This is a genomic window from Klebsiella quasivariicola, assembly GCF_002269255.1.
GTDB classification, from domain to species: Bacteria; Pseudomonadota; Gammaproteobacteria; order Enterobacterales; family Enterobacteriaceae; genus Klebsiella; species Klebsiella quasivariicola.
On sequence record NZ_CP022823.1, the window covers coordinates 4727611 to 4783656 of the forward strand.

56 protein-coding genes, 3 tRNA genes and 2 pseudogenes (2 of these 61 cut by a window edge) are annotated in these 56046 nt (G+C 56.3%); 24 read left to right on the forward strand and 37 right to left on the reverse strand.

Annotated elements, in window-relative coordinates; all coding sequences use genetic code 11:
* Together B8P98_RS23815 and yjjY are read right to left on the reverse strand one after the other, a co-directional pair.
* Nucleotides 1-304: the 5' end (the start) of a tRNA/rRNA methyltransferase gene (locus B8P98_RS23815; RefSeq protein ID WP_025711732.1), read on the reverse strand. Its footprint begins 383 nt before the window's first position; the window shows 304 of its 687 coding nt (coding positions 1-304); it begins with the start codon at nucleotides 302-304; its stop codon lies off the left edge, out of view.
* Between the two features lie 396 nt (nucleotides 305-700).
* Complete coding sequence (gene yjjY, locus B8P98_RS23825) at nucleotides 701-841, reverse strand: YjjY family protein (protein ID WP_004146984.1); 141 nt, start codon at nucleotides 839-841, stop codon at nucleotides 701-703.
* Nucleotides 842-936: 95 nt separating this feature from the next.
* Between yjjY and arcA the strand changes: the two genes are divergently transcribed.
* Nucleotides 937-1653: a two-component system response regulator ArcA gene (arcA, locus tag B8P98_RS23830; protein ID WP_002887843.1), complete on the forward strand. Its 717-nt coding sequence runs from the start codon at nucleotides 937-939 to the stop codon at nucleotides 1651-1653.
* 63 nt (nucleotides 1654-1716) lie between these two features.
* Here the strand turns inward: arcA and creD are convergent, their stop codons facing one another.
* The 4 genes from creD to creA are packed head-to-tail and all read right to left on the reverse strand — an operon-like array spanning nucleotide 1717 to nucleotide 5735.
* Nucleotides 1717-3075: a cell envelope integrity protein CreD gene (gene creD / locus B8P98_RS23835; protein WP_025711733.1), complete on the reverse strand. Its 1359-nt coding sequence runs from the start codon at nucleotides 3073-3075 to the stop codon at nucleotides 1717-1719.
* A 60-nt stretch (nucleotides 3076-3135) separates the two neighbouring features.
* Nucleotides 3136-4560: a two-component system sensor histidine kinase CreC gene (gene creC, locus B8P98_RS23840; RefSeq protein ID WP_025711734.1), complete on the reverse strand. Its 1425-nt coding sequence runs from the start codon at nucleotides 4558-4560 to the stop codon at nucleotides 3136-3138.
* Entirely contained in the window at nucleotides 4560-5249 is a 690-nt protein-coding gene (gene creB / locus B8P98_RS23845; protein ID WP_080924927.1) for a two-component system response regulator CreB, read from the reverse strand. Before creB ends, creC begins: the two co-directional genes overlap by 1 nt.
* A 12-nt stretch (nucleotides 5250-5261) precedes the next feature.
* On the reverse strand, nucleotides 5262-5735 hold the full coding sequence (gene creA, locus B8P98_RS23850; RefSeq protein WP_002887814.1) for a protein CreA: 474 nt from the start codon (nucleotides 5733-5735) through the stop codon (nucleotides 5262-5264).
* Nucleotides 5736-5944: 209 nt separating this feature from the next.
* Here creA and robA point away from each other — a divergent pair, with 209 nt between their 5' ends.
* A complete protein-coding gene (gene robA, locus B8P98_RS23855) occupies nucleotides 5945-6814 on the forward strand; it encodes an MDR efflux pump AcrAB transcriptional activator RobA (RefSeq protein WP_095033473.1) in 870 nt (289 codons plus the stop codon).
* On the opposite strand, the gene gpmB is transcribed toward robA, so the two are convergent.
* Nucleotides 6811-7458: a 2,3-diphosphoglycerate-dependent phosphoglycerate mutase GpmB gene (gene gpmB / locus B8P98_RS23860; protein WP_025711738.1), complete on the reverse strand. Its 648-nt coding sequence runs from the start codon at nucleotides 7456-7458 to the stop codon at nucleotides 6811-6813. The genes robA and gpmB overlap by 4 nt on opposite strands.
* Nucleotides 7459-7571: 113 nt before the next feature.
* Between gpmB and yjjX the strand changes: the two genes are divergently transcribed.
* Entirely contained in the window at nucleotides 7572-8087 is a 516-nt protein-coding gene (gene yjjX, locus B8P98_RS23865) for an inosine/xanthosine triphosphatase (RefSeq protein WP_025711739.1), read from the forward strand.
* On the opposite strand, the gene trpR is transcribed toward yjjX, so the two are convergent.
* Nucleotides 8074-8403: a trp operon repressor gene (gene trpR / locus B8P98_RS23870; protein ID WP_025711740.1), complete on the reverse strand. Its 330-nt coding sequence runs from the start codon at nucleotides 8401-8403 to the stop codon at nucleotides 8074-8076. The genes yjjX and trpR overlap by 14 nt on opposite strands.
* Before the next feature lie 88 nt (nucleotides 8404-8491).
* Entirely contained in the window at nucleotides 8492-10429 is a 1938-nt protein-coding gene (gene sltY, locus B8P98_RS23875; RefSeq protein ID WP_095033474.1) for a murein transglycosylase, read from the reverse strand.
* A gap of 228 nt (nucleotides 10430-10657) precedes the next feature.
* On the opposite strand from sltY, the gene ettA reads away from it, so the two are divergent.
* The gene (gene ettA / locus B8P98_RS23885; protein WP_025711742.1) at nucleotides 10658-12325 is read left to right on the forward strand and encodes an energy-dependent translational throttle protein EttA; all 1668 of its coding nucleotides are present in this window, start codon (nucleotides 10658-10660) and stop codon (nucleotides 12323-12325) included.
* Between the two features lie 93 nt (nucleotides 12326-12418).
* On the opposite strand, the gene nadR is transcribed toward ettA, so the two are convergent.
* From nadR to serB, 3 genes are read right to left on the reverse strand one after another with little or no spacing between them, the layout of a single operon-like run.
* The gene (nadR, locus tag B8P98_RS23890; protein WP_095033475.1) at nucleotides 12419-13651 is read right to left on the reverse strand and encodes a multifunctional transcriptional regulator/nicotinamide-nucleotide adenylyltransferase/ribosylnicotinamide kinase NadR; all 1233 of its coding nucleotides are present in this window, start codon (nucleotides 13649-13651) and stop codon (nucleotides 12419-12421) included.
* 21 nt (nucleotides 13652-13672) lie between these two features.
* Nucleotides 13673-15055 (reverse strand): DNA repair protein RadA, encoded by a 1383-nt coding sequence (gene radA, locus B8P98_RS23895; RefSeq protein ID WP_002887800.1) that lies wholly within the window; start codon nucleotides 15053-15055, stop codon nucleotides 13673-13675.
* 9 nt (nucleotides 15056-15064) lie between these two features.
* Nucleotides 15065-16036, reverse strand: coding sequence for a phosphoserine phosphatase (gene serB, locus B8P98_RS23900; protein ID WP_095033476.1), 972 nt, complete (start codon nucleotides 16034-16036; stop codon nucleotides 15065-15067).
* A 104-nt stretch (nucleotides 16037-16140) separates the two neighbouring features.
* Between serB and B8P98_RS23910 the strand changes: the two genes are divergently transcribed.
* A complete protein-coding gene (locus tag B8P98_RS23910; RefSeq protein ID WP_080897756.1) occupies nucleotides 16141-16788 on the forward strand; it encodes a YtjB family periplasmic protein in 648 nt (215 codons plus the stop codon).
* Nucleotides 16788-17804: a lipoate--protein ligase LplA gene (gene lplA, locus B8P98_RS23915; protein WP_025711745.1), complete on the forward strand. Its 1017-nt coding sequence runs from the start codon at nucleotides 16788-16790 to the stop codon at nucleotides 17802-17804. The genes B8P98_RS23910 and lplA overlap by 1 nt, the downstream gene beginning before the upstream one ends.
* Nucleotides 17805-17882: 78 nt before the next feature.
* On the opposite strand, the gene deoD is transcribed toward lplA, so the two are convergent.
* From deoD to B8P98_RS23980, 13 genes are all read right to left on the reverse strand, one after another.
* Nucleotides 17883-18602, reverse strand: a complete 720-nt coding sequence (gene deoD / locus B8P98_RS23920) for a purine-nucleoside phosphorylase (RefSeq protein ID WP_002887789.1) — start codon at nucleotides 18600-18602, stop codon at nucleotides 17883-17885.
* A 102-nt stretch (nucleotides 18603-18704) separates the two neighbouring features.
* Nucleotides 18705-19928 (reverse strand): phosphopentomutase, encoded by a 1224-nt coding sequence (gene deoB / locus B8P98_RS23925; protein WP_025711747.1) that lies wholly within the window; start codon nucleotides 19926-19928, stop codon nucleotides 18705-18707.
* A gap of 52 nt (nucleotides 19929-19980) precedes the next feature.
* On the reverse strand, nucleotides 19981-21303 hold the full coding sequence (gene deoA, locus B8P98_RS23930) for a thymidine phosphorylase (RefSeq protein WP_087805286.1): 1323 nt from the start codon (nucleotides 21301-21303) through the stop codon (nucleotides 19981-19983).
* 113 nt (nucleotides 21304-21416) lie between these two features.
* Complete coding sequence (gene deoC, locus B8P98_RS23935; RefSeq protein ID WP_004886530.1) at nucleotides 21417-22196, reverse strand: deoxyribose-phosphate aldolase; 780 nt, start codon at nucleotides 22194-22196, stop codon at nucleotides 21417-21419.
* 413 nt (nucleotides 22197-22609) lie between these two features.
* Nucleotides 22610-23887 carry a NupC/NupG family nucleoside CNT transporter gene (locus tag B8P98_RS23940; protein WP_025711749.1) on the reverse strand — a complete coding sequence of 426 codons (1278 nt, stop codon included), beginning with the start codon at nucleotides 23885-23887 and terminating at the stop codon, nucleotides 22610-22612.
* Between the two features lie 129 nt (nucleotides 23888-24016).
* On the reverse strand, nucleotides 24017-24811 hold the full coding sequence (locus B8P98_RS23945) for a TatD family hydrolase (RefSeq protein WP_095033477.1): 795 nt from the start codon (nucleotides 24809-24811) through the stop codon (nucleotides 24017-24019).
* Entirely contained in the window at nucleotides 24808-25881 is a 1074-nt protein-coding gene (locus B8P98_RS23950; protein WP_025711751.1) for a patatin-like phospholipase family protein, read from the reverse strand. The genes B8P98_RS23945 and B8P98_RS23950 overlap by 4 nt, the downstream gene beginning before the upstream one ends.
* Nucleotides 25882-26034: 153 nt before the next feature.
* A complete protein-coding gene (locus B8P98_RS23955; protein WP_002887716.1) occupies nucleotides 26035-26196 on the reverse strand; it encodes a DUF1328 domain-containing protein in 162 nt (53 codons plus the stop codon).
* Nucleotides 26197-26325: 129 nt separating this feature from the next.
* Nucleotides 26326-26946 (reverse strand): molecular chaperone OsmY, encoded by a 621-nt coding sequence (gene osmY / locus B8P98_RS23960; protein ID WP_080924923.1) that lies wholly within the window; start codon nucleotides 26944-26946, stop codon nucleotides 26326-26328.
* Nucleotides 26947-27165: 219 nt separating this feature from the next.
* A complete protein-coding gene (gene prfC / locus B8P98_RS23965; RefSeq protein ID WP_025711754.1) occupies nucleotides 27166-28755 on the reverse strand; it encodes a peptide chain release factor 3 in 1590 nt (529 codons plus the stop codon).
* Between the two features lie 90 nt (nucleotides 28756-28845).
* Nucleotides 28846-29523 carry a pyrimidine 5'-nucleotidase gene (gene yjjG / locus B8P98_RS23970; RefSeq protein WP_025711755.1) on the reverse strand — a complete coding sequence of 226 codons (678 nt, stop codon included), beginning with the start codon at nucleotides 29521-29523 and terminating at the stop codon, nucleotides 28846-28848.
* A gap of 14 nt (nucleotides 29524-29537) precedes the next feature.
* Nucleotides 29538-29984, reverse strand: coding sequence for a ribosomal protein S18-alanine N-acetyltransferase (gene rimI / locus B8P98_RS23975; RefSeq protein ID WP_025711756.1), 447 nt, complete (start codon nucleotides 29982-29984; stop codon nucleotides 29538-29540).
* A complete protein-coding gene (locus B8P98_RS23980; protein ID WP_025711758.1) occupies nucleotides 29953-30366 on the reverse strand; it encodes a DNA polymerase III subunit psi in 414 nt (137 codons plus the stop codon). Before B8P98_RS23980 ends, rimI begins: the two co-directional genes overlap by 32 nt.
* 102 nt (nucleotides 30367-30468) lie before the next feature.
* Here B8P98_RS23980 and rsmC point away from each other — a divergent pair, with 102 nt between their 5' ends.
* The 4 genes from rsmC (at nucleotide 30469) to B8P98_RS24000 (ending at nucleotide 31988) form a co-directional block, all read left to right on the forward strand.
* On the forward strand, nucleotides 30469-31497 hold the full coding sequence (rsmC, locus tag B8P98_RS23985) for a 16S rRNA (guanine(1207)-N(2))-methyltransferase RsmC (protein ID WP_080924922.1): 1029 nt from the start codon (nucleotides 30469-30471) through the stop codon (nucleotides 31495-31497).
* Nucleotides 31498-31667: 170 nt separating this feature from the next.
* Nucleotides 31668-31754, forward strand: a tRNA-Leu gene (locus B8P98_RS23990).
* Nucleotides 31755-31784: 30 nt separating this feature from the next.
* Nucleotides 31785-31871: transfer RNA gene (locus tag B8P98_RS23995), tRNA-Leu, on the forward strand.
* A gap of 30 nt (nucleotides 31872-31901) precedes the next feature.
* Nucleotides 31902-31988, forward strand: a tRNA-Leu gene (locus tag B8P98_RS24000).
* Between the two features lie 20 nt (nucleotides 31989-32008).
* On the opposite strand, the gene B8P98_RS24005 is transcribed toward B8P98_RS24000, so the two are convergent.
* Nucleotides 32009-32248, reverse strand: coding sequence for a DUF1435 domain-containing protein (locus B8P98_RS24005; protein ID WP_025711760.1), 240 nt, complete (start codon nucleotides 32246-32248; stop codon nucleotides 32009-32011).
* Nucleotides 32249-32318: 70 nt separating this feature from the next.
* On the opposite strand from B8P98_RS24005, the pseudogene B8P98_RS31240 reads away from it, so the two are divergent.
* The 3 genes and pseudogenes from B8P98_RS31240 (at nucleotide 32319) to fhuF (ending at nucleotide 34447) form a co-directional block, all read left to right on the forward strand.
* Nucleotides 32319-32490: pseudogene (locus tag B8P98_RS31240) on the forward strand (hypothetical protein).
* A gap of 23 nt (nucleotides 32491-32513) precedes the next feature.
* Complete coding sequence (locus tag B8P98_RS24010; protein WP_025714037.1) at nucleotides 32514-33560, forward strand: GGDEF domain-containing protein; 1047 nt, start codon at nucleotides 32514-32516, stop codon at nucleotides 33558-33560.
* Nucleotides 33561-33658: 98 nt separating this feature from the next.
* The gene (fhuF, locus tag B8P98_RS24015) at nucleotides 33659-34447 is read left to right on the forward strand and encodes a siderophore-iron reductase FhuF (protein ID WP_095033478.1); all 789 of its coding nucleotides are present in this window, start codon (nucleotides 33659-33661) and stop codon (nucleotides 34445-34447) included.
* 47 nt (nucleotides 34448-34494) lie between these two features.
* On the opposite strand, the gene B8P98_RS24020 is transcribed toward fhuF, so the two are convergent.
* Complete coding sequence (locus tag B8P98_RS24020; protein WP_025714035.1) at nucleotides 34495-35838, reverse strand: PTS sugar transporter subunit IIC; 1344 nt, start codon at nucleotides 35836-35838, stop codon at nucleotides 34495-34497.
* Nucleotides 35839-36176: 338 nt separating this feature from the next.
* Here B8P98_RS24020 and B8P98_RS24025 point away from each other — a divergent pair, with 338 nt between their 5' ends.
* Nucleotides 36177-36635, forward strand: a complete 459-nt coding sequence (locus B8P98_RS24025) for a YbaK/EbsC family protein (protein ID WP_025714034.1) — start codon at nucleotides 36177-36179, stop codon at nucleotides 36633-36635.
* 5 nt (nucleotides 36636-36640) lie between these two features.
* Here the strand turns inward: B8P98_RS24025 and bglJ are convergent, their stop codons facing one another.
* The 4 genes from bglJ to pobA all read right to left on the reverse strand — a co-directional run bounded on the left by bglJ (nucleotide 36641) and on the right by pobA (nucleotide 40345).
* Complete coding sequence (gene bglJ / locus B8P98_RS24030) at nucleotides 36641-37315, reverse strand: DNA-binding transcriptional activator BglJ (RefSeq protein WP_025714033.1); 675 nt, start codon at nucleotides 37313-37315, stop codon at nucleotides 36641-36643.
* Entirely contained in the window at nucleotides 37279-37998 is a 720-nt protein-coding gene (locus tag B8P98_RS24035) for a helix-turn-helix transcriptional regulator (RefSeq protein ID WP_025714032.1), read from the reverse strand. Before B8P98_RS24035 ends, bglJ begins: the two co-directional genes overlap by 37 nt.
* A 267-nt stretch (nucleotides 37999-38265) precedes the next feature.
* On the reverse strand, nucleotides 38266-39144 hold the full coding sequence (locus B8P98_RS24040; protein WP_095033479.1) for a helix-turn-helix domain-containing protein: 879 nt from the start codon (nucleotides 39142-39144) through the stop codon (nucleotides 38266-38268).
* 16 nt (nucleotides 39145-39160) lie between these two features.
* Complete coding sequence (pobA, locus tag B8P98_RS24045) at nucleotides 39161-40345, reverse strand: 4-hydroxybenzoate 3-monooxygenase (RefSeq protein WP_095033480.1); 1185 nt, start codon at nucleotides 40343-40345, stop codon at nucleotides 39161-39163.
* A 280-nt stretch (nucleotides 40346-40625) separates the two neighbouring features.
* Here pobA and B8P98_RS24050 point away from each other — a divergent pair, with 280 nt between their 5' ends.
* The 6 genes from B8P98_RS24050 (at nucleotide 40626) to opgB (ending at nucleotide 46357) form a co-directional block, all read left to right on the forward strand.
* A complete protein-coding gene (locus B8P98_RS24050) occupies nucleotides 40626-41402 on the forward strand; it encodes a threonine/serine exporter family protein (protein WP_025714029.1) in 777 nt (258 codons plus the stop codon).
* Complete coding sequence (locus tag B8P98_RS24055) at nucleotides 41393-41866, forward strand: threonine/serine exporter (RefSeq protein WP_025714028.1); 474 nt, start codon at nucleotides 41393-41395, stop codon at nucleotides 41864-41866. Before B8P98_RS24050 ends, B8P98_RS24055 begins: the two co-directional genes overlap by 10 nt.
* A gap of 102 nt (nucleotides 41867-41968) precedes the next feature.
* Entirely contained in the window at nucleotides 41969-42508 is a 540-nt protein-coding gene (gene dnaT / locus B8P98_RS24060) for a primosomal protein DnaT (protein WP_025714027.1), read from the forward strand.
* A gap of 2 nt (nucleotides 42509-42510) precedes the next feature.
* Nucleotides 42511-43248 (forward strand): DNA replication protein DnaC, encoded by a 738-nt coding sequence (gene dnaC, locus B8P98_RS24065; RefSeq protein WP_095033481.1) that lies wholly within the window; start codon nucleotides 42511-42513, stop codon nucleotides 43246-43248.
* Nucleotides 43249-43316: 68 nt separating this feature from the next.
* Nucleotides 43317-43808 carry a DUF2501 domain-containing protein gene (locus B8P98_RS24070; protein WP_025714026.1) on the forward strand — a complete coding sequence of 164 codons (492 nt, stop codon included), beginning with the start codon at nucleotides 43317-43319 and terminating at the stop codon, nucleotides 43806-43808.
* Between the two features lie 257 nt (nucleotides 43809-44065).
* Nucleotides 44066-46357 (forward strand): phosphatidylglycerol--membrane-oligosaccharide glycerophosphotransferase, encoded by a 2292-nt coding sequence (opgB, locus tag B8P98_RS24075; RefSeq protein WP_095033482.1) that lies wholly within the window; start codon nucleotides 44066-44068, stop codon nucleotides 46355-46357.
* Nucleotides 46358-46411: 54 nt separating this feature from the next.
* Here the strand turns inward: opgB and B8P98_RS24080 are convergent.
* The 3 genes and pseudogenes from B8P98_RS24080 to B8P98_RS24090 form a co-directional block, all read right to left on the reverse strand.
* Nucleotides 46412-47113, reverse strand: a pseudogene (locus B8P98_RS24080) (Rpn family recombination-promoting nuclease/putative transposase); the annotation flags it as partial.
* Between the two features lie 96 nt (nucleotides 47114-47209).
* Nucleotides 47210-48655 carry a tagaturonate reductase gene (locus B8P98_RS24085; RefSeq protein WP_095033483.1) on the reverse strand — a complete coding sequence of 482 codons (1446 nt, stop codon included), beginning with the start codon at nucleotides 48653-48655 and terminating at the stop codon, nucleotides 47210-47212.
* Between the two features lie 11 nt (nucleotides 48656-48666).
* The gene (locus tag B8P98_RS24090; RefSeq protein WP_095033664.1) at nucleotides 48667-49689 is read right to left on the reverse strand and encodes a zinc-binding alcohol dehydrogenase family protein; all 1023 of its coding nucleotides are present in this window, start codon (nucleotides 49687-49689) and stop codon (nucleotides 48667-48669) included.
* A 136-nt stretch (nucleotides 49690-49825) separates the two neighbouring features.
* Here B8P98_RS24090 and B8P98_RS24095 point away from each other — a divergent pair, with 136 nt between their 5' ends.
* Nucleotides 49826-50740 (forward strand): GntR family transcriptional regulator, encoded by a 915-nt coding sequence (locus B8P98_RS24095; protein ID WP_080897764.1) that lies wholly within the window; start codon nucleotides 49826-49828, stop codon nucleotides 50738-50740.
* A gap of 179 nt (nucleotides 50741-50919) precedes the next feature.
* A complete protein-coding gene (locus B8P98_RS24100) occupies nucleotides 50920-52281 on the forward strand; it encodes an MFS transporter (protein ID WP_095033484.1) in 1362 nt (453 codons plus the stop codon).
* A gap of 3 nt (nucleotides 52282-52284) precedes the next feature.
* Here the strand turns inward: B8P98_RS24100 and B8P98_RS24105 are convergent, their stop codons facing one another.
* Complete coding sequence (locus tag B8P98_RS24105) at nucleotides 52285-53121, reverse strand: GNAT family N-acetyltransferase (RefSeq protein ID WP_095033485.1); 837 nt, start codon at nucleotides 53119-53121, stop codon at nucleotides 52285-52287.
* Nucleotides 53122-53154: 33 nt separating this feature from the next.
* Here B8P98_RS24105 and B8P98_RS24110 point away from each other — a divergent pair, with 33 nt between their 5' ends.
* Nucleotides 53155-53688 (forward strand): GNAT family N-acetyltransferase, encoded by a 534-nt coding sequence (locus B8P98_RS24110; protein ID WP_095033486.1) that lies wholly within the window; start codon nucleotides 53155-53157, stop codon nucleotides 53686-53688.
* Between the two features lie 70 nt (nucleotides 53689-53758).
* Nucleotides 53759-54622, forward strand: a complete 864-nt coding sequence (locus tag B8P98_RS24115) for a MurR/RpiR family transcriptional regulator (RefSeq protein ID WP_095033665.1) — start codon at nucleotides 53759-53761, stop codon at nucleotides 54620-54622.
* On the opposite strand, the gene B8P98_RS24120 is transcribed toward B8P98_RS24115, so the two are convergent.
* Together B8P98_RS24120 and B8P98_RS24125 are read right to left on the reverse strand one after the other, a co-directional pair.
* Nucleotides 54619-55218, reverse strand: a complete 600-nt coding sequence (locus tag B8P98_RS24120; RefSeq protein ID WP_025714506.1) for a 2-dehydro-3-deoxy-6-phosphogalactonate aldolase — start codon at nucleotides 55216-55218, stop codon at nucleotides 54619-54621. The genes B8P98_RS24115 and B8P98_RS24120 overlap by 4 nt on opposite strands.
* Nucleotides 55205-56046, reverse strand: the 3' portion of a protein-coding gene (locus tag B8P98_RS24125; protein ID WP_095033487.1) for a 2-dehydro-3-deoxygalactonokinase. Its footprint extends 31 nt past the window's final position; the window shows 842 of its 873 coding nt (coding positions 32-873); the start codon falls outside the window, past its right edge; it ends in the stop codon at nucleotides 55205-55207. The genes B8P98_RS24120 and B8P98_RS24125 overlap by 14 nt, the downstream gene beginning before the upstream one ends.

Here is a 56046-nt window from a genome sequence, read left to right on the forward strand (position 1 = left end):
CCTTCTCTTGCAGCAGCGGCAACAGCTGCTGCGGCGTGGCGTAATAGTGAAAACGTGCGCGGCTGCGGGCGGTAGTGGCGACGGTAAAATCGACGTCGTGCAGCGCCTCGGCAAGGGTAGGGTACGTGGTGATGCCATCGAGGATGTCGCCTGAGCCGTGCGCCACCCAGCGTGCCGCCGGCGCCAGATGGGCCTCACTGTCCACAATCCTTAGATCGCGAAATCCCATGGTTTTCATTGCCCTGGCAGCGGCGCCGACGTTCTCGGCCCGCGCGGGACCGACTAAAATGATCGTTAAACGCATTGCGGTTTCTTTCTCTCTCTCAGGCGTTATTGAGGCACTATGCTCCCCATTTTACGCGGTGAAAATTTACAAATTTGCAACAAAAATCACTAAAATTGCGTTTTCTTATCCATAAAAAAATCTAAACTGTTCTCAAGAGGCCAGCACAAGGAGTATGTTAACAGAACCCATTTATCCATATGATGGGCAATGAAATTTCATCTTATGCATCGTTTCTCACGTTGGATTCAGTGTATTTATTAATTTATCCACGCAACTAGTTGAGCTGGGTAAGGATTGTGACTATAAAGAGCATGACGATGCAATGATTTCACAAGACTGTTAACGTGCTACAATTGAACTTGATATATGTCAACGAAGCGTAGTTTTATTGGGTGTTCGGCCTCTCTTAGCCTGTTATGTTGCTGTTAAAATGGTTAGGATGTCAGCCGTTTTTGACACCGTCGGGTCCAGAGGGAAAGTACCCACGACCAAGCTAATGATGTTGTTGACGTTGATGGAAAGTGCATCAAGAACGCAATTACGTACTTTAGTCATGTTACGCCGCGCATGTTAATTTGCGACATGCAGCAGGCAGGTCAGGGACTTTGGTACTTCCTGTTTCGATTTAGTTGGCAATTTAGGTAGCAAACATGCAGACCCCGCACATTCTTATCGTTGAAGACGAGTTGGTAACACGCAACACGTTAAAAAGTATTTTCGAAGCAGAAGGTTACGATGTATTCGAAGCGACCGATGGCGCGGAAATGCATCAGATCCTCTCTGAAAATGATATCAACCTGGTGATCATGGATATCAACCTGCCGGGTAAAAATGGTCTTCTGCTGGCTCGCGAACTGCGCGAGCAGGCTGACGTCGCGCTGATGTTCTTAACTGGCCGCGACAACGAAGTGGATAAGATCCTTGGCCTCGAAATCGGCGCTGACGACTATATCACTAAACCGTTTAACCCGCGTGAACTGACTATCCGCGCACGTAACCTGCTCTCCCGTACCATGAACCTCGGTACCGTGAGCGAAGAGCGCCGTAGCGTGGAAAGCTACAAGTTCAATGGCTGGGAACTCGATATCAACAGCCGTTCCCTGGTGAGCCCGAACGGCGAGCAGTACAAGCTGCCGCGCAGTGAGTTCCGCGCAATGCTGCACTTCTGCGAAAATCCGGGCAAAATTCAGTCTCGTGCCGAGCTGCTGAAGAAAATGACCGGTCGCGAGCTGAAGCCGCATGACCGTACCGTTGACGTGACCATTCGTCGGATTCGTAAACACTTCGAATCCACTCCGGATACTCCGGAAATCATCGCCACCATCCACGGTGAAGGCTACCGTTTCTGTGGCGACCTGCAGGAATAATACGTTTTATTTCGCAGCCATGATGTAAAAACGGCGCCCTCAGGGCGCCGTTTTTTTATACCGTCACTCTTTCCAGAGACGCAGCTTGTCGTCATCGGTAGCGGGCGGCGGAGGCGTAGTGCCTTTCGGCAACGATAGTGCATACCAGTCCACGCGGCGGGTCAAAAACATCAGGGCGCTCAGCGCCAGCGCCAGCACGCCAGTGCCCAGCAGCAGCGCGCTGTCCTCAGAATGCAGCAAAAACCACATGACCCCATCCAGCAACAGTAACGCGGCGACAAACAGCAAACTATTGCGCCATCCTCTGAGCACCGCCTGTAAGTAGACCCCGTTCATCACTGCGCCGGACAAGCTGGCCGCCAGCCAGGCAGCGGTAAACCCCACGTGCTCTGAGAGCGCCAGCAGCACCAGGTAAAACAGTACCAACGATAATCCTACCAGCAAATATTGCATCGGATGCAGGGGGCGACGGGTCAGGCTCTCGAACACGAAAAAAGCCATAAATGTCAGTCCGATCAACAGAATGGCATATTTTGTCGCCCGATCGGTTAGCTGATACTGGTCGGCAAGCGACATTACATCAGCACTGAACGCCGGAAGCCGCAACCACGGGATCTCCATATCATCCTTGAAATAGCTGCCCATGTCGTTGGCAAACCAGCTGCTTTGCCAGTGGGCGCGATAGCCGGCAGCATTCACTTCCCGTTTCGTTGGCAGGAAGCTGCCGAGAAAGCCGGGATGCGGCCAGTTACTGCTCAGTTGCAGCTCGCTGTTGCGCCCGAGTGGCACCAGCGAAAATTCTCCCGTCCCGTTCAAATCGAGGGAGAAAGCGATCTCAAGCGGCTTGTTGTCCTCCGCCAGCGCGGGCATCGGCATATGGATCCCCGCACCATCGCCGCTTATCCCCAACCCTGGCTCCACGCTTAATACGGTGCCGTTGACTTCCGGGGCATGAATAGCGCCTATCCCACGAGCATCACCGACGCTCACCACCAGCCGCGGCTCGCCTAAGACGATATTCTTTTTTCTCAGCGTCGCCAGACGCAGCGGATCGAACGTAGCCTTAATCTGCAGGGTGTTATGCCAGACCTGACCGCTGTAGATCCCTACCCGTCTCGACTCCACGGTCTGTTCGCCGTTAACCGCCAGCGACTCCGGCAGCCAGTAGTACACCCAGCTCCGCTGATAGTCGACCTCTTTTTGGTTCTCCATGCGGGACAGCGTCTCGGTCACCGGAATGGCGATCAGCGGCCCGGCAAGTTTTTGCGAGCCGCTGGTACTCTGCTCGATGGCCTCCACCACTTCGCTGCGATAATCCGCCCGCTCATTTATAAGCTCCCTGACCATCATTAACGGCAAGGACAACAACAGCACGCAACCTAATAAGGTACTGATTTTCCAAAATAACGGTGATTTCAACATAGCCTTTCTCCCTATCATGATGGACTTACGATAGGGCGGCTATATGGGGAGAATTTGAAGTTATGTGAAGGGACGGTGAAGTCGTAGCGTGGCGACCACGCCGCCTTCAGGGCGATTATGCAAACGGATATCGCCCTGATGCAGACGCGCCACTTCACGAACAAATGCCAGCCCAAAGCCGCTGCTCTTGTGGCCATCTTCACGCGGCAACGAATAGAAGCGATCAAAGATCCGCGCCAGGGCATAGTCCGGAATACCGCATCCATTATCCGTGACGCTCAGTTGCACTTCTTCATTTCGCTTCTCCGCCGTCAGAGCGATCTCGCCGCCGTGCGGGGTAAAATCAATCGCGTTATCGAGCAGATTGCCCAGCGCCTGGGCCAGCAGATCATCATCGCCATTCACCGTTATTCCGCTTCTCTGCCAGCGTAGCGTGATAGCTTTTGTCGTCAGGGGGACGTCGCGCTCTTCCGCCAGGCGTTGGTATAGCGCATCTATCGACACCGGCTGCTGCTTTATCTCCAGTCGGTTTTCCAGCCGCGCCTGCTGGAGTAACTGCTCCACCAACAGTTGCATTCGGGTGTTCTGCGCGAGGATAGTGGCGGTAAACCGCGCCGCCACCTCAGGCGGCGGCCCTTCGCGCAGGATCTCCGCCGCGCCGCGGATGGCCGCCAGCGGGCTCTTCAGCTCGTGAGTCAGGTCATAGACATAGTTTTCGATGGCATTTTTGCCCTCAAGCTTCACCCGCATGCTCTCCAGGGCCTGCGCCAGCTTGCGCAGTTCGCTGCTGCCCACCTCCGGCAGCGGCAGCGGGCGCTCAGCGGTCACCGAGTCCGCATAGCGCACCAGCTTGCCAATAGAAAAATTAATCCACCAGACAACGCCGCAGCCGATCAGCAGCGCAATGCCCAGCAGTGCGCCACCCGCCCAGAGGATACGCCGCTCGCTGCGCTTAATGACCGGCGTCATCGCCAGGTTGGGTTTACCAACGCTCAGCACGCCGATAATTCGCCCCTGATCCATCACCGGCGCGGCGATATACATCACCGAGCTGGTTTCGTCATGCGGATCGCTGCGCGTACTGCGTGCGCCGTACTGGCCGCGCAGGGTGAGCCAGACGTCGTTCCAGCGCGAATAGTCCTGGCCTGTTGCCTGTCCGCTGGAGTCAAACACCACTTTGCCCTGAGCATCGGTCAGATAGACACGGTACTCATTACGCACCTTTTTAATCCCGCCGATATTGGCGTTGAGCGGCTGCTGGTTAAGCTGGTGAAAGGCCTCAGCCAGCCGGCCCTGCTGCGGGTTTGCCGCCAGCAGATCGTCACGCGCCAGCGCTGCCAGCAAGGTGGCGGTATCGTTGAGGGTTCCCTCTGTCGCCCGGCGCACGCCCGGTTTCACTTCCTGAACAAAGATCGACAGCACAAACCACGCGGCGATCGCGACAATAAGAAAATAGCCCAGCAGCAGGCGCATACCGATGCGCATCAGCCACGCCCCAGACTGTAGCCCATGCCGCGATGGGTATTGATTGGCGCGATCTCAGGGTTCACGGCCCGCAGCTTGGCGCGCAGGGTTTTGATATGGGTATCGACGGTGCGGTCAAGGCTTTCCCAGGCATCGCTCCACACCAGCTCCATTAGCTGCTGACGGGAGAAGACGCGACCGGGCGCCTGCAACAGGGTTTTCAACAGCAGAAATTCGTAGCGCGTCAGGTTCAGCGGCTGGCCAAACCAGCTTATCGTCGCCGCCTGCTCATCGAGTACAAACTCGCCAACGCGTACCACCAGCGATGGCGCAGCAAACTTCTGCAACCGCCGCAGCACGCTTCGCACCCGCGCGCAGACTTCGCGCGGTGAAAACGGCTTGGCGATGTAATCGTCAGCGCCGATTTCCAGTCCCAGCAGCTTATCGACCTCGTCGCTACGCGCCGTCAAAAACAGCACCGGCAGCGCCGGATAACGCGTCAGCAGGCGCCGACAGAGCTCAAAGCCGCTGATATCCGGCAAGCCGACGTCGAGGATGGCGACATCGGGCGCCTGATGCACCGCCGCCTCCAGCGCGGGCAATCCGCGGCCAAAAACGGTAACCTCAAAGCCCTCCTGCTGCAGCATATAAACCAGGGTATCCGCGATACTCTGTTCATCCTCAACTAACCAAATCCGTGGCTGCTGCATGCGCGCTCCCGTTTATTTATTCCATGGCATGATCGGCACGGCGCTGATGGCATTCTTCGGCGAACCATCAACCACTTTATCTGAATAGGTCAGGTAGACCAGCGCATTGCGCTTCGCATCATAGAAACGCACGACCTGCAGTTTTTTAAACACCAGCGAGGTGCGCTTCTGGAAAACGACGTCGCCCTGACTTTTGCCGTTTTTGATTTTGTCCGTCAGCTCAATCGGCCCAACCTGCTGGCAGGAAATCGCCGCGTCGGAGGTATCTTCCGCCAGACCCAGCCCGCCTTTGATGCCACCGGTTTTCGCCCGGCTGATATAGCAGGTCACGTTCTGCACATCCGGGTCGTCAAAGGCTTCGACGACAATTTTGTGATCCGGCCCTAACCATTTGAACACCGTATCCACAGAACCAATCTGCTCTGCCTGAGCCAGCTGGCTGCCGGCCAGCAGCAGCAGCCCCATCGCAAACTTCTTGTATTTCATATTGTTACCATTATTAAAAAATATAGCTGAGTGATTATCACGCACTTAGCGGAAAAGGTTTATAGATCACAGCTTTACAAAATTATCGTTCAGTTCCACTGACCTACCGCATTTAAAAGCAAAAAAAACACTGAATGCTAAAACATCAAAAAATGCTATTATCCGCTACTTTAATATCAGGCACCTGTGTTTAAGGATGGGGACATTTTATGGATCAAGCAGGGATTATTCGCGATCTCCTGAGCTGGCTGGAAGGTCACCTGGATCAGCCGCTTTCACTGGACAATGTGGCGGCGAAGGCGGGTTATTCCAAGTGGCACTTACAGCGAATGTTTAAGGATGTCACTGGCCACGCCATCGGTGCCTATATTCGCGCGCGCCGGTTATCAAAATCTGCTGTCGCATTACGTCTTACTGCCCGTCCAATCCTCGATATCGCGCTTCAGTACCGGTTCGACTCACAGCAGACCTTCACCCGGGCGTTTAAAAAACAGTTTTCGCTAACGCCGGCGCTTTACCGCCGCTCGCCGGACTGGAGCTCATTCGGTATGCGTCCACCGCTGCGTCTTGGCGAGTTCACGCTACCGAAACATGAATTTGTCACGCTGTCTGCCACGCATTTGCTTGGTGTCACCCAGAGTTATACCTGTAAGCTCGAAGAGATCTCGGATTTCCGTAATCAGATGCGGGTCCAGTTCTGGCGTGACTTCCTCGGCAACTCGCCGTCGATCCCCCCGGTGCTCTACGGGCTACATGAACCGCGTCCGAGCCTGGAGAAAGACGACGAACAGGAAGTATTTTATACCACCGCGCTGACGCCGGAGATGGCTAACGGCCATTTGCAGAACGCCCACCCGGTCACCCTGGAGGGTGGCGAGTACGTCATGTTTACGTATGAAGGACTGGGCACCGGCCTGCAGGAGTTCATCCTGACGGTCTACGGCACCTGCATGCCGATGCTGAACCTGACGCGTCGCAAAGGGCTGGATATTGAACGCTTCTACCCCGAAGATGACAGCCGGGATCAGGCAACGCCGATTCAGTTGCGCTGCGAGTATCTGATCCCGATCCGTCGTTAACGCTGCAGCTCGTCCATCGCGGGGGCGTCCAGATGCGAGACGTCGCCCGCCGTTTCCACCACCCAACCGGAAGCCAGCCACGGGCTTTGCTGATAGTCGACACGCGAGATTGAGCAGTTGCGCAAACGCAGACGACGCTCGGCGTATGCCGGCAGTCCTAAAATCGTGCTCACCAGGCAGCCCAGCGCGATACCATGACTCACCAGTAACGGTCGGCTACCGGCCGGTAAATCCAGACAGGATGCCAGCGCCGCATGCATACGTTCGCTAAGCTCCTGCATCGATTCACCCTGCGGAATACGACCATCCGGCGTACCATTGACCAGCTGGCGGCGCCAGCCTTCTTCTTCTTCGCTGAGCGAGTCGATATGGCGCTTCTCCAGCACTCCCATATCCAGCTCGCGCAGACGCGCATCGGCGATCACGCTGCAGCCGCAGGCTTCGGCGATAATCTCTGCGGTACGACGGGTTCGTCCCAGATCGCTGGTAATGATATGGGTGATCCCCAGCGTTCTGGCGCGCTCGCCAACCTGCCAGGCCTGGCGCTCACCATGTGCGGTCAGCGGGCTGTCGGACTGACCCTGAATACGTCGCTCGGCGTTCCACTGCGTTTCACCGTGGCGAACAAGGTATACCTGTAACATGCTTTTTTTCCGTTCTGGACTCGCTATCAACCGCGATTGGGCATTACCGCCTGACCTGAGGGTGATTTAGAGTATACTGCGATGACGTTAGTTTATTCTGAGTTGTTTTGATTATGCACCATGTTGTCTCAGCGACCACTAATCCCGCCAAAATTCAGGCAATTCTGCAGGCTTTTGACGAGATTTTCGGCGAAGGATCCTGCCACATTGAGTCCGTCTCCGTCGAGAGCGGCGTGCCGGAACAGCCCTTTGGCAGCGAGGAAACGCGCGCTGGCGCACGAAATCGCGTCGCCAATGCGCGTATCGCTCAGCCCCATGCCGATTTCTGGGTGGCCATCGAAGCCGGCATCGACGATGGCAGCACCTTTAGCTGGGTGGTCATCGAAAGCGCAGATCGGCGCGGAGAAGCGCGCTCAGCCACCCTGCCTTTGCCTGAGGTCATTCTTAAGCAGGTTAGCGCTGGCGAAGCCCTCGGGCCGGTCATGTCGCAGTATACCGGCATCGATCAGATTGGTCGTAAAGAGGGAGCGATTGGGGTTTTCACCGCCGGCAAATTGACCCGCAGCAGCGTGTATCATCAGGCGGTTGTACTGGCGTTAAGTCCGTTCCACAACGCTATTTATCGCTAGTCAGCAGCGTCTGCTCCAGCCACTGGCGCAGTTCAACCGGCGCCGATTTCAGGCTGTTCGACCCGCGGGTAATGGTCGCAATTCCGGCGCCGAGCTCATTTTTCAGCTCGCGCTGGCTCATCTCGCCACGCAGCAGCTCTTCGATAATCCGCACCCGGGTGCCCAGCGCTTCGCGCTCGTCGGGGGTCAGCATCAGCTGCAGCAACGGCAAATGCAGATCCTCGGCGTAGGCCTGCTGCAACAGCGCCACAAAACGCAGCCACTCCTGATGACGTTGTTCGGCAACGGCCGCGGAATAGGGAGATTGTTGGGTCATATCGCGCCACCATATTGAGACGGGCAGCTTACGCTGCCCGTCGAATGTACTCTTCAACGAGTACAAAGCATAACATACTTCCCGGCGATCAGTAACGCTGGCGCCACTCCGCATCGCTGAACAGCTTATCCTGCTGCCCCATAAAGTAGCGATAGTAGGCGTCATAGGAGAGGACATTCTTCACGTAGCCGCGGGTTTCCGAGAACGGAATACTCTCGACAAACGCCACCGCATCAATCCGACCAGCGCTGTTCCCCTGCCAGGTCCTTACCCTGCCCGGCCCGGCGTTATAGGCCGCCGACGCATAGATACGGTTATTGCCGAACTGCTGATAGACGTACTGCAGATAGCTGGTGCCGATGTTGATGTTGGTTTCCGGATCCAATAGCTGCGACGGGCCGCTGTAGCCGGGAATGCTGAACATGCTGACGGTATGCGTCGCGGTGCCCGGCATAATCTGCATCAACCCGCTGGCGCCGACCGGTGAGCGGACTTTCGGGTTCCAGGCGCTCTCCTGACGCGCAATCGCCATCGCATAGCTCTGCGGAATATCTTTGCCGCTAACGTAGCGGGCAAACAGATCGTTATAGGCCAGAGGGAAACGCTCTTCCAGCTGATCCCACAGCTTACCGGCGATCGTCGCCTGCACGCTCAGATCCCACCAGTGCTGATCAAAGGCATAGCGCGCCAGCTGCGCCTGCTGGGATTTGGTGCGACTGGTGACCAGGTTCGCCCATTCGGTGCGCGCGGTGTTATCCATATTCCAGTACATCAGCTCACGCACTCGCGCCATCTCCGGCCCGGAAGCCAGCGCCGGGTCGATCGTGCCTGAGGCTTTGTCGATGCGGAAGGTATACTCCTCGCCAAGACGCTGCGCGGCGACCATCGGGTAGAACCCCCGCTGCTGCATCAACGACCGGAGGATCGCCTGTGCTTCCTCATCCCTGCCGCGCTCAAGCAGCAGATCCGCCTGCCAGTAACGCCATTCGTCTTTCTCTTTCGCCTCCATCGGCAGGCGCGCCAGCCAGGTGTTGAGGCCATGGCGATCGCCTGTCCCCAGCGCCATCCGCACGCGCCGCTCCACCAGCGGCGTGGACTGCGAACGCATGATCGCATCGTCGCGCCAGATGGCCTGCTCTTCGGTCACATCGGTACCCATCAGGCGCCAGGCGACAATATCACGTAGCTCCTGAGTTTGATCCTCGTTGAGCTGCTGAGCCTGCACCAACGAAGGGATCATCAGGCGAGCATTTTCCACATCCTGACGGGCGACGCTGGCGAAGGCGACGGCGGCCATCTGGCGGGTAAAGTCCGTCGCCCCGGTGGTGCGGGCGAAAGTCAGAACGCTGTTCGGATCGTTAGCCAGGGCGACGACGGCGGAAGCGATGCTCTGATAGTTGCCGGGCATTTGCTGAGCCAGCGATTTGACCAGCCCGATATTGCCGGCCTTCATCGCCAGGCGGATCCGTTCGAGATAGGCCAGCGGATCCTGCTGTCCGGAGTCGCGCCAGGCGTTGAACAGCGGCTCACAGGCGCCAGGCTGGTTCTTGCCCGTCAGCCACAGGTCTTTCGCCCCGCTCCAGGCTTCCTGCGACTGCCCCACGCTCAGCTTGGCGTAGTAATAGTTGCACTGTGCCTCGGTGCTGGTCGGCTTATCGGGACTAAACGCCAGTAGGCCACGCCAGTCGCTGCGCCGGGCCAGCTCATTCACGAAGCGCGAACGTAAGGAACGCGCCGGGGGCAGCGTCGGATTGGCGTCAATAAAGTTTTTCACCACCAGCGCCGGCTGGTTCATCAGATCGTCGGTGATCTGCCGGTACTGCAAATAGGGGTACAGGGGATAGGTGCTTAACGTGGGCATCAGCTGGTCGACTACATCCATCTGCCGGTTATCCCACGCCTGCTTAATTTGTGCGTAGCGGTTGCGCTGTTCATCCAGTGAATCCGCATGCGCCAGCTGACTCAACGTCAACAGACCAACGCTGGCAGCCAAAAGACGCCACGCCATTTTTTTGGCTTTTTCCACAAGCTCTTCCTCTTTCCGGTGCATTTTCGCAGCATCGTGCCGCTTAAAAGCCCCCGCCGGTTCGGCAGGCAGCTTTACTTATGCTAATCAGACAACGCTAAACGCGCCATGTCCTGGACATTTTTTTACGCTTCTGTGAATCCTGTCGCCTCGCTGGGATTAGCGCGCGAAAAAGGCTACACTTCGGCTTTGAACTATCTATCAAAATAGAAAGAGGCGAAGTCCAACGTGGCTCAATTCGTTTATACCATGCATCGTGTCGGCAAAGTGGTTCCGCCGAAACGTCATATTTTGAAAAATATCTCCCTCAGCTTCTTCCCTGGCGCGAAAATCGGTGTGCTCGGTCTGAACGGCGCCGGTAAGTCTACCCTGCTGCGCATCATGGCCGGTATCGACACCGAGATCGAAGGTGAAGCGCGTCCGCAGCCTGGCATCAAAATCGGCTACCTGCCGCAGGAGCCGCAGCTCAACCCGGAGCACACCGTGCGCGAGTCCGTTGAAGAAGCGGTCGCCGAAGTGGTTAACGCGCTGAAGGGTCTGGACGAAGTGTATGCCAAATACGCCGAGCCGGATGCGGACTTCGATAAGCTTGCCGCCCAGCAAGGCAAGTTCGAAGAGATTATCCAGGCGCACGACGGCCACAACCTGAACGTCCAGCTGGAGCGCGCGGCCGATGCCCTGCGCCTGCCGGACTGGGATGCGAAAATCGCGAATCTTTCCGGTGGTGAACGCCGCCGCGTCGCGCTGTGCCGCCTGCTGCTGGAAAAACCAGATATGCTGCTGCTCGATGAACCGACTAACCACCTGGACGCCGAGTCCGTCGCCTGGCTGGAACGCTTCCTGCACGATTTCGAAGGCACCGTGGTGGCGATTACCCACGACCGTTACTTCCTCGATAACGTCGCCGGCTGGATCCTCGAACTTGACCGCGGCGAAGGTATTCCGTGGGAAGGCAACTACTCCTCCTGGCTGGAGCAGAAAGATCAGCGTCTGGCGCAGGAAGCTTCTCAGGAAGCCGCACGCCGCAAATCAATCGAGAAAGAGCTCGAGTGGGTTCGCCAGGGCGCAAAAGGCCGTCAGTCCAAGGGCAAAGCCCGTCTGGCGCGCTTTGAAGAGCTTAACAACGTCGAATACCAGAAACGTAACGAGACCAACGAACTGTTCATTCCGCCAGGCCCACGTCTGGGCGATAAGGTTCTGGAAGTCAGCCACCTGCGCAAATCCTACGGCGACCGCGTGCTGATCGACGATCTGAGCTTCTCGGTACCGAAAGGCGCTATCGTCGGCATCATCGGTCCGAACGGCGCGGGTAAATCCACCCTGTTCCGCATGATGTCTGGCCAGGAACAGCCTGATTCCGGCACCATCACCCTGGGTGATACCGTTAAGCTGGCCTCCGTCGATCAGTTCCGCGACGCGATGGACAACAGCAAGACCGTGTGGGAAGAGGTCTCCGGCGGCCTGGATATCATGAAGATCGGCAACACCGAGATGCCGAGCCGCGCCTACGTGGGCCGCTTTAACTTTAAAGGCGTCGACCAGGGTAAACGCGTTGGCGAGCTGTCCGGCGGTGAACGCGGTCGTCTGCACCTGGCGAAACTGCTGCAGGTCGGCGGTAACGTCCTGCTGCTCGATGAACCAACCAACGACCTGGATATCGAAACCCTGCGCGCGCTGGAAAACGCCCTGCTGGAGTTCCCGGGCTGCGCGATGGTTATCTCGCACGACCGCTGGTTCCTTGACCGTATCGCCACCCACATTCTGGATTACCAGGATGAAGGTAAAGTTGAGTTCTTCGAAGGTAACTTTACCGAGTACGAAGAGTACAAGAAACGCACCCTCGGCGCCGACGCGCTGGAGCCGAAGCGAATCAAGTACAAACGTATCTCAAAATAAAATGCAAAAAGGCAACACAAGTTGCCTTTTTTAATGTTTGCTCCCTCTCCCATTGGGAGAGGGTCGGGGTGAGGGCTACAGGCCGCAGAGGACCTACCCCTGCTCGCCCATCAGCTGCTTCACCAGCTCAACGCAGCGCAGGAAGCGCGAATCGTAGTCTGACTCTTTAACATGGACAAATTCGATCTCGTTCTCTTTCAGCAGCGACACCAGCAGCGACTGAAACTCTTTACGATCCACCGAACTTCCAAGACTGCGCAGTCCATCGGCCACCCACGGGGTATTGTTCTCCAGCAGGATCACCAGGTCGAAACGGTATTCATCAATCAGCGCCTGCACGAACGGGTGCTCACGCCCCTCGTACTTCAGGCAGAAGGCCTGAGTGCTGACGAAGTCGGTATCGATAAACGCCACCTTGTTGGCGTATTTCACTGCAAAATCAATATACTGCGCATGCCCGAGGGCAATTTTATCGTAATCCGAATACTGGAGCGCCATCTCATCACCGCCGAGATGCGAAAAGACATAATCGCGGCCATACTCCCAGGCGCTGGTGGTGTTGAAGATATTGGCGAGCTTATTGACCAGCGTCGATTTACCGCTCGACTCGCCGCCGAGGATCGCCACCGTCCGCACAAAGAACGGTTTCACTTCCGTCGGAATATATTCCCAGTAGCGGAATGGGTTCTCGCGGATCTGCCCGCCGCTAATATTCATAAAGGACCGCTTAGGATCGATAAGCACCGTCTCGATCCCCAGATGCTCAAGGTATTGCGGCGCATCGGCCTCTTCCGAGGTATAGATCCGGTTCGGCTCGATCCCTTTTTCACTCATGAACGCGCGGATCCCATGGCTCCAGACGTCCCAGCCGTGCGGATAGGGCTCCATCCCCTCTTCATTGAAGGCGTGGATGCGAATATTCTTCTGATATTTAAAGGTCTGCAGCAGCCAGCGCAGGCGGTCAGGCACCGTCGGCTGCTGCGACATGGCGCTCTCTTCGAACAGCTCGCGGTCGCGGGTATCGTCATAGCCCATAATGATATGCAGCTCGTCGACCTGGCTACAGGCGCGCTGTATCAGATAGATATGCCCGGTATGCAGCGGGTAAAACTTACCAAACACCACCCCGACGCTTTTCTGCCGACGGGGAAACTCCAGCCCGAGAAAACGATGCAGCGCTTCAAGCTTCTGCGCGCTCGGGCTTTTGATTTTGGCATTCAGCAGCTGGCTGAGATACCCCTTGGTCATTCCGCTGGCTTCCGCCACCTGCTGCAGGGTACAGCCTTTCTGCTTAATGGCGCTTTTTAAATAGTCAAATGACGACATCGCTAATCTCCTTTTAACTTATTATAAGTCGTCAAAAACGCTTAGCGCGTCTGAAAGCTTTTTCACACCAAAGATTTGCATGCCTTCCGGTACTTTTTTCGGCACATTGGCCGCCGGGACGATGGCGCGGCGGAAACCGTGCTTCGCCGCTTCCGAGATACGTTCCTGGCCGCTCGGCACCGGACGAATTTCGCCCGCCAGCCCCACTTCGCCAAAGACCACCAGATCCTGCGGCAGCGGACGGTCGCGCAGGCTGGAAACCATCGCCAGCAGCAACGCCAGATCGGCGCTGGTTTCCGTGACCTTCACCCCGCCGACCACGTTGACGAAGACGTCCTGATCGGCCATCTGCAGGCCGCCGTGACGATGCAGCACCGCCAGCAGGATCGCCAGACGGTTCTGTTCCAGCCCCACCGCCACGCGGCGCGGATTGGACATCATCGAGTGATCCACCAGCGCCTGGATCTCCACCAGCAGCGGACGAGTCCCTTCCCAGACCACCATCACCGAACTGCCGGAGGTGATTTCATCTCCCCGGCTGAGGAAGATAGCGGAGGGGTTGCTGACTTCGCGCAGGCCCTGCTCGGTCATGGCAAAAACGCCGAGTTCATTGACCGCGCCAAAGCGGTTTTTATGGCTGCGCAACGTGCGGAAACGGGAATCGGCATCGCCGTCCAGCAGCACCGAGCAGTCGATACAGTGCTCCAGCACCTTCGGACCGGCCAGCGAACCGTCTTTGGTGACGTGGCCGACCATCACAATCGCCACGCCGCGAGTTTTGGCAAAGCGCGTCAGATAGGCCGCAGTTTCACGTACCTGGGCGACGCTGCCCGGCGACGACTGCACGTCGGCCATATGCATCACCTGAATGGAGTCGATGACCATCAGCTGCGGCTTTTCTTCATCGGCGATCTGGCAGATCTGCTCAATGCTGGTTTCTGAGAGCATATTCAGGTTGGCCGTCGGCAACCCGAGACGATGGGCGCGCATCGCCACCTGCTGCAGGGACTCCTCCCCGGTGACGTACAGCGTTTTCATCCCCTCCGCCAGTTTGCAGAGGGTTTGCAGCAACAGCGTCGATTTCCCGGCGCCGGGGTTGCCGCCAATCAGGATCGCGCTGCCCGGCACTACGCCGCCGCCCAGCACGCGGTCAAACTCTTTAAAGCCGGTGGAAAAGCGCGGCAGCGCCTCCAGGCTGATATCTGACAGCTTCTGCACCTTCGACACGCCGGCGTTACCGGCATAGCCTGAAAGACGCTCGTTTCTCGCCACCTGCGGCGACGCGGCGATGCGCATCTCGGTGATGGTGTTCCAGGCATGGCAGGCGCTGCACTGCCCCTGCCAGCGCGGATAATCCGCACCACATTCATTACAGACAAATGCGCGTTTTGGAGCTTTCGCCACGTTTACCTCTTACTTTTGGTTCATGCTGCCCGAGAGAATACAGAATACCCCCATCAGGTCAGCGTGGCGGATAGTCACTTCCGCCTGTTCATTCACTTTGGGCTTCGCGTGATAGGCAATGCCGAGGCCTGCCGCCTTAATCATCGGCAGGTCGTTGGCGCCATCACCGATAGCCACGGTTTGCGCCGTTGGGATCTCATACTTTTCCGCCAGCTTGCGCAACGTATTGGCTTTATATTTCGCATCGACGATATCGCCGAGTACGTTGCCGGTAAGTTTACCGTCGCGGATCTCCAGCTCATTGGCGAACACCGCGTCAAGATGCAGCTTGTCGCGCAGGTACTCTGCAAAGAAGGTGAAGCCGCCGGAGGCGATGGCCACTTTCCAGCCCTGCGTTTCCAGCTTGAGCACCAGCTGTGCCAGGCCCGGCATCAGCGGCAGCGCGTCGCGCACCTGCAGCAAAATACTGGCATCGGCGTCTTTCAGCGTCGCCACGCGCTGGCGCAGGCTGGCGGTGAAGTCCAGCTCCCCGCGCATCGCCCGCTCGGTCACTTCCGAGACCAGCTCGCCGGTGCCGGCCAGTTTCGCAATCTCATCAATGCATTCGATCTGGATCGCCGTGGAGTCCATGTCCATCACCAGCAGGCCCGGCGTGCGCAGATGGGGGATTTTACCCAATGGCGCGACGTCCAGCCCCGCCTCATGCGCCAGTCGCGTCGCACGCGGGGTAAGCGACCCCGCCAGGCGGATCACCTGGTAATCCTCGACTACCCAGGAGGCGACGATCACTAACGCGGCGCCCAGCTCACGCTGCCACGCCGTCAGCCGACGTTTATCCAGCCCACGACCATACAGCAGCCAGCCGCTGCGCCCGGCGTGATAATCCAGCGGCATGACCTCATCGCCGCTCAGGGAAAGCGGCAACCCAGGCCACAGGGAAACGTCTTCGGGCAGGTCGCACCAGGTCAAACTGTTAGGCATTACGGCTCCACATCTCTTCATTCAGGCGAGGAAAATAACGCATGAGGCTACCTTGTAACCAGCGCTTCTGGCAACATTAAGCTGCAAATTTTCAAAGGTGGAATATGGTTCGCGCAAAACTGAAATTCCGGCTGCATCGTGCGGTCATTGTTCTTATCTGTCTGGCCCTGCTCGTCGCACTGATGCAGGGCGCCTCGTGGTTCAGCCAGAACAGTCAGAAACAACGCAATCCGCAGCTGGAAGAGCTGGCCCGCACGCTGGCGCAGCAGGTGGTGCTGAATCTCGTGCCGCTGATGCGCAGCGAAACACCGGACGAGAAGCGCATTAATCAACTGTTGACGCAGCTGACCCACAACAGCCGCGTTCTCGACGCCGGCGTTTATGATGAACAGGGCGACCTGGTGGCTCGTTCTGGCGAAAGCGTCGAGGTTCGTGACCGGCTGGCGCTGGATGGCAAAAAAGCCGGCGGCTACTTCAACCAGCAAATTGTCGAACCGGTGCCGGGGAAAAATGGCCCGCTGGGCTATCTGCGTCTGACCCTCGATACCCATACCCTGGCGACCGAGGCGCAGCAGGTGGATAATACCACCAATATCTTACGCCTGATGCTGTTACTGTCCCTGGCGATCGGCGTGGTGCTGACCCGCACGCTGCTGCAGGGCAAACGCACCCGCTGGCAGCAATCGCCCTTCCTGCTCACCGCCAACAAGCCGGTTGAGGATGAAGACGATGAAAAGAAAGGAAATCTATAATGTCCACATTGCGCCTCCTGCTCTCTGACTCTTACGACCCATGGTTCAACCTGGCGGTCGAGGAGTGTATTTTCCGCCAGATGCCCGCCACCCAGCGGGTGCTGTTCCTCTGGCGTAACGCCGATACCGTGGTCATCGGCCGCGCACAGAACCCGTGGAAGGAGTGTAATACCCGACGCATGGAAGAGGACCACGTGCGGCTGGCCCGTCGCAGCAGCGGCGGCGGCGCGGTATTTCACGACCTCGGCAATACCTGCTTTACTTTTATGGCGGGCAAACCGGAGTACGATAAAACCGTCTCCACCGCTATCGTGCTGGCGGCGCTCAATTCACTCGGCGTAACCGCTGAAGCCTCCGGGCGCAACGATCTGGTGGTCAAAACTGATAACGGCGATCGCAAGGTGTCTGGTTCCGCCTATCGTGAGACCATGGACCGTGGTTTTCATCACGGTACCCTGCTGCTGAATGCTGATTTAAGCCGCCTCGCTAACTACCTTAACCCGGACCAGAAAAAGCTACAGGCCAAAGGCATCACCTCGGTGCGCGGGCGTGTAGCGAACCTGGTTGAGCTGCTGCCGGGCATAACTCATCAGCAGATTTGCGAGGCCATTCAGGAAGCGTTCTTCAGCCATTACGGCGAACGGGTGGACGCCGAGGTGATCTCCCCGGACAACACGCCGGATCTGCCGAATTTTGCTGAGACCTTTGCCCGTCAGAGTAGTTGGGAGTGGAACTTCGGCCAGGCGCCGGCCTTCTCTCATCTGCTGGACGAGCGCTTCCCCTGGGGCGGCGTTGAGCTGCATTTTGACGTCGAAAAAGGCCACATCACCCGCGCTAAGGCCTTTACCGATAGCCTGAACCCGGCGCCGCTGGAGGCCCTGGCGGCTCGTTTAGTTGGCTGTCAGTATCGGGCAGAAGTCTTGCAGCAGCAGTGTGAAGCGCTGATTGGGGATTTCCCGGAGCAGGAAGCGGAACTGAAACAACTGTCGGCGTGGGTGGCCGGCGCGGTGCGCTGATAAAAAGCCCGCTGCGCTTAGCGGGCCTGGAAAACCGTAGGCCGGGTCAGGCGAAGCCGCCACCCGGCACAACAGCTCTTACTCTTTATCGCCCAGCAGCACGGATTCCAGCGCGATTTTGATCATGTCGTTGAACGTGGTCTGACGCTCCGCAGCAGTGGTCTGCTCGTGGGTACGGATGTGGTCGGAGACGGTGCAGATGGTCAGCGCTTTCGCGCCGAACTCCGCCGCCACGCCATAGATACCCGCCGCTTCCATTTCCACGCCCAGAATGCCGTATTTTTCCATCACGTCAAACATGGACGGGTCTGGCGTATAGAACAGGTCAGCGGAGAAAATGTTGCCGACGCGCGCGTCAACGCCCAGCGCTTTCGCCGCGTCTACCGCGTTACGCACCATGCCGAAATCAGCAATCGCCGCGAAATCATGGTCTTTGAAACGCAGACGGTTCACTTTAGAGTCGGTGCACGCGCCCATGCCGATCACCACGTCACGCAGTTTGACATCTTCACGCACCGCGCCGCAGGAGCCGACGCGAATGATTTTCTTCACGCCGAAATCGGTGATCAGCTCTTTGGTGTAGATAGAGCAGGACGGGATACCCATCCCGTGGCCCATCACGGAGATTTTGCGGCCTTTATAGGTGCCGGTGAAGCCCAGCATGCCGCGCACGTTGTTCACTTCACGCACGTCTTCAAGGAAGGTTTCTGCAATGTGCTTGGCGCGCAGCGGGTCGCCCGGCATCAGCACGACGTCAGCGAAATCGCCCATTTCTGCGTTAATGTGTGGAGTTGCCATCTTCAGTTCCTTTTACATTGTTGTTTTTGCCGGGTGGCGGCTACGCCTTACCCGGCCTACAAATCGTAGGCCCGGATCGCTGTGCGCCACCGGGCAATGACCTCAGAACATGGCTTTGCCATATTCCATGTCAGACGTACCAAAGTATTTCGCGAGAGTCTGGCCGATATCGGCGAAGGTTTCGCGGTGACCGAGCGAACCTGGCTTCACTTTCGGGCCGTACACCAGCACCGGGATATGCTCGCGGGTGTGGTCAGTACCGGTCCAGGTCGGGTCGCAGCCGTGGTCGGCGGTGAGGATCAGAATGTCATCTTCTCCAACCAGCTCCATCAGCTCCGGCAGACGGCGGTCAAACAGCTCCAGACCTGCTGCATAGCCGGCAACGTCACGACGGTGACCCCAGGAGGAGTCAAAGTCGACGAAGTTAGTAAAGACGATGGTCTCGTCGCCCGCTTCTTTCATCTCTTTGATGGTCGCGTCGAACAGCGCGTCCAGCCCGGTGGCTTTCACTTTCTTAGTGATGCCGCAGTTGGCGTAGATGTCGGCGATTTTACCCACGGACACCACGTGGCCGTTCTTCTCGTCAACCAGCTTCTGCAGCACGGTCGGCGCCGGCGGCTCGACCGCCAGGTCGTGACGGTTGCCGGTACGCTGGAAGTTACCGGCTTTATCGCCGATGAACGGACGGGCAATAACGCGGCCAATGTTGTAGCCACCTTCGGTCAGCTCTTCGCGGGCGATTTCGCACAGCTCATACAGCTTGTCGAGGCCGAAAGTCTCTTCATGGCAGGCGATCTGGAACACCGAGTCCGCCGAGGTATAGAAAATCGGTTTCCCGGTTTTCATGTGCTCTTCGCCGAGCTGATCGAGGATCACCGTCCCGGAAGAGTGGCAGTTGCCGAGGTAGCCCGGCAGGTTGGCACGCTTCACCAGCTTATCCAGCAGCTCCTGCGGGAAGCTGTTTTCATGATCGCTGAAGTAGCCCCAGTCAAACAGCACTGGCACGCCAGCGATTTCCCAGTGGCCGGACGGCGTATCTTTACCGGAAGAGAGTTCATGCGCCCAGGCATAGGCGCCAATCACGTCGGCATTGCCATCCATTCCGGCGGCAATTTTACCGGTAGAACCTTCATGCGCTTTCACCAGCCCCAGACGGGTCAGGTTCGGTAAATTCAGCGGGCCTTTGCGGCCATTGTCAGCCTCGCCTTTGGCGCAGGCTTCTGCAATGTGGCCCAGCGTATCGGCGCCGACGTCGCCAAAGCGGTCTGCGTCTTCCGTTGCACCAATCCCAAAGGAGTCCAGCACCATGATAAATGCACGTTTCATCTTGTTCTCCATACATCTTGCGCTGCAAAAAAGCGATCAGATCAGTATATCGCTATTCAGTGATACGGCGATAGACCGTCGGTGTAATTTCCGGGGCTTTATCGTCCAGTTTAATGGCCGCTTTGACCGCTTTCGCGGCCTCCTGCCAGCTGTTCTCGTCTTTGGCATGGATCACCGCCAGCGGACGCTGTCCGTCCATGCGGTCACCCAGACGGGCCATATCGGTAAAGCCAACGCTATAGTCAATGGTGTCTGATGCCTGACGGCGCCCGCCGCCCATAGAAACCACTGCCATTCCCAGCGCGCGAGTATCCATCGCGCTGATAAAACCTTCGGTATCAGCATAGACCGCTTTGCTCAGCATCGCTGTCGGCAGATAATGATCATAATTCTCGACAAAGTCGGTCGGCCCTTTCTGCGCCGCCACCATGCGGCCAAAGACTTCCGCGGCTTTACCGTTATCCAGTACCGCCTGCAGCTTCGCGCGCGCCTCGGCGTCATCCGCCGCCAGCTTGCCGGAGATCAGCATTTCCACACACAGCGCCATCGTGACGTCAAACAGGCGTGGGTTGCGATATTCGCCGGTCAGGAACTGCACCGCTTCGCGAACTTCAACGGCGTTGCCGGCGCTGGAGGCCAGCACCTGATTCATATCGGTCAGCAGCGCGGTGGTGCGCACGCCGGCGCCGTTGGCAACACCCACGATCGCTTCGGCCAGCGCGGCAGAGAGTTCATAAGTCGGCATAAAGGCACCGCTGCCGACTTTGACGTCCATCACCAGCGCGTCCAGCCCTTCCGCCAGTTTCTTGGCCAGAATCGAGGCGGTAATCAGCGGGATGGAGTCCACCGTCGCGGTAATATCGCGGGTGGCATAGAAACGTTTGTCGGCCGGAGCAAGCGAGCTGGTCTGCCCGATAATCGCCACGCCGACATCTTTAATAATCTCGCGGAAGCGGTTGTCGTCCGGGAAGATATCGAAGCCCGGGATCGCTTCCAGTTTGTCCAGTGTACCGCCGGTATGGCCGAGGCCGCGGCCGGAGATCATCGGTACGTAACCACCGCAGGCGGCCACCATCGGCCCCAGCATCAGTGAAGTGACATCCCCAACGCCGCCGGTAGAGTGTTTATCGACGATCGGACCGTTAAGGTTGAGGCTTTTCCAGTCCAGAACGGTACCGGAATCCCGCATCGCCATGGTCAGCGAAACGCGCTCCGGCATAGACATATCGTGGAAGAAAATGGTCATCGCCAGCGCGGCGATCTGTCCTTCTGAGATAGTATTGTCGCGGATGCCGTTGATGAAAAAGCGGATCTCTTCATCGCTTAATGCATGACCATCACGTTTTTTACGAATAATTTCTTGTGCGAGAAACACGGTAACCTCCCAAAGAGAATAAATTGCCGGATGGTGGCGCGAGCGCCTTATCCGGCCTACAGGCATCCATTCGTAGGCCGGATAAGCGCAGCGCCATCCGGCAAATCAAGGGATTAGTAGCTGCTGGCGCTCTTACCGTCGCCGTGGCCCAAGGCTTTCAACAGGCTGGCCAGCAGGCTGGAGGCACCAAAGCGGTAATGACGGGCATCGGCCCAGTCGGCACCAAACAGCTCATCGGCAATCGCCAGGAACTGCTGCGCATCTTCCGCGCTGCGCACGCCGCCGGCAGGTTTGAAACCAACGGTTTTCTCCACGCCCATATCGCGGATCACTTCCATCATGATGCGCGCGCTTTCCGGCGTGGCATTCACCGGCACTTTACCGGTCGAGGTTTTGATGAAATCGGCCCCGGCTTTGATAGAGATTTCTGACGCTTTACGAATCAGCGCTTCTTCTTTCAGTTCACCGGTTTCGATGATCACTTTCAGCAGCACGTTGGCCGCCGCACAGGCCTCTTTGCAGGCTTTCACCAGCTCGAAGCCGACCTGCTCATTGCCGGCAATCAGCGCGCGGTACGGGAAGACTACGTCCACTTCATCAGCGCCATAAGCGATTGCCGCGCGGGTTTCCGCCAGCGCGATGTCGATATCGTCATTACCGTGCGGGAAGTTGGTGACCGTGGCGATGCGGATATCCGGCGTTCCCTGCTCGTTCAGCGTCTTACGGGCAATGGGGATAAAGCGCGGGTAGATGCAGACCGCCGCGGTGTTACCCACCGGGGTTTTCGCCTGATGACACAGGGCAATCACCTTCTCATTGGTGTCGTCATCATTCAGGGTGGTCAAATCCATCAGTTTTAACGCGCGCAGGCTGCTTGCTTTCAAATCAGTCATTTCATACTCCGCCGGCGCAGTGCCGGTTCAATAGTTTGTTCACCTTGCGAGTCTGTTACTATTGTAACATTCACTCACCGTTACACTTCGACATTCATCACAGTTAATGAAAACTAATTACTAATTTGCATTACTATGACGTGACTTAAATCACAAAACATAACCTCATACTGCGGCAATTATCGTCAGTCTCCTCTTAAGCATAATCGATACCACGCCGCCGACGAGAATGTTATAATTCTAACACACAATAACAGTCCTGCTCGATACCGTGGCGCACATTTTGCCCACCTCCCAGACAATAAAACCATTACCAATTGAAATATAAATTATTTTTTAGAAGGGCAAAAATGATGGAATTATCACAATTTCAGTAAAACCAGCGGCACGCTGGCCGCTGGTTCAGGAGAGGCTTACAGAGCGAGGAAAACTCCGGCGATGGTGGCGCTCATCAGATTAGACAGCGTTCCCGCCGCCACCGCGCGCAGACCAAGCTGAGCGATATCCTGACGCCGGTTGGGCGCCATCCCCCCAAGTCCGCCGATTAAAATGGCGATCGATGACAGGTTGGCAAAGCCGCACAGTGCGAAAGAGATAATGGCTTTAGTATGATCTGATATCACCTGCAGCCCGGCCGCCGCCACTTCCGCGTCCGCCCGCAGATATTCGCCAAAGTTCATATAAGCAACGAACTCGTTAATGATCAGCTTCTGGCCGATAAACGACCCGGCCACTGTCGCTTCATGCCACGGTACGCCAATTACCCACGCCAGCGGTGAGAAGACCCAGCCGAGGATCATTTGCAGCGACAGATCCGGATGGTTAAACCAGCCGCCGACGCCGGAAAGAATCCCGTTCAGCAGGGCGATCAGCGCAATAAACGCCAGCAGCATCGCACCGACGTTAAGCGCCAGCTGCATACCAGACGCGGCGCCAGAGGCAGCGGCATCCAGCACGTTGGCCGGTTTATCCGCGTCAGCGCTTTGGCTGTCATGGGCCGGGTTATCGTCGGGTTTTTCCGTTTCCGGTACGATGATTTTGGCAAACAGCAGACCTCCCGGCGCCGCCATAAACGACGCGGCAATGAGGTACTCCAGCGGAACGCCCATCTGCGCGTAGCCCGCCAGTACCGAGCCCGCCACCGAGGCCAGGCCGCCGCACATGACCGCAAACAGCTCCGAGCGGGTCATGGTGGCGATATAAGGACGCACCACCAGCGGCGCTTCGGTCTGACCAACGAAGATGTTCGCTGTAGCCGATAGTGATTCAGTACGCGAGGTCTTCAGTACTGCCCGTAGCGCGCCGCCGAGAATACGAATCACCAGTTGCATAATGCCCAGGTAGTAAAGCACAGCAATCAGCGACGAGAAGAAGACGATCACCGGCAGCACGCGCAGGGCGAAGACGAAGCCGCCGCCGCCAAACACCTCGAACATTTTATCGGAGACCAGCCCACCGAAGATAAAGCTGATCCCTTCGTTACCATAGGCGATTACGCTGGCGACGCCATTCGACATCGCTAGCAGCGCCGAGCGCCCGGCCGGTACATATAATATCAATGCGCCGATACCCACCTGGATTATCCAGGCGCCGAGCACGGTGCGCAGGTTAATGGCTTTTCGGTTATTGGAGAGCAGCACAGCAATGGCCAACAGCACCACCATGCCGATAAGTCCCATGAGGATTTGCATACAGATTCCCTGTGTTTCGATAGTCCAGTACTAACGGCGTGATTATATCGGCCTGAAACTATCCTGCCCGCCTGGCTTCACACATTTTAAGCAAATCAATGAGATGGAAGGATAATAGTGAGAATCCGATCACCATACCTGGGCAGGTGAAAGCGAGAACAGCGCGCGCGTGTTGTGCATAATCTCTTCGGCGATCGTCTCCGGAGGCTCCGGGCGCAGCTCGCAGAGCGACTCGAAGACCCGCGCAACCTGCTCCGGGCGATTGGGCTGTCCCTGAAAACCGTTAAGCGGCATATCCGGCGCATCGGTCTCCAGCAGCAGAGCGGAAAGCGGCAGACGCGCCATCACTTCGCGGGTTTTACTGGCGCGGGGATAGGTAATAGTGCCGCCAACGCCGATCTTATAGCCAAGCTGAACAAAGCGCTCGGCCTGCTGCAGGCTGCCGGCAAAGCCATGGACGACCCCGGTGCGCGGCAGGGCATGCTTTTTCAGGAGCATCGCCAGCTTATCGTGGGTGCGTCGGGAGTGGAGGATCACCGGCAGATCGTAACGCTTTGCCAGACGCAGCTGCGCTTCCAGCAACGTCTGTTGACGATCAAACCGCGGATCGTCGCGATAAAGATCGAGGCCAATCTCTCCCACCGCCACCAGCTTAGGAGGGCGCTGCGCCAACAAGGCGTCCAGCTGCGCCAGCCCCTCCTCGGTGTGCTCTTCGATGACGATCGGATGCATGCCCAGTGCGGCATACAGCGCCTCATGCCGCGCCGCCAACGCCAGTACCGAATTGAAACGCTCGGCGGAGATCGACGGGACAATGATCTGCTCGACGCCGGCCTGCGCCGCACGTTCCAGACTGGCAGTTTCATCGGCTGTGAAGGGGGGAAAATCGAAGTGGCAGTGGGTATCGATAAAACGGTGGCTCATGCCAGATCCTCATGATCAAAGCTGGCGTCATTCGCCTGCGGCGCGGCGATGATCGTCGCCTGAGGCGCCTCATTGGCCACCGGTACCGGCGGCACCACCACCGGCGTCGGGCGGGCAATACGCGGCGTATGGCGCAGCAGCGGCGGCCGGTCAGCCAGCAGTTTACCCACGGTCGCCAGGAAATAACGGCCACACTGGCGTCCGGTTTTGTAGTCCTCCAGCAGCGCCGGCAACCGGCTGCCGAGTGCCATACTGCGCAATGGCCGCTGCGGATAAATTTCGAAAATCCGCAGCTTACCGGGCGGTTTCTCGATGAACTGCTGGATGGCGCGGTAGGTGGTTTCGTGATGATGCACCAGATTAACCAGCGGCTGCAGGCTACTCTCTCCCAGCCAGCGCTCCATCCGCTTGAACCACTGCGGGGTATAAAACATCTGCGAAGGGACAGTGCGGATCACCACGATGGTCTGGGCGCCACGGCGGGCCGCCTCCTGCACCGGGATCGCATCGCTGACGCCGCCATCAAGATAGCTAACGCCGTCAAGCAACACGCCGCTGCGATAAAAACCGGGGATGGCGCTGGAGGCGCGGATCAGATCCAGCCAGGTCTGCGGCGTCGGTGAAAAATAGCTGGCGGAGTAATCGTCGCCGCGGCAGGCGCACATCCATAGTTCTTTCCCCAGTGCGAACTGCGCTTCGGCATAGTTCATGGCGAGCGGCATCTGCTGCGAAGTAGCCTCGACCAGCCAGTCGAGATCGATAAGGTTGCCGCCGCGCACAAAACGCATCGGATCAAAAAACTGGCGTGAAGTGGTGTAGCGGGTGATGACTTTGCGCGCATACCCTTGCTGATTACACATATAGGCGGAGAGGTTTTGCGCGCCGGCGGAGGTACCCAGCATCAGGTCAAAGGGGTTAAATCCGGCGCGCATAAATTCGTCCAGCACCCCGGCGGTGAAAATCCCTCGTTGTCCTCCGCCTTCGCACACCAGCGCCAGCTTGCCTGGTCGAAAGGGTTTAACCGCCAGCGGGGCGATATTGCCCAGCGTGACGGGAATGCGTTGCCCCACCCTGCTTTCCTGTTCGATTGGTCTTCTCCTCACAAGGTAGCGCAATTTACCCGCCGCTTAAACCGCGAAAGCCAGTCCGCAGGACTGGCTTTGTGTAAGATGACGTGTCAGTAAAAACGCTCAGGCTTCAGTATCGCCCGGATTGATGACCGTCTAAGGACGTCTGCGTCCTGTAAACAGGCTTACCAGGAACAGGATAATCCCGACAACAAAGACGATTTTCGCGGCACCAGCGGCTGTACCCGCCAGGCCACCAAAGCCCAGGGCCGCAGCAATTAATGCGATGACCAGAAAAATAATTCCCCATCGAAACATACTTTTCTCCTTACCATAATGGACGGTGAACAGCGGTTTGCGCACCCTTTCTGTATAGCGCATCGCTCAGTGGGTGCTGCTATTCGTTCGGCAACCTTGGCCAGACAACACTTTTGTTAATAACTCGATTTACTTAACGCTAAGATCGTTGCGCACGCTTTTAACCCCAGAAACCGCTTTCGCAATCTCTGCGGCACGCTCCGCCTGCGCCGCGGAAGCCACCGTACCGGTCAGATGTACCGCGCCGGCGTTGGTTTCGACTTTCACATTGCGCGAAGGGACAATGTCATCGGCCAGCAGCTTGGCTTTCACTTCGCTGGTAATGGCGGTATCCCCGGCATAGCCTTTCAGCGTCGCCGTCTCACTCGATGATTTGTGCTTAACCGTCAGCTTGTCGTTGACGTGCGAGACGCCTTCGACCCCTTTCGCCACGCTCAGTGCCTGACTTTTCTGTTCAGTACTGGTGACGTCGCCGCTGAGGGTGACCACTTTATTCTCCGTTTTCACCGAAATATCGCCGGAGTTAATATCTTTATGGTCGATCAGCGCCGCTTTTACCCGAGCGGTAATGGTGCTGTCATCCATAAAATCGCCGACTTTATTAATCGAATTGTCTACTGCCTCTCCCGCATTGCTGGCAGCCGACTTCGCACTGTCTACCGTTGTTTTTTCCGTCTCTGCCGAGGCGTTCAACGCGGCTAAGCCTAAGAAGAGCGCCAGCAACATATTGGCATTCTTTAGTCTGGTCATCGTGATGTCCTCGTTTTCTCACCAGCGCTGGCGTCTTATCGCAGTGAATTACGCCAGCATTTTTAAAATCACGAATTAAATATAGTAGACAGACGAAGGGGTTGCGGAGGATATGGATAAAAAACAGACGAATTAGCGGTGTTTTAAGAACTTTCCAGAAGGAGGGAAACGCGGGCGCGAGAAGAAAAAAGCGCGGGCAATGCCGCGCTTCGTCAGGGATTAGTGCTCGCGTGTTTTACGGAACACCACGTCAGGATAACGCTCCTGCGTCAGGTTCAGGTTGACCATTGTTGGGGCGATATAGGTCAGATTATCGCCGCCATCGAGCGCCAGCTGAACTTCGTTTTTACGTTTGAACTCTTCGAATTTCTTCACGTCCGTGGATTCAACCCAGCGCGCGGTGGCCACGTTGACCGATTCGTAAATCGCTTCCACGTTATATTCGCTTTTCAGACGCGCCACGACCACGTCGAACTGCAGCACACCAACGGCGCCGACGATCAGATCGTTATTGGCGATCGGACGGAAGACCTGTACCGCGCCCTCTTCAGAGAGCTGAACCAGCCCTTTCAGCAGCTGTTTCTGCTTCAGCGGATCCTTCAGGCGAATACGGCGGAACAGCTCCGGCGCGAAGTTCGGAATACCGGTGAACTTCATCATTTCACCCTGAGTGAAGGTATCGCCAATCTGAATGGTGCCGTGGTTATGCAGGCCGATAATATCGCCAGGATACGCTTCCTCAACGTGAGAACGGTCGCCGGCCATAAAGGTCAGGGCGTCGGAAATCACCACGTCCTTGCCGATACGCACCTGGCGCAGCTTCATGCCTTTCTCATATTTACCGGATACCACACGCATAAAGGCCACGCGGTCGCGGTGTTTCGGGTCCATGTTGGCCTGAATTTTAAACACGAAGCCGGTGAATTTCTCTTCTGCGGCCGTCACTTCACGGGTGTCGGTGTTACGCGGCATCGGCGCTGGCGCCCACTCCACCAGGCCATCGAGCATATGGTCAACACCGAAGTTGCCTAACGCGGTCCCGAAGAACACCGGCGTGATTTCGCCGGCCAGGAACAGATCTTTGTCGAACTCGTTCGACGCACCCTGCACCAGCTCCAGCTCGTCGCGCAGTTGCTGCGCCAGGTCTTCACCCACCGCCGCATCGAGATCCGGGTTGTTGAGCCCTTTGACGATGCGCACTTCCTGGATGGTATGGCCTTTACCGGTCTGATACAGGTAGGTTTCATCTTTGTAGAGATGGTAAACGCCTTTGAACAGCTTGCCGCAGCCGATAGGCCAGGTAATCGGCGCGCAGCCGATTTTCAGCTCGTTCTCAACTTCATCCAGCAGCTCCATCGGATCGCGGATATCACGGTCGAGTTTGTTCATAAAGGTGAGGATCGGCGTATCGCGCAGACGGGTAACTTCCATCAGCTTACGGGTCCGGTCTTCGACGCCTTTCGCCGCATCGATAACCATCAGACAGCAGTCAACCGCCGTCAGGGTACGGTAGGTATCTTCGGAGAAGTCTTCGTGCCCCGGGGTATCCAGCAGGTTCACCAGGCAGTCGTGATACGGAAACTGCATCACCGAGGTGGTAATCGAGATCCCACGCTGTTTTTCCATCTCCATCCAGTCGGATTTCGCGTGCTGGCTGGAGCCACGGCCTTTTACAGTACCGGCGGTCTGAATCGCCTGTCCGAACAGCAGCACTTTTTCGGTGATGGTGGTCTTACCGGCATCCGGGTGAGAAATAATGGCAAAAGTGCGGCGTTTGGCCACCTCTTGCAGATAAGGAGACAACGTCATAATTAATCTTCTAAGTAAACGCGGCAACGGGCCGCGCAGGTGGAATACGAAAAATTGCGGCTATTTTACCCATCAACGGGGGGGAGGCAATCAGTGTTTACACAGGAGCTGCTCCAGTTCGCGTAACGAGGTCACCGTCCAGTCCGGCTGGAGGTCCGCCGGCAGCTCGCGCTGATGTGCATTGAGCCAGCAGGTCGCCAGCCCGGCGTTCACACCGCCGCGAATATCCGACTCGGCGGTATCACCGACCATCAGTACTCGCGAGCGCGGTGGATTACCCGCCTGCGCCAGCGCATAATCGAAAATACGCGCATCCGGCTTGGCGACGCCCACCTGTTCAGAAATAATCAGTAAATCAAAGTGATCGCGTAAACCGGTGCGTTCCAGGCGCGTCTGCTGCAGCGAAGTAAAGCCGTTAGTGATAATGCCCATTTTGACTTTCCCCTGCAGCGCATTGAGCAGCGAAACCGCGCCCGGCAGCGGCGCACAAATTTCCGCCATCGCATTCATAAACGCGTCGTTGAGCTCACCCGGCTTAACGTTTAAACGTTCCGCCCAGCTGTCAAAACGCTGGTGCTGCAACTGTAGCGAGGTAATGGCGCCGTTTTGATAATCCACCCACAGCGGCTTATTTACGGCCTGATAGTCCTGAAAATCTTCGGCGGTAAATGTCACGCTGTAGTCGAGAAACATCCGCTGTAAGCCGCTGAAAGAATCAAACGTAAACAACGTTTCATCGGCATCAAAGAAAATCCAGTCCCATTTCATCGTATCACCTTGTCTTACATACTGATTGGCAGAGCCATAATAATGGCGTCTTCGCGCCCGTCGACCGTCGGATAGTAGTTGCGGCGGATGGTCGCCTCGTTAAAGCCTACGCTTTCATACAGGGCGATAGCGGCAACGTTGGATGCCCGCACTTCCAGCCACAGCGTGACGACGCCGAGTTTTTCGACTTCATCGATGACATGTTCCAGCAGCGCTCGCCCCAGGCCGCGGCGCTGGTAAGCGGGATCGACGGCGATGTTAAAAAGCGTCGCTTCATCGAGGACAATCTGAGTAATGGCGAAAGCCGCCATTTCCCCATCCACCGACAGCTGATAATTACGATAGCGTTCCCCCTGGTTACTGGCCAGGGTCTGTTCGCTCCACGGGAAAGCGTGGGCGCGTTTTTCGATTTGCCAGGCTCGAGTTAAATCAGCCGTGCTGAGGGTAGAAATCGTGTTCATGTGCGCAGATTTGTTGCCAGAGCGCCTTACGAGCCGACGCGCTGTTCTGGAGTTCATCAAAAGCGGGGCTGGACACCTGAGCGCCCGCCAGCGGCAGCGACGCCTCTGTGCCCAACCGCCAGCTATTACAGCGGCTCTCCTGCGGCAGCATCGCCACCCGCTCGGGGGTAAGCTGCAGGACCTGATCTGGCGTTACGGCCAGCGCGCGTAATATGTCGCCAATCAGCGGCTCTGTCAGCGACGGCGGGGTTTCCGCCACCATCACCAGACGAATATGTTCAGGAAGCGAGATAGCGATTTCGCCCTGTAACGCCCCCGGTCGGCGCAGCGACCACTGGGTAATGCCCAGCTGCTGTAGTTGCCAGTCTCGTCGGGATGTCATAGCGAAACACTCCTGTTAAACAAGCGCGCAATATAGCAAATCCGTCGTATCTGCGCCAACAAACTACTATAATCGGCGCCAGTCTTAATGAAGGAGTGTTTCATGTCCGCTTTTACCCCGGCAAGTGAAGTCTTGCTGCGCCACAGTGATGATTTCGAGTCCGCCCGCGTTCTGTTTGCCGGTGACCTGCAGGATGACCTGCCTGCTCGTCTGGATACCGCGGCCAGCCGCGCCCACACCCAGCAGTTCCACCACTGGCAGGTCCTCAACCGCCAGATGGGTGACAACGTCCGTTTTAGCTTAGTGGCCGAGGCCGCTGACGTCGCCGAATGCGATACCCTGATCTACTACTGGCCGAAGAACAAACCAGAAGCGCAGTTCCAGCTGATGAACCTGCTCTCTCTGCTGCCGGTGGGAAGCGATATTTTCGTCGTCGGCGAAAACCGCAGCGGCGTCCGCAGCGCGGAACAAATGCTGGCTGAATATGCGCCGCTGAATAAAGTCGACAGCGCGCGTCGCTGTGGTCTATACCATGGCCGTCTGGAAAAACAGCCATCCTTCAACGCCGACGCGTTCTGGGGCGAATATGCGCTGTATAATCTGACCATCAAAACCCTGCCAGGGGTCTTTAGCCGCGACGGTCTGGACGTGGGCAGCCAGCTGCTGCTCTCCACCCTCGAGCCACATACCAAAGGAAAAGTGCTGGACGTCGGCTGCGGCGCGGGCGTGCTGGCCGCGGTGCTGGCCAGCCATTCACCGAAGGTGCGCCTGACCCTGTGCGACGTCAGCGCCCCGGCGGTGGAAGCCAGCCGCGCGACGCTTGCCGCCAACGGTTTTGCAGGCGATGTGTTTGCCAGCAACGTCTTCTCCGAGGTCAATGGTCGCTTCGACATGATTATCTCTAACCCGCCATTCCATGACGGGTTGCAGACCAGCCTCGAGGCGGCCCAGGCGTTGATCCGCGGCGCGGTTCGCCATCTGAACAGCGGTGGTGAGCTGCGTATTGTTGCCAACGCCTTCCTGCCATATCCCCAGGTGCTGGATGAGACATTTGGCTTCCATGAGGTGATCGCCCAGACCGGACGCTTTAAAGTCTATCGCACCATCATGACCCGACAGGCGAAAAAATAACGCCCTCTCACGCCGGCGGCCCGTTCGCGGTACCGCTGGCGCTTCCCGCGGGCAAATCCGCCCATTTTTGCAGCAATCGATACAACCTGCATAATTAACTATTGACGTGCCGCCGAAAACCACTAGAATGCGCCTCCGTGGTAACGATACTTTCATAGTGTCGATGGTATGCGAAGGTGGCGGAATTGGTAGACGCGCTAGCTTCAGGTGTTAGTGTCCTTACGGACGTGGGGGTTCAAGTCCCCCCCCTCGCACCAACGAGGCAATATCCAAAGAAAGAATACTGTGCGAAGGTGGCGGAATTGGTAGACGCGCTAGCTTCAGGTGTTAGTGTCCTTACGGACGTGGGGGTTCAAGTCCCCCCCCTCGCACCAACGAGGCAATATCCAAAGAAAGAATACTGTGCGAAGGTGGCGGAATTGGTAGACGCGCTAGCTTCAGGTGTTAGTGTCCTTACGGACGTGGGGGTTCAAGTCCCCCCCCTCGCACCAATATTCTTCCTTCCCCGGCCTCATCCCCTCAGTTTAATATCCAGCAACATCAGCATAATTCCACTAATCAGTGCGACGCACGATGGTAGCAGAATAAAATGGCGCAGTTGACGATGCCATATCATTGCCGCAGACATCAGCATGCCCACCGCGACCAGCAACCGCCATACGTCAGCCGACACCCCGGCATACCCGAGAGCGACAATCAGCGCGCCGGGAATCACCACTCCCCAGCCGCTTCCTAATGCTCGCTGCAGCATGGTTTCACCTCTCATAATGATAATGATAACCAATATCATATGATAATTTTTATCATTTGTCATTTGCGATGTGCTTCGTCCCTTTTTCTTTACGTTCGCGGTAATGACATACATTCATGAAGGTGATAAATTAAGCGAAATTAACGATATATATTAAATATTTTGCTTATTTTGCAAATACCCTTTTTTTGCACATTGTTATCAGACTCTTCATTTTTGGCTTTCATCATTTTGAAATTTAACGACTAATAATGATTCTTCCGATATGACTGCACAAACCTGGCGAGCACACTACGCACAAAAATATCAATATTCTTTACGGCTTTTTTTACTGCTTAATTTCATTTCCTCCTCTCTGTCGCTGGTCAGCCCCCTATTTACGGTAGTTCGTTTTACGCTGCCCTGCGCCCTGATCGTGGCCTGTAGCGGGCTGATGCTGCTTTGGCACTGGAAATGGCCGCAAGCGAAAATAAATATTCCCGCTATCTCGTTGTTATTTGGCATGCTGTGGGCATGGCATGTGGTGGCAAAAGCAATGCTATTGACACCGCCGCATTTTAACTATCTGGTGATCGCCCTATTAAGCATTTTGTTTATCGGCACCATCGCTTTTTCCAATAATATCACTGCCTTTACCCTTCACTCTTTACCGACTTTCCTTGCCTGCCTGATAATGGCGGAAGGGGAACAATGGTTGCGCATGACCTACTGTTTTATGCTGCCTATTGCCGGCATTACCCTGCAAAATATTATCCAGAAGCGCAGCGATGCCTTTACACAGGGATTAATGGATAAACTGATGCAGGAACGCAATACGCTCAACGATCTCAGTATGCTGGATCCCCTGACCGGTCTGTATAATCGCCGCGGGCTGCAAAATCGCCTCGATACGCTGCTGGCGCTGGACGGCGATAACCACTATGTGCTGCTTCTCGATATCGATCACTTTAAAGCCTATAACGACCACTATGGCCATATGATGGGTGACCAGGCACTGATTCGCGTCTCTGCCGCCATTCGCAACGCCGTGCGCTCACGCGATATTGTCGCTCGCTTTGGCGGAGAGGAGTTTATGGTGTTACTGACCAACAGCAGTAAAGAAACCGCCTGGCAGGCTGCCGAACGCATTCGTCAGCGAGTCTACGATTTGAAGATCCCCCATATGTTTAATGAAAGCGTCGCGACCAACGTCACCATCAGCATTGGCCTGACGCCATTAATTGATGACAACATTGAGCAAGCGCTGGCGCGAGCCGATGGGGCACTCTATGAGGCCAAAAATAAAGGCCGTAACATTATTCTTGCCAGCTAACCTTCAGGCGCCGCGACGCCGACAAAAACCTTGCCATGCTACCTGCAAACAACTAATATCAGGAATCATTATCATTTAGATTTGTATCTGGAAATCGCATGGCCTGGCGTTCCCTTCCTCTCAGCGATGAACTCATTTGGCGGGCTCCCCTCCCGACGGCTGAGCGCGCCCTGGCGGAAAGTATTCGGGAAAAAATCGCGACCCTGCGTCCTCACCTGCTGGATTTTCTGCGCCTGGATGAACCGGCCCCCCGGCACGCGTTAACCCTTGCCGAGTGGTCGCAACCCACTGCGTTACGCTCCCTGCTGGCAACTTATTCCGATCATATCTACCGTCATCAACCGACGCTACCGCGGGAACAGAAGCCCCTGCTCTCGCTCTGGGCGCAATGGTATATCGGTTTGCTGGTCCCTCCCTTGATGCTGGCGCTGCTCAATGAGCCGCAGGGCCTCAGCCTGGCGCCAGAACATTTCCACGTCGAATTTCACGAAAGCGGCCGGGCCGCCTGTTTCTGGATTGATGTGCATAGCGATGCGGGAATTGAAAGGCTTTCCCCCCAGGCGCGGATGGATATTCTGGTCACGCGTACCCTGCAGCCGGTTGTTGAGGCGCTGGAAGCGACGGGTGAGATCAATGGCAAGCTTATCTGGAGCAATACGGGTTATTTGATTAACTGGTATCTTGGGGAAATGCGCGCGCTGCTGGGTGATGAACAGCTTGCCGCCCTACGCCAGCACTGCTTCTTTGAAAAACAGCTCACCGATGGCCAGGATAACCCGCTGTGGCGAACGGTGGTGCTGCGTGAAGGGCAGTTAGTCCGACGCACCTGCTGTCAGCGCTATCGCCTGCCGGATGTCCAACAGTGCGGCGACTGCACCCTAAAATAACCCCCTGTACGTCATAAAACGGGCGACCGCCGCCGCCCGCTCACAACTTATGCAGTCTGTTGACTCTCCTGCTCCGCCCGTTCAGCCTCTTCCGCTTCCTGGGCAAGGAGTTGTTTCTCATAGACCTTAAAGAACGGGAAGTAGATAATCGCCGACACACAGGCCAGCACGATCACCAGAATCGCCGCGCGGAAATCCCAGCCCAGCGCCCAGGCCCCGCCAATCGGCGCAGGTGCCGTCCACGGTACTACCGAGATAACGCGACCAATCAGATCCAGTTTCATCGCCGCCCAGGCCAGCACCGCGTTCACCATCGGCGCCAGCAGGAACGGAATAAAGAATACCGGGTTCATAACGATAGGCGTGCCGAAGATAACCGGTTCATTAATGTTAAACAGACTTGGCACCACGCTCAGACGGCCAATGGAACGCAAATGCGCTGAGCGGCTGCGCAGGTAACAAAACACCAGCCCCATGGTGGCACCAGAACCGCCGACGACGATAAAGAACGTCCAGAACGCCTCCATAAAGATATGCGGTAAAGGCGCGCCCTGAGCCAATGCCTGCTGGTTCATTCCGAGGTTGGTCAGCCAGAACATCTGCAGCATCCCGGACACAATCGCCGCACCATGGATCCCGGCAAACCACAACAGATGGCCGATAAGCACCGCCAGCAGGATCGCCGGCAGGGAATCGGCAGCCGAAACCAGTGGTTTGAAAATAGCCATAATGGCCTGCGGGATCAGCATGTCAAAATGGTGTTGAATAAACAGGCTCAGTGGATACAGCGTCAGTACGACCACCAGCACCGGGATCAACAGATCAAAGGAGTTTTTGATCATCGGTGGCACCTGATCCGGCAGCCGGATACCGATGTTATGCGCCTTAAGAAAACGCATCAGCTCCACACAATAGATCGCCACCAGAATGGCGGTAAAGATCCCCGTACCGCCGAGGCTATCCACTGGCAGCGTGCCCTGCGTTTTCGGCGCGGCGACCAACAAAAAGGCCATGATCGACAACATCGCGCACATGAAAGGATCAAGCTGATGGGATTTCTCGTAGTGTTTACCGAGGTTATAGGAGATTGCCGCGCAGATGTAGATCGACATGATCCCCATCGTCATATCAAAGGGGGTCAGAATACGTCCTTCAAACTCTTTTGCCAGATCCAGCCAGGCGCGGGCAAAACCCCAGGTGGTGTCCGGTGAGAAAGGGGGATAAGCAAACACCAGCAGGAACGATCCGACGATCATAAACGGCATCGCTGAGATAAAACCGTCACGGATAGCCATGACGTGGCGCTGCGATGAGATCCGCCCTGCGATGGGGCTTATGTAATTTTCTACAAAGCGAAATATCAAATTAAACGCAGCATGGTTAGCAGACATAGTAGCCCTCCTGACAGGCTATTGATACTGGCCCAACAACGATTACCCTGCCGTTACGATGACCGCTTTTTGAGTCAGCAGGCCGCTGGTCGTATAGGTAACCGGCTATACTGCTCATGATCCAACGATTCATACACGGCTCTTATGTTATAAATAAAGGGAGAAGTGACGGTTTCAGTATTCATCGCAATACGCCCAACCGCAACCGGTTACAGTAACCGGTTACGGTGAATGTGAAGGAGATCGACAAAATAGAAAGAATCTGGATTGTCGGCATCGATATTTACACTCCGCCAGGCTTGTGACAGATTTAAACAGGCTTTAATCAGGAGAATCCAATGAGTCTGCAGTCTGTACGGCAGTTTTTTGCCGAACACGCCCCCGATATCGAAATTATCGAGTTAAATCAGAGTACCGCAACCGTTGAGCTGGCTGCTGCCGCGCATAACGTTGAGCCGGGACAAATCGCCAAAACGCTGTCACTGAAGATCAAGGATAAGATTGTATTGATCGTCGCCAGGGGCGATGCGCGACTGGATAATAAAAAACTGAAAGAGACCTTTGGTGCGAAAGCGCGCATGTTGAGCAGCGATGAGGTGGTGACCTGGACCGGTCATCCGGTCGGCGGGGTGTGCCCATTTGGCCTGGAGAACCCACTGTCCGTCTATTGCGATGTTTCTCTTAGACGCTATCAGGAAGTGCTACCCGCGGCTGGAGCCATTCACAGCGCCGTTCGTATCGAACCAGAACGAATGGCGCAGCTCACTGATGCGACGTGGGTAGACGTCTGCCTATAGCCGTATTACGCCACCTGCTTAACAGCGCAGGCCGTGCCGCTAACGGGTAAATGCAGCAAGATATCCGCCGCGTTTAATAAACCAATGTCTGAGCGAACCCCGAGCTTGGTCATAGCATTAAACTTATGCGCGCGGATAGTTTTTATGTTCCGATTCAGCTGTATCGCAATTTCGGACAGCGAATATCCCCAGGACATATAGCGAAGAATGGCGTGCTCCGTTGGGCTCAACGGGTCGTTGCACGCCTCTCTGTCGCAAAACTGTTCACGGCCGGTGATAGGGTGATTATCCAGCAACTGTAACAAACGCTCCTGTAACCCGCGTCGTGGCGCGCATTTATTCAATATACCGTGCAGGCAGGCTGGCATGAGGTGGCCAATCAGGTGCATTTCACTTTCGCTATTTGCCAGAATAATCGTTTGCACCTCCGGTCGACGTCGCGCCATTTCATGAAGAAAAAGCAAACTCTCTGCTCTTGATGAACGGCTTCCGGACAGTGAAAAAATAATAGCTGACCAGGGAAATGATTTTTCCACTTCCCTGAGCTGACTGACATTTTTGAAAAAATGAATATGATAGTGGCGATTATCTTCACGGCTAAAGATATAGCGCCATGCCATTTCCGTCATCACACATTTTTCCACTATGGCGACATGGCGGGTTGTACTATTTTTTTCCATTCCATTTGCTCCCCGTAAGCTGAATTGATATTCAGCTCTTGCATTCCCTGCGCGCTGTTGATCCAGGCGTACATTTCAGCATTGCTTCGCAGTGATAAACGACGCATTGCGCTATTTTTCTGCGCGCTGATAGTTTTATTACTCTTTTTCAACAGCGAGGCGATCTGGTTAATTCCCCATCCCTTTGCCAGCAGACGCAAAACCTTGCGCTCTGAAAGGGTTAACATCGCCGCAGAGTGGTAGGTTGCGAAATCATTGTCCTCATCCACGGTAAAGAGTGTTCGGCTAATTTGCTCAGCAGCACGACTACCGGCACAAATCACCTCTATCAGCCGATTGATGGGCTCGCTCTCGGAGACCAACGAACTTTCAGGGCGAATTAATAGCTCAACGGCTAAGGGATAGAGACTGTCGCTAACCATAAAAACCCAGTGAATGTCTCGATACTGGGTCATTAGAGAGTAATAGCGCTCGCAAACGGCCCGGGGGTGCGCTATCTCGCCAGAGATATCGGCCACAACCAGAACCGCCCGCCGCAGCTGCAAAAGAGTGAGCTCATCATGGGAACGGCAAAAGCTGAGTTCGTAATCAGGAAGATTTTCGTTAAAAATAACCTTCAAACCTGACTGCATGACGGGAATTTTACTAATAATAACACCAAACTTACCTTGCCCTGGTAACATAACACCTCCGCTTCCTGTCAAAGTTTCTTCGCATGCCGGCAAACAATCGGCGCGTAGCCTCATCGCCATATCATTCTCAGAATGAATATAAAAATTATATTCATGGCCTGCGTACACGGTATACGTTACGACCGAACCGTGGTCATACCGTGTAAATATTATTCCTGTGTATACTTGCGATTAATATTAGCACAGATACCTCTGCGCTAATAAATTAGAAAAGATAAAACCATTATTTAGAAAAAATAATTCCAGGCACAAAAGTTATTAAGCGTTGTCTTTAATTGTTTCTCTAAATGCTTTTGGAGACATACCGCTGTAGCGCCGGAAAAAACGAGAGAAGTAGGCTGCATCGCTAAAACCTAAATAATCAGAGAGTTGCGTTACCGTCATTCGGGTATACTGCAGATTACGCCGCGCTTCAAGCATCAAACGTTGATGCAATACTCCGAGCGCGCTACAGCCATGAAACTCACGGCATAAATAATTCAGGTGCGTCACTGACAGCCCAATCAGTTTCGCGTACTCCGCCAGCGGAAGATGCTGCCGGTAGTGACTCTCAATCAGTCGGGAAAAGTGGCGCATCATGCTGCGCTTTCGCTCAGCTTTATCTTCCGCGGGCGGCGTAGGGCGACACTGCCGGTTCAGCCAGACCAACAATGTCCCCAGCAGCGAATAAAGCATCATCTCCCGGGCATCGTGTTCTTCGCAATACTCCTCGCGAAGCGCCGAAAATAGCGTATGCAGACGCCCCCGGGATCGTCCCACCGGCACACACTGCGGTACGCTAAGTACATCCAGCGGTCGTCCAAACTGATTTTCGAACCGGCTCAGCAGCGGCAACGCCAGAGAAAGTACATATCCTTGCGTTCCCGGTGAAAAATGAAATCCATGAATACACAGCGCAGGAACCACCTGAATGCAGGATTCCGTCACCACCGCGGTGCTACCTTCAATTTCTATCTCCGCCCGGCCCTGATGCAGATAGAGAAGCTGGACCATTTCCGCATGCTGGTGGACACGGATGTGCCACTCATACAGGCTGCTGCGCTGCAAAATCGACTCGCAGTGCAGCAGATCCGGTGTCGGCCAACCGCGTTCTTCGCCATATAGCTTAAATACGGGAACAGCTTGCATGGGCGGCATAGTCACTCCTCTTTCGTCAGGTGACGCGTTCTATGGACAAACCCACGTAGTTTTCCGCGATGGTGGTCAGTCCGGCGCGTGAGCCAAGATAGTAGCGACGGTCCGCCGCCAGCATTTTGGCATCAAACGCGTTCTGGTCCGGGAAATCGTGCAGCAGGCGGGTCATAAACCAGCTAAAGCGTTCCCCTTTCCAGACCCGATCCAGCGCCAGTCGCGAGTAGCTCGCCAGCAGATCGCTCCGGCCACGATGATAGTACTCGCGCAGGATCTGCCACAGGTAGTTAACATCCGATGCCGCCAGGTTTAACCCTTTAGCTCCGGTTGGCGGCACGATATGCGCGGCATCCCCCACCAGGAACAATCGTCCATACTGCATCGGCTCCACCACGAAGCTACGCAGAGGGGCAATGCTTTTCTCAAGTGAGTGACCAGTCACTAACTTTGATGCCAGGTCGTCCGGTAACCTGCGTTTCAGCTCCAGCCAGAAGCGTTCGTCCGACCATGCTTCCACCTTATCGCTCAGCGGAACCTGCAGATAGTAGCGGCTGCGGGTTAGTGAGCGCTGACTACATAATACAAACCCCCGTTGATGATGCGCATAGATCAGCTCGGGATTGACCGGTGGCGTATCCGCCAGCAGTCCTAACCAGCCAAACGGCCAAATGCTTTCGTAGGTTTTGAGGATGTCGCGGGGAATACTTTGCCGCGACACGCCGTGGAACCCGTCGCAACCGGCGATGAAATCGCACTCCAGGCGGCAGGTTTCTCCTTCGCTGAGGTAGGTGATCGTCGGCCGGTCGCTTTTGGCGTCATGAATAACCACCTCGCTCACGCCGTAGACGATCGGTGCGCCGCTGGCGGCCCGGGCCGCCATGAGATCGCGGGTCACTTCGGTCTGACCGTAAACCATCACACTTTTGCCGCCGGTCAGCTCGCTCAGGGCGACAGGCACCCGCTGGCCATCAAACAGAAACTCCACCCCATGATGCACCAGGCCTTCAGCGTCCATTCGCTGTGCCACACCCGCTTCGCGTAGCAGATCGACGGTGCCGCTTTCCAGAATTCCGGCGCGAATACGCCCCAGCACATACTGCGGTGTCTGGCGTTCAAGGATCACGGTATGGATCCCGGCGTTATGCAGCAACTGCCCCAGCAGTAGCCCGGAAGGGCCAGCGCCAATAATCGCGACCTGTGTTTTCATAGGGTTGTCTCACTTTTGCAGGGTTAATTATTTGTATGTTTTTTGTTTAATAAAAGTACTTTCCTGCATTTTTGATAAGTCAGACGGGAAAAAGAAGGGATGAATGGCGATAAAAATTGCACTTTTCACCAAACTGATAAAAGTGTGGAACGCTTCAAATTATGCCCCCCCGGTCGGCGAGACATTTTTGCACATTATTTGATCCCACCCCCCTCAGCCACCATGATGCTTCAGGTTAAAGTATCAGCAGAGACCAGGCGTCGCGTACAGCAGAGGAATTATGCAGGTTGATCGGGCACAGCAGCGGGCAATCACACGTTTATGTATCCAGTGTGGTCTTTTTTTATTACAACATGGCGCCGAGAGCGCGCTGGTGGAAGAGCTTTCTACCCGCCTCGGACGGGCGCTGGGAATGGACAGCGTGGAAAGCGCCATCTCCTCGAATGCCATCGTGCTGACCACCATTAAAGATGGCGAATGCCTCACCTCAACGCGTAAAAATGTCGACCGCGGCATCAATATGCATGTGGTGACGGAAGTGCAGCATATTGTGATCCTCGCCGAGCATAAACTGCTGGACTATCGCGACGTTGAGAAACGCTTTGCGCAGATCGTTCCCCTGCGCTATCCGCGCTGGTTGCTGGTCCTGATGGTGGGGTTCTCCTGCGCCTGTTTCTGCAAACTGAATAACGGCGGCTGGGACGGGGCGCTGGTCAGCTTTTGCGCCAGTACCGTCGCCATGTACATTCGCCAGGTGCTGACCCACCGGTCCATGCATCCGCAGATCAACTTCTGCATTACCGCGTTTGTCGCCACCACCATCTCCGGGCTGCTGTTGCGCCTGCCGGCCTTTGCCAGCACCCCAACCATTGCCATGGCTGCCAGCGTCCTGCTGCTGGTTCCAGGGTTTCCTTTAATCAACGCCGTCGCCGATATGTTTAAAGGACATATTAATACGGGGCTTGCCCGCTGGGCGATCGCCAGCTTGTTAACCCTCGCCACCTGCATTGGCGTGGTGATGGCGATGACGGTATGGGGGCTGCGCGGATGGGCATAATCTCGTTTATCTTCGCGCTGGCGGAAGATATGGTGCTGGCAGCCATTCCGGCCGTCGGTTTTGCGATGGTCTTTAATGTCCCGCAGCGCGCCCTGCGCTGGTGTGCGCTGCTGGGGGCGATTGGTCACGGCTCGCGTATGGTCATGATGAGCGCGGGCTTTAATATTGAGTGGGCCACCTTTCTCGCTGCCCTGCTGGTGGGCAGCATCGGCATCCAGTGGTCGCGCTGGTATCTGGCGCATCCAAAGATTTTTACCGTCGCCGCCGTGATCCCGATGTTTCCCGGCATCTCGGCCTATACCGCGATGATCTCCGCGGTAAAGATCAGCCATTTTGGCTATTCGGAAGAGATGATGATTTTGCTGCTGAGCAATTTTTTAAAGGCGTCTTCTATCGTGGGCGCCCTCTCCATTGGCCTGTCGATACCCGGTCTGTGGCTGTATCGTAAGCGTCCTCGCGTCTAATCCTGGCGTCGCGGTAAAATCGCGACGCTCCTTCCGCGATGGGCTCTGTGCTACTATGTGCAGATCACCCCACTCTTTGCAGTTCAGAGTTGAGATAGAGTTATGTCTTCGCGAATTTTAACCTCCCATTTTAGCGGCCTGGAAGAGTTCCTCCAGCAGCACGCGGCGCTGCTGGCGAAATCGACTGACGGCACCGTCGCCGTTTTTGCCAATAATGCGCCGGCGTTCTATGCGCTGACGCCGGCCCGGCTGGCGCAGTTGCTCGAACTGGAAGCCAGGCTGTCGCGCCCCGGCAGCGACATCGCGCTTGACCCGCAGTTTTTCGAGGAGCCCGCCGCGGCGCCGGTTGCGGTGCCGATGGGCAAATTTGCTATGTACGCCGACTGGCAGCCGGACGCCGACTTTCAGCGCCTGGCCGCGCTGTGGGGCATTGCCCTGAGCCAGCCGGTCACCCCGGAAGAGCTGGCCGCCTTCGTCGCTTACTGGCAGGCGGAAGGTAAAGTGTTTCACCACGTGCAGTGGCAGCAGAAACTGGCTCGCAGCGTGCAAATCAGCCGCGCCAGCAATGGCGGACAGCCGAAGCGCGATGTGAACAGCGTCAGCGAACCGGACAGCCAGATTCCGCGAGGTTTCCGAGGATGAGCATGAAAAACGTTGGCGACTTAATGAAACGCCTGCAGAAAATGATGCCGGCTCATATCGAGCCGGCGTTTAAAACCGGCGAAGAGCTGCTGGCCTGGCAAAAAGAGCAAGGCCGGCTGCGTTCTGAAGCGCTGGAGCGGGAAAATCGTGCGATGAAAATGCAGCGTACCTTTAACCGCTCGGGGATCCGCCCGCTGCATCAGAACTGCTCTTTTGATAACTATCGTGTCGAGTGCGAGGGGCAGATGAATGCCCTTGCCCGGGCGCGTCAGTATGTGGAAGAGTTCGACGGCAATATCGCCAGCTTTATCTTCTCCGGCAAACCGGGTACCGGCAAAAACCACCTGGCGGCAGCCATCTGCAACGAGCTGCTGCTGCGCGGGAAATCCGTCTTAATCATCACCGTAGCCGATATTATGTCGGCGATGAAAGATACTTTCGGCAACCGGGAAACGAGCGAAGAGCAGTTGTTGAGCGACCTCAGCAAAGTCGACCTGCTGGTGATTGATGAAATTGGTATGCAGACGGAATCTCGTTATGAGAAGGTCATTATTAATCAGATAGTTGACCGCCGCTCCTCGTCGAAACGGCCTACCGGGATGCTGACCAACAGCAATATGGAAGAGATGAACAAACTGCTTGGTGAGCGGGTAATGGATCGTATGCGCCTCGGCAACAGCCTGTGGGTGATCTTCAACTGGAAAAGTTACCGCCACCGCGTCACCGGCAAAGAGTATTAAGAGATTTCCGCACGGCGACGGCGTTATACTAAAGGAATTCTTCAGTCACGCTTATGAGTTCGTCTATTATGAAATCGTTAAAACATGGCTTTATTGCCGCGCTTGTCGCCGGGGCCTTTACCGTCGCCGGCGCCCACGCCGCCTCCTGGCAGGATTCTCTTAACAGTGCCGCCAGCCAGCTCAGCGGTAGTAGCACCCAGAACAGCGGCGGCATGTCCGTCTCCTCGCTAACCAGCCTGCTTAACGGCAACAGCCAGTCTCTGACCGCCAGCAGCATGAATAACGCCGCCGGGATCATGTCTTATTGCGCGAAACAGAAGCTCGCCTCGGTGACCAGCGCCGATAATGTCAAAAATCAGGTACTGGATAAACTGGGTCTCAGTACACCGGAAAAACAAAAACAGGACACCAACTATCTGGATGGTCTGCAGGGTCTGCTTAACAGCAAAAACGGCCAGCAGCTGGACCTGAATACCCTCGGCAACAGCTCGCTGGCGAAACAGGTAAAAACCAAAGCCTGCGATCTGGTCCTGAAACAGGGCGTTAACTTCCTCTCCTGATACGTACGGCTAATGCCGCGTTTGTCGCCTTCGCGACGGCAGCGCGGTCTGAAACGTTTTTTTTACCCATTTACCCTCCCCGCTTCCCCGTCAAAGCCGATGCGATGCCGATCAAAAAAGGCAACTTCTAAACCAATTCTGAATAACTGCACAGTTTCATGACGCTAGAATTGCAGCAAGATGGCGCTGCAATTACAGTGTGGCGTGAAAAGTAATCTGTTCTGCCAGCCAACAACTGGCGCTAATGAGGATGAGCTGTGTCAGAGTTGTTATCCATCGCCTTATTTTTAGCATCGGTGGTGCTTTATGCCTGGAAAGCGGGACGTAACACCTGGTGGTTTGCCGCCACGCTCACGGTGTTAGGCCTGTTCGTGGTGCTGAATATCACCCTCTACGCCAGCGACTACTTTACCGGCGACGGCATCAACGACGCGGTACTCTACACCCTGACCAACAGCCTGACCGGCGCCGGGATCGGTAAATACATTCTGCCGGGTGTCGGCGTGGCCGTTGCGTTGGTTGCCGTTTTTGGCGCCCTCGGCTGGATCCTGCGCCGCCGCCGCCATCTTCCTCATCACGTTGGTTACAGCCTGGCGGCTCTGCTGCTGGCGCTGGCTTCCGTCGATGCCAGCCCGGCGTTCCATCAGATCAGCGAGCTGGTGAAATCTCAGTCGCGTGAGGGCGACCCGGACTTTGCCGCCTATTATAAAGAGCCGTCAAAGCGTATCGACAATCCGCAGCTGAATCTGGTGTATATCTACGGCGAAAGCCTGGAGCGCACCTATTTTGATAACGATGCCTTCCCTAACCTCACCCCTGAACTGGGTAAAATAAAAGATCAGGGGCTCGATTTCAGCAATACCATGCAGCTGCCGGGGACCGATTACACCATCGCCGGCATGGTCGCCTCGCAGTGCGGTATTCCGCTCTTCGCGCCGTTTGAAGGCAACGCCTCGGCCTCGGTTTCCAGCTTCTTTCCGCAGAATATCTGCCTGGGCGATATTCTGAAGAACTCCGGCTACGAAAACTATTTTGTGCAAGGGGCCAACCTGCGCTTTGCTGGCAAAGACGTGTTTCTTAAATCCCACGGATTCGATCATCTGTACGGGGCGGAAGAGCTAAAAACCACGGTGGCGGATCCGACCTACCGCAACGACTGGGGTTTCTATGACGACACCGTGCTCGACGAGACGTGGAAAAAATTCGAAGAGCTGTCGCGCTCCGGGAAACGCTTCTCGCTGTTCGCCCTGACGGTGGATACCCACCACCCCGATGGCTTTATCTCGCGCACCTGCGAGCGTAAACGCTATGACGTGGACGGTAAGAAAAACCTCTCTTTCAGCGCCGTTAGCTGTAGCCAGGAACATATCGCCGCGCTGATCGAGAAGATTAAAGCCTCACCCTATTTTAAAAACACGGTCATCGTGGTTTCTTCCGATCACCTGGCCATGAAGAACAGCGCCTGGGATTACCTCAACAAGCACGATCGCAGCAATCTGTTTTTTGTCCTGCGCGGCGATCAACCGCAGCAGGAGACCCTGGCGGTGAAACGCAACACCATGGATAACGGTGCGACAGTGCTGGATATTCTCGGTGGCGATAACTTTATTGGTCTCGGGCGCAGCAGCCTCTCCGGCCAGTCGCTCTCCGGTATTTTCATGAACATGAAAGAGAAAATCCTCGCCTGGAAACCGGACGTGATCCGCCTGTGGAATTTCCCGAAAGAGATGAAAACTTTCACTGTCGACTCGCAGAAGAACATGATTGCCTTTTCCGGCAGCCATTTCCGTCTGCCACTGCTGCTGCGGGTGTCGGATCAGCGCGTGGAGCCGCTGCCGGAAAGCGAATACTCCGCGCCGCTGCGCTTCCAGCTGGCCGATTTCGCGCCGCGGGATAACTTCGTGTGGGTCGATCGCTGCTATAAAATGGGGCAACTGTGGGCGCCTGAGCTGGCGCTCTCCACCGACTGGTGCGTCTCGCAAGGGCAGCTGGGTGGTGAACAGAAGGTCCAGCACGTCGATAAGCCACAGTGGCAAGGAAAAACTGCCTTCAGAGACACCCTTATCGATATGGAGCGCTATAAAGGCAATGTCGATACACTGAAGATCGTCGACAACGATATTCGCTACAAGGCCGACAGCTTCGTGTTTAACGTCGCTGGCGCCCCGGAAGAGGTTAAACAGTTCAGCGGCATTTCGCGCCCCGAGTCCTGGGGTCGGTGGTCCAATGCCCAGTTGGGTAGCGACGTAAAGATTGAATACAAAGAACCGCTGCCGGAGAAATTTGATCTGGTGATCACCGCCAAAGCCTATGGCCCCAATGCCAACAAGCCGATCCCGGTACGGGTTGGTCAAAGCGAGCAAGTGCTTACGCTGGCCAATGATGTCACCACCACGACGCTGCATTTCGACAACCCGACGCGCAGCAATACGCTGACGATCACGCCGCCGGATCCGCAGTCCACCAACGAGGGCAATATCCTCGGTCACTCCCCGCGTCAGCTGGGGATCGGCATGGTGGAGATCAAAGTGGTGAAAAGCGAAGGCTAAAACAATTCTGCCCGGCGGATTTTCGCGCCGGGCAAGGCTTGCCGTGGCAGGACGTTAACCATACAGCGGCTTTAGTTCATCAGCCGAAAGCCCGGTGATCTTCTGTACCATCTCTTTGTCGAGGCCATTCTGTAACATACTGTCGGCAATGCGCAGCGCCTCGCGCCGGCTGCCTTCCTGCAAGCCCTCCAGGTGCCCTTCTTCCCGGCCTTCTTCCCGGCCTTCTTGCCGACCTTCCTGCTTAAGCTTTTGCGCGATAGACATCAATGTCTCCTCATACTGTGGCAGACGACGGGCCAGCCGGCGGAGAAACACGCCCGGTTCGGCCGTATTACCGTACTGCAGCATATAGTGAAACAGCATTCTCAACTGCCGGCGGTTAGTGTATCCCAGCATCACAACCGCCGCCAACGACTCCGTTATGCCACTGAGATCGCGCTGGCGAATATGCTTTTGCATCAGTTCCAGCAGGGCGACCCGCCGATGCTGCACGATTTCATCGTCCGGCATCACCGTAACGTCGATTAACGGAAACTGACAGCCATACAGCCTCTTCGCCATTTGCGGGTCGGCAAATTCATCCAGCCAGTTCAGAGAGAAAGGATAGGGACTGGTCACACCGTGATAAAAAAGCATCGGCACCACCAGCGGCAGCGTTTTGTGCCCGGCATCAAGGTGGCGCTGTATCGCGGCAATCGCATAACGCATCAGGCGAAAGGCCATATGGCTATCCGGCGAGCTCTGATGCTCTACCACCGGTTTTTATCCGGTGGGTTTTGACGATCATTTTCTGGAAAGCGCCTCGGAGAATAGCGTGGCGGCCATCCCGACTGGCCGCCATCAACAGCCCCGTTACAGCCGCGCCAGGGCCTCCCGCATCCCCGCACTCAAAATCATTTCCAGATAGCGCGTGACCTGGTCGGCGAGGCCGGGAATGGCCGTCAGATCCTCACCCCAGTGCGCGGCGTCCTGCAGGACGTCCGCGACCAGTTCATGCAGTGGGCTGCCGTTCGCCACCTGAGCCCATCCTTCGGCAAAGCGGGTTAACCAAGCGTCATCATCCTGTAGCGGATACGCCTGTCCGTCACGCTGGCCGCGATAGAAGGCGATAAGCGCTGCCAGGGCAAACGTTAGCCGCGGCGGGATCGCGCCGTGCTGGCGGATAGTCGTCAGCAGCTGCGGCAGGATGCGGGTGCGGAACTTGGTCATGCCATTCAGGGCGATGGAGAGCAATTGATGGCGAATATAGGGATTTAGAAAGCGCCCGGTGACAGCGTCAGCAAATTGACGTAGCTCCCCGGCCGGTAAATCGAGTGCCGGGATAATCTCTTCATCAATCGTCTGCTGGACATAATGGCGAATGGCTTCGTCCTGCATCGCTTCGCCAACCGTATCCACCCCACACAGCCATGCTACCGGCACCAGCGCGGTATGCGCACCGTTAAGAATAGCGACTTTGCGCGCTTTATAGGGCCGGATATCCTCTACGATACGGATATTGCACGGGTAGCGATCCAGCCGCAGCGTTTCCGCCAACGCCTGCGGCCCCTGGATAACGAACAGCCAGAAGTATTCGGCAGTATCCAGGAAAGCATCATGGTAGCCCAGCTCCGCCTCCAGCTTTTCGGCCTCTTCACGGGGATAACCGGTCACAATGCGGTCAACCAGCGTAGAACAAAAGGTATTGGCCGTTTCCACCCAGTCGCTGAATGCCGCAGGCAATTGCCATTCTTTTGCATAGCGCAGCACCAACGCCTTCAGTGCCTCACCGTTATAGTCAATCAGTTCGCAAGGGATTATCGTCCAGCCCTTATCCGCTGCGCCGTTGAAATGGCGGAACCGCTCAAGCAGTAGTTGGGCCAGCTTCGCCGGGAAGCTGACCGGCGGCATATCGTCAGGCCGGTCCCCGGCATGATAGCTGATGCCCGCTTCGGTGGTGTTTGAAAACACGAATGCAATGTTCGGGTCGCGGGCCAGCGCGAGGTAACCTGTAAAATCCTGCCAGGGATTGATCTCATTATTTACGGAGCGGATAATCCGCGCCTCGCTCACCGCCTCGCCGCGTTCATTCAACCCGCGGATCACCGTGGTGTACAGCCCGTCCTGGGTATTCAACGACGGCGGAAACGCAGTGTTGATCGGGCGAACAATGGTTACGCCCGTCGCCAGATCGGTTTGCTCATTCAGCAGATCCAGCTGCCAGTCAATAAATGCCCGCAGGAAGTTACCCTCGCCGAACTGAATCGCACGGGTCGGATACTGAGGTCCTGGAAAGTTTTGTCTGTTTAACGTTTTCATGATCTTCCCTGCTAAAAATGAATGACGCCTTTGATCAGCTGACGATTGTTAATCACGTCGTTTTCGTAAATTTCCGCCAGCGATTTGAAGTCGTAACGGTGGGTCAGCATCATCCTGGCGGTCACTTTCCCTTCGGCCATCAGCCGGCCGACTTTGGCAAAATCCTCTTCCGTGGCATTACGACTGCCCATCATCGTCGTCTCTTTCTTATGAAATTCCGGGTCAGAGAACTGCAGTTCCCCCTTAAACAGACCAACAAAAATGATACTGCCGCCGTGACGGATTAAATTAACGGTGTTGTTCATCGCCTGCTGATTTCCCGTCGCGTCAATCACTTTCTGCGCCAGAGAACCGCCAAACGTTGCCGACAGCTGCCCGGTAAACAGCGGATCGGAGGGATCGAGGGTGGTCAGGCCGAGATGTTGTGCCACATGATCGCGCCGCGCCGGGCTGGTGTCCGCCACCACCACCTGCGCGCCGTCAGCCTTCGCGATCGCCGCCGCCCCGAGCCCAATCGGCCCTGCGCCGACCACCAGCACCTGATCTCCCGGCTGGATCGCTGCGCGACGCACCGCGTGGGCGCTAATGGCGAACGGCTCAATCAACGCCACGGCTTCAGGGTCGACGTCATCCACCACCAGCAGATTGTTTACCGGAACGCAGAGGTATTCGCTAAACCCGCCGTCGCGATGCACGCCGATCACGGAAATGTTCTCACAGCAGTTTGTTCGTCCGCTCAGACAGGCCGGGCACTGGCGGCAGGCGACGTAGGGAATCACAGCGACCTGTTGGCCGCTTTTCAAATTAAGAATATTTTTGCCCAGCCCAATTATCTCACCGCATATTTCATGACCAAGAACGCGCGGATAATTAAAAAAAGGCTGATTGCCGCCCCATGCATGAATATCTGTCCCGCAAATCCCTACTGCTTTTATTTTAATAAGGACCTCATCATCCGCGGGAATGGGGATCTGGCGTTTTTCCCAGTGAAATTTTTTAGGTTCCTGACACACTAAAGTATTCATCGACGTCATCATTATTTCCTCCGTATTTGTTGGCTTAGATATCGATGAAAAACAGAAACGGAGTGAAAGTCATTACGAAATCTGTGAAACGTCGCGCACAAAACTGTTTTAAATCCGGCTTTAATGGATAAAAAAGGAAAACGTTATGAGTCGCTCACAAAACCTACGCCACAATGTCATCAACCAGGTCATCAACGATATGGCGCGCGGCTTTATCCCCTCGCCGCTCCCCTCGCAAAGCGCCCTGGCGGAGATGTATAACATCAGCCGCACCACGGTGCGCCATATCCTTTGTCACTTATGCGAGCGCGGCGTCCTGCGCCAGGTCAATCACGACTACCAGATCCGTCGCCAGCCGGAAGTTCAGGACGGCTTCGATGGTTCCAGTGCCTCGCTGGCCGAACAGAACCGTCTTTTTGAACAAGCGTTTTTCACCATGATTAACCAGCGTCAGCTACGCGCCGGGGAACGGTTCTCCGAACTGCAACTGGCGCGTGCTGCGGGCGTCAGCCCGGTCGTGGTCAGGGAATTTTTACTAAAATTCAGCCGCTACAACCTGATTGAAAGCGAAAAGCGCGGCCAGTGGAACATGAAGAAGTTTGAGCAATCCTGGGCCGAGCAGCTGTTCGAACTGCGGGAAATGCTGGAAACCCACGCACTGCAACACTTTCTTAATCTACCGGACAGCGACGCCCGCTGGCTGCAGGCCAAAACCCTGCTTGAGCGCCACCGCACCCTGCGGGACAGCATCGGCGACAGCTTTCGTATGTTTTCCCAGCTCGATCGTGATTTTCACACGCTGCTGCTTTCCGCCGCTGATAATATATTTTTTAATCAATCACTTGAGATTATCTCCGTGATCTTCCACTTCCACTATCAGTGGGATGAAAGCGACCTGAAACAGCGTAATATCATCGCCATTGATGAACATATGACTATCCTGAGCGCACTTATCTGTCGCAGCGATCTCGATGCCAACCTGGCGCTACGTAACCACCTGAACTCGGCGAAGCAATCCATGATTAACTCGATCAAGCAAAGTGAATCGCTGGCGCATTAAGTACCGATTAAAAACAGAAAATGATTAGCAACAGCACAAATCTAAAAACGTAATCCAGCGCCCTCAAAAAGGTTATTTATGCTGAAAACAAGTCGACTTAGTTAACTGTGAAATATGTGGGTGGTGTTTAAACCATTCGTTGTCACTTGGCGTTCAAACATAATAATCAGGAGTCAGGCGTGGAACCACAAAATATAACCATAGACCCGCAGACCGACTTTAAAAAGGGGAAAGCGGAGACTATTTCAGCCCCCTTAGAAAATACGCTACAACGTAGCTCTCGTATTAAAAAAATTCAAACAACGGCAATGATCCTGTTATTTCTGGCGGCGGTGATTAATTACCTCGACCGAAGTTCATTGTCCGTCGCGAACTTAACGATTCGCCAGGAATTAGGGCTCACCGCTACTGAAATCGGGGCGCTATTATCGGTTTTCTCTCTGGCCTATGGCATTGCGCAACTGCCCTGCGGGCCGCTGCTGGACCGCAAAGGTCCGCGCATCATGCTGGGGCTGGGCATGTTTTTCTGGTCGCTATTTCAGGCCGTCTCCGGGATGGTTCACAGCTTTACCCAGTTCGTCCTGGTGCGCATCGGCATGGGGATCGGCGAGGCGCCAATGAACCCCTGCGGCGTCAAGGTGATCAACGACTGGTTTAATATTAAAGAGCGCGGTCGCCCAATGGGCTTCTTCAACGCCGCCTCGACGATCGGTGTCGCGGTCAGCCCACCGATCCTTGCCGCAATGATGCTGATGATGGGCTGGCGCTGGATGTTCATCACCATTGGCGTACTGGGGATCTTCATCGCGATCGGCTGGTATATGCTCTATCGCAATCGCGAGCATATTAATCTGACCGCAGAGGAACAGGAGTACCTTAACGCCGGAAGCGTCAACGTTCGCCGCGACCCACTGAGCTTTGCTGAATGGCGCAGCCTGTTTAAAAACAAAACGATGTGGGGAATGATGCTCGGCTTTAGCGGCATCAACTATACCGCGTGGCTGTATCTGGCCTGGCTGCCGGGCTATCTGCAGACGGCGTATAATCTCGATCTGAAAAGTACCGGTTTTATGGCCGCCATTCCTTTCCTGTTTGGTGCCGCCGGTATGCTGATCAATGGCTACGTCACCGACTGGCTGGTCAAAGGCGGCATGGCGCCGATCAAAAGCCGCAAGATCTGCATCATTGCCGGGATGTTCTGCTCTGCAGCGTTTACGCTGATTGTGCCGCATGCCACCACCTCAATCGCGGCGGTGCTGTTAATCGGTATGGCGTTGTTCTGCATTCACTTTGCCGGAACGTCCTGCTGGGGATTGATCCACGTCGCCGTGGCGTCAAGAATGACGGCTTCCGTCGGCAGTATTCAGAATTTTGCCAGCTTTATCTGCGCTTCATTCGCACCGGTGGTAACCGGATTTATTGTCGATACCACCCATTCCTTCCAGCTGGCACTGGTTATATGCGGCTGTGTGACCGCTCTCGGCGCGCTGGCCTACATTTTCCTGGTTCGCCAGCCGATTAGTGACCCGCGTAACGACTAAATCTTAACGCCCTGCCAACCGCAGGGCATTCATCGTTGCGCTCATCTCATACTGTTGTAGTGTCAAGGCGGCATAGCCGGCCGCGGCAAACAGCGGCGTAAAAGTTTCCGGGACCGTCACCGAGGTACCCACACCCGGGAACTGCTGCGCCAGCGCCATCAGCAGCTCACGTGCCAGCCCCTGACGGCGGGCGGCGGGCTCTACCCACAAAAACTGCAGTACAGGCCGCGAGCCCACCGTCGTTAGAACCGCGAAGGCGCACTGTTCCAGCGTCACGACCTGACATGGCAGGGTGGCGAAGGTGAGCGGATCCAGCAGCCAGGGGAGTTGACTGTTACTCTCGTCAATGGCGCGCCGTAGCAGGGCCAGGGGGGGATAAAGCTGTAACACCTTCGATGTCGCAGCCAGAGGCGCTGTGCTCAGGTAGCCGCAGAGCCCATAGCGCCGCGTAAAGCCCAGCGCCTGATATAGCGCGACGGCCGCATGGTTATCGCGGATCACCTCCAGGGATACCGTCTCGATCCCCTGCTGTTGCAGGCGCATTAGCAGCTCTTGCATCAGTTTCCGGCCCAGGCCTTTGCCGCGCCAGGCCGGGCGCAGGGCAAAGGCCGCCAGGCGGGCAGCACTCCCCCGGCGGGCGACGATCGCGATCGCCGCCGGTTCATCTCCGGCCAGCCAGACGCGGGAATCGATCAGGCTCATTCCTTCGGCGCTAAAACGCTGTACAAATCCCGCCACCGACTGAGTAACAGGCACCAGATAGGCTTCAAAACAGGCGTTGAGAATATCCGTTAACTGCACGCTGCTGAACTGCGTGGCGGGAACGGCGGTCAGCTCCATACTTTTTCTCCCGAAGGCTGCTATGCTGAGGTGATGAAAACTAACACTATAACTGCCGGTGCCGTATTACGCCTGACTCAGGAGAGCGATATCGCCCTTCTGCCCGCCATTGAGCGTTCTGCCGCCCAGGCATTTCGCCAAATCCCCTCTCTCGCCTGGCTGGCGGACAGCGAGGTGATTAGCGTTGCGCGCCATCATGATTATCTGGAAACGGAGCATAGCCTGCTGGCGGTAGCCGCCGGACAGCCGGTTGGCTTTATTCTGACCGAACCGCTGGACGATGCGTTATTTATTGTCGAAGTTGCCGTCCACCAGGACTGGCAGCATCAGGGCATCGGCCGGATGCTGCTGGAGCAGGTTATCGAGGGCGCACAGCAGATGCGCTACCCGGCGGTAACCCTCACCACCTTCCGCGACGTGCCGTGGAACGCGCCATTTTATACCCGTCTGGGATTCGCCATGCTCGATGAGCTGACCCTGCCCGTCGGGCTGACGGCAAAAAGGGAACAGGAGACCCGGCACGGCCTGCCGCCCGAGTCGCGCTGCGCCATGCGCCTGACGTTGTAGGCTCCAGCACTGATTTCAGCGGCGCAATATGGTACAAAGTACCATTCATAACTTACCCGTTGTTACCCATATGTCCTGGTCAATCGATATTATTTCCTGCATTACCGATCGCTTTGTGGAACTCACGGCGACCGAAAAACGCATCGCGCAGTTTATTCTCGATGATGTCGCGGCGGCGGCGGAGCTGCCCATCGCCGAGATAGCGCGTCTGACGCAAACCAGCCAGGCTTCGGTCACCCGTTTTGCCCGGGCGCTCGGCTGTAAAGACGTCCGCGAACTGAAGATGAAGCTTGCGCAATCTCTTGCGGTCGGCCAGCGGTTTATCCTTGATGTTCCGGATCTCGAAGGCGTACAGGGGATCTATGAGTCAATCATCAGCGTACTGGAGACCAACCGGCGGGCGCTGGATATCGAGGCGCTGAACCGCGCGGTGAGCTGGCTGAGCGACGCGCGGCAAATCCTCGCCCTTGGGATGGGCGGCGGTTCGACCATCTGCGCTCAGGAAATTCAGTATCGCCTGTTTCGCCTCGGCCTGCCGGTAGTCAGCCAGAGCGATGGTCTGCTGGTACGCATGATGAGCTCGGCAGTGACGCCGCAGGATGTGGTAATTGTGCTGTCTCTGGGCGGCTATACCCGGGAAATCATTGAGAGCGCGGCGATTGCCAGCCAGTATGGCGCGAAGGTTATTGCGATTACCCCCGCCGGAACGCCGCTGGCTCAGCAGGCGGATCTGGTGCTACCGCTGCTGGTGCGGGAAAACGACTATATCTTTAAGCCCAGCACTTCCCGTTACGCGATGCTGGCGATGGTCGATGTGCTGGCCACCGAACTGGCGATGGCCAACAAAAGCCAGGCAAAAGGCAAATTACGCCGTATTAAGCTGGCGCTCGATAGCCACCGCGGCGGCGTCGATCGGCAGCCGCTGGGGGATTAACTTTTACTGGCGGAGATAAACCTCTCCGCCTGCTCGCGGGTACGTTCCCCGGCCTGTCCGGCACGATAAAGATCGCTGCCCAGACCGGCTCCGGCGCACCCTGCCTGTATCCAGGTCGCCAGATTTTCCGGCGTCACGCCGCCGACCGCCAGCACTGGCACCTCCGGCGGCAACACCGCTTTCAGCGCGCGGATATAGTCCGGGCCGAATGCCGATGACGGAAAGATTTTCAGCCATTGCGCCCCGGCATCCAGCGCGCTAAACGCCTCGGAGGCCGTCGCGCAGCCGGCGCACACCAGCATCCCCTTATCTACCGCGCGGCGGATCACCGCTGGGGCCGTATTGGGCGTCACGATAAGCTTCGCCCCGGCTTCAGCCAGAAAATCAACCTGTTCAACCTTCAGCACCGTCCCCGCGCCAATCACCGCCCGCTCGCCAAACTGGCGCACCATCGCTGGAATACTCTGCTGCCAGTCCGGCGAATTAAGCGGAATTTCAATATAGCGAAAACCCGCATCGATTAGCGCGGCGATATGCTCCGCCGCCTCATCGGGCTGAATACCGCGTAAAATCGCCACCAGTTTAACCTTGTCCATCAATCATCCTCGCCATACCCGAAAGAAACGCCGCCTCGCCGGAACAACAGGAAACGGCCAATCCGCGCGCCGCCATCGCCTGCTGATAACGGGCGCTGAGCGAGTGCTCACCAAACAGCACCACGCGGCTGGCGCGGTAGCGTTCGCTAAAGGTCGCCACCTCCGCGCCAATCAACAGCCCGGAGAGGTAATCGCTCACCGAAGTCGCCGCCAGCGCCCCTAACACCCGCGCGGCGCGGGCGCTGAATAACCCGTCCAGTATCGCCGGCTGAGTTAGCCCTTTTTCCATACCGAGGGCGAAAGCGGCGTCATCAGGTTGTTGTGCCGGCAGTTGCTGGCCGAGCAGCGAATGGTTAAGCAGCAGGTGATGCAGTTCGCCAGTCATCGCCGTGGCGAACTGGCGCACCACGCCGTTCTGCACCTGCACCCATTTGCAGTGGGTGCCGGGCATCACGTAACACTCCGCCGGCATCAGCTGCCAGGCGCCCAGCAGCTGCGTTTCTTCACCGCGCATCACATCGTACTCTGCGGCCTGCGCTACTTTCAGCCCCGGCACGATCCACACGTTTTCCGCCACCTCATGTAACTGACCGTTGAGCGCCTCCAGCGCCAGCGGGCAGGCCAGATAAGGCACCGGTTGCCAGCCGGCATCGCTGCCGATCATGCCCGCCATCACCACCGGCAGCGCGGGGTCGCCGCGCCACGGCGCCAGCTGCTGCTGAAATACCGCTTCGGCGCGCTGCCCGTTCAGGCGCGTGACGCCGCAGGGCAGCTTCAGCTTGTCGATGCATTCGCCATCACGCATCCGCCATGCCCGCAGCTGCGTAG

What these genes read in the sequence shown, in the direction of transcription:
- B8P98_RS24085 (WP_095033483.1), bottom strand. Translation starts at nt 48,655, where the DNA reads ATGAAAACGTTAAACAGACAAAACTTTCCAGGACCTCAGTATCCGACC.
- yjjY (WP_004146984.1), bottom strand. Translation starts at nt 841, where the DNA reads ATGACTAAAGTACGTAATTGCGTTCTTGATGCACTTTCCATCAACGTC.
- yjjX (WP_025711739.1), top strand. Translation starts at nt 7,572, where the DNA reads ATGCACCATGTTGTCTCAGCGACCACTAATCCCGCCAAAATTCAGGCA.
- serB (WP_095033476.1), bottom strand. Translation starts at nt 16,036, where the DNA reads ATGCCTAACAGTTTGACCTGGTGCGACCTGCCCGAAGACGTTTCCCTG.
- B8P98_RS24095 (WP_080897764.1), top strand. Translation starts at nt 49,826, where the DNA reads ATGAGTCGCTCACAAAACCTACGCCACAATGTCATCAACCAGGTCATC.
- robA (WP_095033473.1), top strand. Translation starts at nt 5,945, where the DNA reads ATGGATCAAGCAGGGATTATTCGCGATCTCCTGAGCTGGCTGGAAGGT.
- rsmC (WP_080924922.1), top strand. Translation starts at nt 30,469, where the DNA reads ATGTCCGCTTTTACCCCGGCAAGTGAAGTCTTGCTGCGCCACAGTGAT.
- bglJ (WP_025714033.1), bottom strand. Translation starts at nt 37,315, where the DNA reads ATGGAAAAAAATAGTACAACCCGCCATGTCGCCATAGTGGAAAAATGT.
- gpmB (WP_025711738.1), bottom strand. Translation starts at nt 7,458, where the DNA reads ATGTTACAGGTATACCTTGTTCGCCACGGTGAAACGCAGTGGAACGCC.
- yjjG (WP_025711755.1), bottom strand. Translation starts at nt 29,523, where the DNA reads ATGAAATGGGACTGGATTTTCTTTGATGCCGATGAAACGTTGTTTACG.
- deoD (WP_002887789.1), bottom strand. Translation starts at nt 18,602, where the DNA reads ATGGCAACTCCACACATTAACGCAGAAATGGGCGATTTCGCTGACGTC.
- B8P98_RS24010 (WP_025714037.1), top strand. Translation starts at nt 32,514, where the DNA reads ATGACTGCACAAACCTGGCGAGCACACTACGCACAAAAATATCAATAT.
- B8P98_RS24040 (WP_095033479.1), bottom strand. Translation starts at nt 39,144, where the DNA reads ATGCCGCCCATGCAAGCTGTTCCCGTATTTAAGCTATATGGCGAAGAA.
- B8P98_RS24120 (WP_025714506.1), bottom strand. Translation starts at nt 55,218, where the DNA reads ATGGACAAGGTTAAACTGGTGGCGATTTTACGCGGTATTCAGCCCGAT.
- B8P98_RS24050 (WP_025714029.1), top strand. Translation starts at nt 40,626, where the DNA reads ATGCAGGTTGATCGGGCACAGCAGCGGGCAATCACACGTTTATGTATC.
- B8P98_RS23945 (WP_095033477.1), bottom strand. Translation starts at nt 24,811, where the DNA reads ATGAGCCACCGTTTTATCGATACCCACTGCCACTTCGATTTTCCCCCC.
- B8P98_RS23910 (WP_080897756.1), top strand. Translation starts at nt 16,141, where the DNA reads ATGGTTCGCGCAAAACTGAAATTCCGGCTGCATCGTGCGGTCATTGTT.
- B8P98_RS24115 (WP_095033665.1), top strand. Translation starts at nt 53,759, where the DNA reads ATGTCCTGGTCAATCGATATTATTTCCTGCATTACCGATCGCTTTGTG.
- B8P98_RS24025 (WP_025714034.1), top strand. Translation starts at nt 36,177, where the DNA reads ATGAGTCTGCAGTCTGTACGGCAGTTTTTTGCCGAACACGCCCCCGAT.
- dnaC (WP_095033481.1), top strand. Translation starts at nt 42,511, where the DNA reads ATGAAAAACGTTGGCGACTTAATGAAACGCCTGCAGAAAATGATGCCG.
- B8P98_RS23980 (WP_025711758.1), bottom strand. Translation starts at nt 30,366, where the DNA reads ATGACATCCCGACGAGACTGGCAACTACAGCAGCTGGGCATTACCCAG.
- B8P98_RS24055 (WP_025714028.1), top strand. Translation starts at nt 41,393, where the DNA reads ATGGGCATAATCTCGTTTATCTTCGCGCTGGCGGAAGATATGGTGCTG.
- osmY (WP_080924923.1), bottom strand. Translation starts at nt 26,946, where the DNA reads ATGACCAGACTAAAGAATGCCAATATGTTGCTGGCGCTCTTCTTAGGC.
- fhuF (WP_095033478.1), top strand. Translation starts at nt 33,659, where the DNA reads ATGGCCTGGCGTTCCCTTCCTCTCAGCGATGAACTCATTTGGCGGGCT.
- deoC (WP_004886530.1), bottom strand. Translation starts at nt 22,196, where the DNA reads ATGACTGATTTGAAAGCAAGCAGCCTGCGCGCGTTAAAACTGATGGAT.
- B8P98_RS24070 (WP_025714026.1), top strand. Translation starts at nt 43,317, where the DNA reads ATGAAATCGTTAAAACATGGCTTTATTGCCGCGCTTGTCGCCGGGGCC.
- B8P98_RS24020 (WP_025714035.1), bottom strand. Translation starts at nt 35,838, where the DNA reads ATGTCTGCTAACCATGCTGCGTTTAATTTGATATTTCGCTTTGTAGAA.
- nadR (WP_095033475.1), bottom strand. Translation starts at nt 13,651, where the DNA reads ATGTCGTCATTTGACTATTTAAAAAGCGCCATTAAGCAGAAAGGCTGT.
- deoB (WP_025711747.1), bottom strand. Translation starts at nt 19,928, where the DNA reads ATGAAACGTGCATTTATCATGGTGCTGGACTCCTTTGGGATTGGTGCA.
- arcA (WP_002887843.1), top strand. Translation starts at nt 937, where the DNA reads ATGCAGACCCCGCACATTCTTATCGTTGAAGACGAGTTGGTAACACGC.
- creD (WP_025711733.1), bottom strand. Translation starts at nt 3,075, where the DNA reads ATGTTGAAATCACCGTTATTTTGGAAAATCAGTACCTTATTAGGTTGC.
- B8P98_RS24110 (WP_095033486.1), top strand. Translation starts at nt 53,155, where the DNA reads ATGAAAACTAACACTATAACTGCCGGTGCCGTATTACGCCTGACTCAG.
- B8P98_RS24105 (WP_095033485.1), bottom strand. Translation starts at nt 53,121, where the DNA reads ATGGAGCTGACCGCCGTTCCCGCCACGCAGTTCAGCAGCGTGCAGTTA.
- B8P98_RS24005 (WP_025711760.1), bottom strand. Translation starts at nt 32,248, where the DNA reads ATGCTGCAGCGAGCATTAGGAAGCGGCTGGGGAGTGGTGATTCCCGGC.
- creC (WP_025711734.1), bottom strand. Translation starts at nt 4,560, where the DNA reads ATGCGCATCGGTATGCGCCTGCTGCTGGGCTATTTTCTTATTGTCGCG.
- B8P98_RS24090 (WP_095033664.1), bottom strand. Translation starts at nt 49,689, where the DNA reads ATGACGTCGATGAATACTTTAGTGTGTCAGGAACCTAAAAAATTTCAC.
- B8P98_RS23955 (WP_002887716.1), bottom strand. Translation starts at nt 26,196, where the DNA reads ATGTTTCGATGGGGAATTATTTTTCTGGTCATCGCATTAATTGCTGCG.
- trpR (WP_025711740.1), bottom strand. Translation starts at nt 8,403, where the DNA reads ATGACCCAACAATCTCCCTATTCCGCGGCCGTTGCCGAACAACGTCAT.
- B8P98_RS24035 (WP_025714032.1), bottom strand. Translation starts at nt 37,998, where the DNA reads ATGTTACCAGGGCAAGGTAAGTTTGGTGTTATTATTAGTAAAATTCCC.
- dnaT (WP_025714027.1), top strand. Translation starts at nt 41,969, where the DNA reads ATGTCTTCGCGAATTTTAACCTCCCATTTTAGCGGCCTGGAAGAGTTC.
- B8P98_RS23940 (WP_025711749.1), bottom strand. Translation starts at nt 23,887, where the DNA reads ATGCAAATCCTCATGGGACTTATCGGCATGGTGGTGCTGTTGGCCATT.
- rimI (WP_025711756.1), bottom strand. Translation starts at nt 29,984, where the DNA reads ATGAACACGATTTCTACCCTCAGCACGGCTGATTTAACTCGAGCCTGG.
- creB (WP_080924927.1), bottom strand. Translation starts at nt 5,249, where the DNA reads ATGCAGCAGCCACGGATTTGGTTAGTTGAGGATGAACAGAGTATCGCG.
- prfC (WP_025711754.1), bottom strand. Translation starts at nt 28,755, where the DNA reads ATGACGTTGTCTCCTTATCTGCAAGAGGTGGCCAAACGCCGCACTTTT.
- creA (WP_002887814.1), bottom strand. Translation starts at nt 5,735, where the DNA reads ATGAAATACAAGAAGTTTGCGATGGGGCTGCTGCTGCTGGCCGGCAGC.
- lplA (WP_025711745.1), top strand. Translation starts at nt 16,788, where the DNA reads ATGTCCACATTGCGCCTCCTGCTCTCTGACTCTTACGACCCATGGTTC.
- pobA (WP_095033480.1), bottom strand. Translation starts at nt 40,345, where the DNA reads ATGAAAACACAGGTCGCGATTATTGGCGCTGGCCCTTCCGGGCTACTG.